At 38.6% G+C, this 57,671-nt stretch carries 54 protein-coding genes, 2 pseudogenes and 1 riboswitch (2 of these 57 cut by a window edge); of the genes and pseudogenes, 15 read left to right on the top strand and 41 right to left on the bottom strand.

Going from position 1 to position 57,671, the window contains the following annotated elements; genetic code table 11:
- Positions 1-972: the 3' portion of an MFS transporter gene (locus A3G9_RS0104105; RefSeq protein WP_002821259.1), read on the top strand. Its footprint begins 399 nt before the window's first position; 972 of the gene's 1,371 nt are visible here — the last part of the coding sequence; the start codon falls outside the window, past its left edge; the stop codon is at positions 970-972.
- Here A3G9_RS0104105 and A3G9_RS0104100 read toward each other — a convergent pair.
- From A3G9_RS0104100 to A3G9_RS0104025, 16 genes are all read right to left on the bottom strand, one after another.
- The gene (locus tag A3G9_RS0104100) at positions 964-1,326 is read right to left on the bottom strand and encodes a hypothetical protein (RefSeq protein WP_002817450.1); all 363 of its coding nucleotides are present in this window, start codon (positions 1,324-1,326) and stop codon (positions 964-966) included. The two genes, A3G9_RS0104105 and A3G9_RS0104100, sit on opposite strands and share 9 nt — an antisense overlap.
- 45 nt (positions 1,327-1,371) lie before the next feature.
- Complete coding sequence (gene lysS, locus A3G9_RS0104095) at positions 1,372-2,862, bottom strand: lysine--tRNA ligase (RefSeq protein ID WP_002821258.1); 1,491 nt, start codon at positions 2,860-2,862, stop codon at positions 1,372-1,374.
- 39 nt (positions 2,863-2,901) lie between these two features.
- Positions 2,902-3,801, bottom strand: coding sequence for an Hsp33 family molecular chaperone HslO (hslO, locus tag A3G9_RS0104090; protein ID WP_002818100.1), 900 nt, complete (start codon positions 3,799-3,801; stop codon positions 2,902-2,904).
- Positions 3,802-3,843: 42 nt separating this feature from the next.
- Positions 3,844-6,048, bottom strand: a complete 2,205-nt coding sequence (ftsH, locus tag A3G9_RS0104085; protein ID WP_002821012.1) for an ATP-dependent zinc metalloprotease FtsH — start codon at positions 6,046-6,048, stop codon at positions 3,844-3,846.
- Positions 6,049-6,084: 36 nt separating this feature from the next.
- Complete coding sequence (hpt, locus tag A3G9_RS0104080) at positions 6,085-6,630, bottom strand: hypoxanthine phosphoribosyltransferase (RefSeq protein ID WP_002817447.1); 546 nt, start codon at positions 6,628-6,630, stop codon at positions 6,085-6,087.
- Positions 6,631-6,684: 54 nt separating this feature from the next.
- Complete coding sequence (gene tilS / locus A3G9_RS0104075) at positions 6,685-7,584, bottom strand: tRNA lysidine(34) synthetase TilS (RefSeq protein ID WP_002818098.1); 900 nt, start codon at positions 7,582-7,584, stop codon at positions 6,685-6,687.
- A gap of 27 nt (positions 7,585-7,611) precedes the next feature.
- The gene (locus A3G9_RS0104070; protein WP_002818097.1) at positions 7,612-8,049 is read right to left on the bottom strand and encodes an FtsB family cell division protein; all 438 of its coding nucleotides are present in this window, start codon (positions 8,047-8,049) and stop codon (positions 7,612-7,614) included.
- A gap of 115 nt (positions 8,050-8,164) precedes the next feature.
- Positions 8,165-8,425: an RNA-binding S4 domain-containing protein gene (locus A3G9_RS0104065; protein ID WP_002817443.1), complete on the bottom strand. Its 261-nt coding sequence runs from the start codon at positions 8,423-8,425 to the stop codon at positions 8,165-8,167.
- On the bottom strand, positions 8,412-11,978 hold the full coding sequence (mfd, locus tag A3G9_RS0104060; RefSeq protein WP_002818096.1) for a transcription-repair coupling factor: 3,567 nt from the start codon (positions 11,976-11,978) through the stop codon (positions 8,412-8,414). The genes A3G9_RS0104065 and mfd overlap by 14 nt, the downstream gene beginning before the upstream one ends.
- Positions 11,978-12,550: an aminoacyl-tRNA hydrolase gene (gene pth / locus A3G9_RS0104055; RefSeq protein ID WP_002818095.1), complete on the bottom strand. Its 573-nt coding sequence runs from the start codon at positions 12,548-12,550 to the stop codon at positions 11,978-11,980. Before pth ends, mfd begins: the two co-directional genes overlap by 1 nt.
- A gap of 17 nt (positions 12,551-12,567) precedes the next feature.
- On the bottom strand, positions 12,568-13,956 hold the full coding sequence (locus tag A3G9_RS0104050; RefSeq protein ID WP_002818094.1) for a nicotinate phosphoribosyltransferase: 1,389 nt from the start codon (positions 13,954-13,956) through the stop codon (positions 12,568-12,570).
- 112 nt (positions 13,957-14,068) lie between these two features.
- Positions 14,069-16,333 carry a YhgE/Pip domain-containing protein gene (locus A3G9_RS0104045; protein ID WP_002818093.1) on the bottom strand — a complete coding sequence of 755 codons (2,265 nt, stop codon included), beginning with the start codon at positions 16,331-16,333 and terminating at the stop codon, positions 14,069-14,071.
- A 71-nt stretch (positions 16,334-16,404) separates the two neighbouring features.
- On the bottom strand, positions 16,405-16,986 hold the full coding sequence (locus tag A3G9_RS0104040; RefSeq protein ID WP_002821257.1) for a TetR/AcrR family transcriptional regulator: 582 nt from the start codon (positions 16,984-16,986) through the stop codon (positions 16,405-16,407).
- Between the two features lie 70 nt (positions 16,987-17,056).
- Positions 17,057-17,860: a DUF6681 family protein gene (locus tag A3G9_RS0104035; RefSeq protein WP_002818092.1), complete on the bottom strand. Its 804-nt coding sequence runs from the start codon at positions 17,858-17,860 to the stop codon at positions 17,057-17,059.
- Positions 17,860-18,345 carry a hypothetical protein gene (locus A3G9_RS0104030; protein WP_002821256.1) on the bottom strand — a complete coding sequence of 162 codons (486 nt, stop codon included), beginning with the start codon at positions 18,343-18,345 and terminating at the stop codon, positions 17,860-17,862. The genes A3G9_RS0104035 and A3G9_RS0104030 overlap by 1 nt, the downstream gene beginning before the upstream one ends.
- 180 nt (positions 18,346-18,525) lie before the next feature.
- Positions 18,526-19,434, bottom strand: a complete 909-nt coding sequence (locus A3G9_RS0104025; protein ID WP_002818090.1) for an RluA family pseudouridine synthase — start codon at positions 19,432-19,434, stop codon at positions 18,526-18,528.
- 46 nt (positions 19,435-19,480) lie between these two features.
- Here A3G9_RS0104025 and A3G9_RS0104020 point away from each other — a divergent pair, with 46 nt between their 5' ends.
- The 6 genes from A3G9_RS0104020 to A3G9_RS0103995 all read left to right on the top strand — a co-directional run bounded on the left by A3G9_RS0104020 (position 19,481) and on the right by A3G9_RS0103995 (position 24,827).
- A complete protein-coding gene (locus tag A3G9_RS0104020; RefSeq protein ID WP_002818089.1) occupies positions 19,481-20,089 on the top strand; it encodes an ECF transporter S component in 609 nt (202 codons plus the stop codon).
- A gap of 29 nt (positions 20,090-20,118) precedes the next feature.
- Positions 20,119-20,212, top strand: a riboswitch (TPP riboswitch).
- Between the two features lie 56 nt (positions 20,213-20,268).
- On the top strand, positions 20,269-20,886 hold the full coding sequence (locus A3G9_RS0104015) for an ECF transporter S component (RefSeq protein ID WP_018025244.1): 618 nt from the start codon (positions 20,269-20,271) through the stop codon (positions 20,884-20,886).
- Entirely contained in the window at positions 20,887-22,161 is a 1,275-nt protein-coding gene (locus A3G9_RS0104010) for an ATP-binding cassette domain-containing protein (RefSeq protein WP_002818087.1), read from the top strand.
- On the top strand, positions 22,158-22,808 hold the full coding sequence (locus A3G9_RS0104005; RefSeq protein WP_002818086.1) for an energy-coupling factor transporter transmembrane component T family protein: 651 nt from the start codon (positions 22,158-22,160) through the stop codon (positions 22,806-22,808). Before A3G9_RS0104010 ends, A3G9_RS0104005 begins: the two co-directional genes overlap by 4 nt.
- Before the next feature lie 7 nt (positions 22,809-22,815).
- Positions 22,816-23,913, top strand: a complete 1,098-nt coding sequence (locus A3G9_RS0104000) for a YdcF family protein (protein WP_002821255.1) — start codon at positions 22,816-22,818, stop codon at positions 23,911-23,913.
- Entirely contained in the window at positions 23,913-24,827 is a 915-nt protein-coding gene (locus A3G9_RS0103995) for a magnesium transporter CorA family protein (RefSeq protein ID WP_002821254.1), read from the top strand. The genes A3G9_RS0104000 and A3G9_RS0103995 overlap by 1 nt, the downstream gene beginning before the upstream one ends.
- Here A3G9_RS0103995 and A3G9_RS0103990 read toward each other — a convergent pair.
- Together A3G9_RS0103990 and A3G9_RS0103985 are read right to left on the bottom strand one after the other, a co-directional pair.
- On the bottom strand, positions 24,809-26,044 hold the full coding sequence (locus A3G9_RS0103990; RefSeq protein ID WP_002818083.1) for a multidrug efflux MFS transporter: 1,236 nt from the start codon (positions 26,042-26,044) through the stop codon (positions 24,809-24,811). The genes A3G9_RS0103995 and A3G9_RS0103990 overlap by 19 nt on opposite strands.
- A gap of 206 nt (positions 26,045-26,250) precedes the next feature.
- Complete coding sequence (locus tag A3G9_RS0103985) at positions 26,251-26,604, bottom strand: acylphosphatase (RefSeq protein WP_002818082.1); 354 nt, start codon at positions 26,602-26,604, stop codon at positions 26,251-26,253.
- A 331-nt stretch (positions 26,605-26,935) separates the two neighbouring features.
- Between A3G9_RS0103985 and A3G9_RS0103980 the strand changes: the two genes are divergently transcribed.
- Positions 26,936-27,472: a hypothetical protein gene (locus A3G9_RS0103980; RefSeq protein WP_002818081.1), complete on the top strand. Its 537-nt coding sequence runs from the start codon at positions 26,936-26,938 to the stop codon at positions 27,470-27,472.
- A 79-nt stretch (positions 27,473-27,551) separates the two neighbouring features.
- The gene (locus tag A3G9_RS0103975) at positions 27,552-27,869 is read left to right on the top strand and encodes a hypothetical protein (RefSeq protein ID WP_002818080.1); all 318 of its coding nucleotides are present in this window, start codon (positions 27,552-27,554) and stop codon (positions 27,867-27,869) included.
- A gap of 113 nt (positions 27,870-27,982) precedes the next feature.
- On the opposite strand, the gene A3G9_RS0103970 is transcribed toward A3G9_RS0103975, so the two are convergent.
- Genes A3G9_RS0103970 through alr form a run of 4 tightly spaced genes read right to left on the bottom strand, consistent with a single transcriptional unit; the run spans position 27,983 to position 32,782 of the window.
- Positions 27,983-30,166, bottom strand: a complete 2,184-nt coding sequence (locus A3G9_RS0103970; RefSeq protein ID WP_002818079.1) for an LTA synthase family protein — start codon at positions 30,164-30,166, stop codon at positions 27,983-27,985.
- Positions 30,167-30,193: 27 nt separating this feature from the next.
- The gene (locus tag A3G9_RS0103965) at positions 30,194-30,658 is read right to left on the bottom strand and encodes a GAF domain-containing protein (protein WP_002817423.1); all 465 of its coding nucleotides are present in this window, start codon (positions 30,656-30,658) and stop codon (positions 30,194-30,196) included.
- Positions 30,627-31,667 (bottom strand): NAD(P)/FAD-dependent oxidoreductase, encoded by a 1,041-nt coding sequence (locus tag A3G9_RS0103960; protein ID WP_002821253.1) that lies wholly within the window; start codon positions 31,665-31,667, stop codon positions 30,627-30,629. Before A3G9_RS0103960 ends, A3G9_RS0103965 begins: the two co-directional genes overlap by 32 nt.
- Positions 31,667-32,782 (bottom strand): alanine racemase, encoded by a 1,116-nt coding sequence (gene alr / locus A3G9_RS0103955; protein WP_002818076.1) that lies wholly within the window; start codon positions 32,780-32,782, stop codon positions 31,667-31,669. The genes A3G9_RS0103960 and alr overlap by 1 nt, the downstream gene beginning before the upstream one ends.
- A 100-nt stretch (positions 32,783-32,882) precedes the next feature.
- Between alr and A3G9_RS0103950 the strand changes: the two genes are divergently transcribed.
- Positions 32,883-33,335: a GNAT family N-acetyltransferase gene (locus A3G9_RS0103950; protein ID WP_002817420.1), complete on the top strand. Its 453-nt coding sequence runs from the start codon at positions 32,883-32,885 to the stop codon at positions 33,333-33,335.
- A 7-nt stretch (positions 33,336-33,342) separates the two neighbouring features.
- Here A3G9_RS0103950 and A3G9_RS0103945 read toward each other — a convergent pair whose 3' ends face one another.
- A complete protein-coding gene (locus A3G9_RS0103945; RefSeq protein WP_002818074.1) occupies positions 33,343-34,353 on the bottom strand; it encodes a ribose-phosphate diphosphokinase in 1,011 nt (336 codons plus the stop codon).
- A gap of 72 nt (positions 34,354-34,425) precedes the next feature.
- On the opposite strand from A3G9_RS0103945, the gene rpiA reads away from it, so the two are divergent.
- Positions 34,426-35,127 carry a ribose-5-phosphate isomerase RpiA gene (gene rpiA / locus A3G9_RS0103940; protein WP_002817418.1) on the top strand — a complete coding sequence of 234 codons (702 nt, stop codon included), beginning with the start codon at positions 34,426-34,428 and terminating at the stop codon, positions 35,125-35,127.
- Between the two features lie 55 nt (positions 35,128-35,182).
- Positions 35,183-36,844, top strand: a complete 1,662-nt coding sequence (gene ade / locus A3G9_RS0103935) for an adenine deaminase (protein ID WP_002821252.1) — start codon at positions 35,183-35,185, stop codon at positions 36,842-36,844.
- A 6-nt stretch (positions 36,845-36,850) separates the two neighbouring features.
- On the opposite strand, the gene A3G9_RS0103930 is transcribed toward ade, so the two are convergent.
- The 12 genes and pseudogenes from A3G9_RS0103930 to rbsR all read right to left on the bottom strand — a co-directional run bounded on the left by A3G9_RS0103930 (position 36,851) and on the right by rbsR (position 48,649).
- Entirely contained in the window at positions 36,851-37,867 is a 1,017-nt protein-coding gene (locus A3G9_RS0103930) for an aldo/keto reductase (protein ID WP_002818072.1), read from the bottom strand.
- Positions 37,868-37,937: 70 nt separating this feature from the next.
- Complete coding sequence (locus A3G9_RS0103925) at positions 37,938-38,570, bottom strand: NAD(P)H-hydrate epimerase (RefSeq protein WP_002818071.1); 633 nt, start codon at positions 38,568-38,570, stop codon at positions 37,938-37,940.
- 75 nt (positions 38,571-38,645) lie between these two features.
- Positions 38,646-39,959, bottom strand: a complete 1,314-nt coding sequence (hflX, locus tag A3G9_RS0103920) for a GTPase HflX (RefSeq protein WP_018025243.1) — start codon at positions 39,957-39,959, stop codon at positions 38,646-38,648.
- A gap of 71 nt (positions 39,960-40,030) precedes the next feature.
- The gene (gene rihC, locus A3G9_RS0103915) at positions 40,031-40,939 is read right to left on the bottom strand and encodes a ribonucleoside hydrolase RihC (protein WP_002817413.1); all 909 of its coding nucleotides are present in this window, start codon (positions 40,937-40,939) and stop codon (positions 40,031-40,033) included.
- Positions 40,940-40,981: 42 nt separating this feature from the next.
- Positions 40,982-41,482: a shikimate kinase gene (locus A3G9_RS0103910; RefSeq protein ID WP_002818069.1), complete on the bottom strand. Its 501-nt coding sequence runs from the start codon at positions 41,480-41,482 to the stop codon at positions 40,982-40,984.
- Positions 41,483-41,568: 86 nt separating this feature from the next.
- Positions 41,569-42,882: a 3-phosphoshikimate 1-carboxyvinyltransferase gene (gene aroA / locus A3G9_RS0103905; RefSeq protein ID WP_002821251.1), complete on the bottom strand. Its 1,314-nt coding sequence runs from the start codon at positions 42,880-42,882 to the stop codon at positions 41,569-41,571.
- Entirely contained in the window at positions 42,882-43,454 is a 573-nt protein-coding gene (locus A3G9_RS0103900; protein WP_002821250.1) for a hypothetical protein, read from the bottom strand. Before A3G9_RS0103900 ends, aroA begins: the two co-directional genes overlap by 1 nt.
- 1 nt (position 43,455) lies before the next feature.
- Positions 43,456-44,622 (bottom strand): annotated as a pseudogene (gene aroC, locus A3G9_RS0103890) (chorismate synthase).
- Between the two features lies 1 nt (position 44,623).
- A complete protein-coding gene (locus tag A3G9_RS0103885; RefSeq protein ID WP_002817406.1) occupies positions 44,624-44,908 on the bottom strand; it encodes a chorismate mutase in 285 nt (94 codons plus the stop codon).
- Positions 44,895-46,112, bottom strand: coding sequence for an MFS transporter (locus tag A3G9_RS0103880; RefSeq protein WP_002820705.1), 1,218 nt, complete (start codon positions 46,110-46,112; stop codon positions 44,895-44,897). Before A3G9_RS0103880 ends, A3G9_RS0103885 begins: the two co-directional genes overlap by 14 nt.
- A 452-nt stretch (positions 46,113-46,564) precedes the next feature.
- Positions 46,565-47,505, bottom strand: a pseudogene (gene rbsK / locus A3G9_RS01000000109490) (ribokinase).
- A gap of 136 nt (positions 47,506-47,641) precedes the next feature.
- Positions 47,642-48,649, bottom strand: a complete 1,008-nt coding sequence (gene rbsR, locus A3G9_RS0103870) for a ribose utilization transcriptional repressor RbsR (RefSeq protein ID WP_002818059.1) — start codon at positions 48,647-48,649, stop codon at positions 47,642-47,644.
- Positions 48,650-48,915: 266 nt separating this feature from the next.
- Here rbsR and A3G9_RS0103865 point away from each other — a divergent pair, with 266 nt between their 5' ends.
- Positions 48,916-49,578, top strand: a complete 663-nt coding sequence (locus tag A3G9_RS0103865) for a phosphatase PAP2 family protein (RefSeq protein ID WP_002818058.1) — start codon at positions 48,916-48,918, stop codon at positions 49,576-49,578.
- A 33-nt stretch (positions 49,579-49,611) separates the two neighbouring features.
- On the opposite strand, the gene A3G9_RS0103860 is transcribed toward A3G9_RS0103865, so the two are convergent.
- From A3G9_RS0103860 to nrdH, 6 genes are all read right to left on the bottom strand, one after another.
- Positions 49,612-50,307 carry a peptidoglycan recognition protein family protein gene (locus A3G9_RS0103860; RefSeq protein WP_002816672.1) on the bottom strand — a complete coding sequence of 232 codons (696 nt, stop codon included), beginning with the start codon at positions 50,305-50,307 and terminating at the stop codon, positions 49,612-49,614.
- A 49-nt stretch (positions 50,308-50,356) separates the two neighbouring features.
- The gene (locus A3G9_RS0103855; RefSeq protein ID WP_002818057.1) at positions 50,357-51,733 is read right to left on the bottom strand and encodes a sensor histidine kinase; all 1,377 of its coding nucleotides are present in this window, start codon (positions 51,731-51,733) and stop codon (positions 50,357-50,359) included.
- A complete protein-coding gene (locus A3G9_RS0103850) occupies positions 51,720-52,415 on the bottom strand; it encodes a response regulator transcription factor (RefSeq protein WP_002821248.1) in 696 nt (231 codons plus the stop codon). The genes A3G9_RS0103855 and A3G9_RS0103850 overlap by 14 nt, the downstream gene beginning before the upstream one ends.
- A 356-nt stretch (positions 52,416-52,771) precedes the next feature.
- Positions 52,772-53,785, bottom strand: coding sequence for a class 1b ribonucleoside-diphosphate reductase subunit beta (gene nrdF, locus A3G9_RS0103845; protein ID WP_002818053.1), 1,014 nt, complete (start codon positions 53,783-53,785; stop codon positions 52,772-52,774).
- A 27-nt stretch (positions 53,786-53,812) separates the two neighbouring features.
- On the bottom strand, positions 53,813-55,984 hold the full coding sequence (gene nrdE, locus A3G9_RS0103840; protein WP_002818052.1) for a class 1b ribonucleoside-diphosphate reductase subunit alpha: 2,172 nt from the start codon (positions 55,982-55,984) through the stop codon (positions 53,813-53,815).
- 72 nt (positions 55,985-56,056) lie between these two features.
- The gene (gene nrdH / locus A3G9_RS0103835) at positions 56,057-56,302 is read right to left on the bottom strand and encodes a glutaredoxin-like protein NrdH (RefSeq protein ID WP_002818049.1); all 246 of its coding nucleotides are present in this window, start codon (positions 56,300-56,302) and stop codon (positions 56,057-56,059) included.
- 343 nt (positions 56,303-56,645) lie between these two features.
- On the opposite strand from nrdH, the gene A3G9_RS0103830 reads away from it, so the two are divergent.
- Together A3G9_RS0103830 and A3G9_RS0103825 are read left to right on the top strand one after the other, a co-directional pair.
- Positions 56,646-57,113 (top strand): class Ib ribonucleoside-diphosphate reductase assembly flavoprotein NrdI, encoded by a 468-nt coding sequence (locus A3G9_RS0103830; RefSeq protein ID WP_002816666.1) that lies wholly within the window; start codon positions 56,646-56,648, stop codon positions 57,111-57,113.
- Positions 57,114-57,186: 73 nt separating this feature from the next.
- Positions 57,187-57,671: the beginning of a hemolysin family protein gene (locus A3G9_RS0103825; RefSeq protein ID WP_018025238.1), read on the top strand. 928 nt of this gene lie beyond the right edge of the window; 485 of the gene's 1,413 nt are visible here — the first part of the coding sequence; it begins with the start codon at positions 57,187-57,189; its stop codon lies off the right edge, out of view.

The following is a 57,671-nucleotide window of genomic DNA, read 5'->3' as shown; positions in this document are numbered from 1 at the left end:
TTGACACAAATGGGTTTGGTTGGATTGGTAATGGGTTCAGCCTTAGCCGTCGGCCCAATCGTTTCCGGTGTGATACTGGAAATCTTTGATTGGCAGGCTGTTTTCAGTTTCTTTTTGCTTATTTTAATCATTTTATTTTTATTATCCTTAAAATTCATAAAAAACGTTATGCCGCACGAGCCATACCATTTCGATGTTATTTCTTCAATAAGTCTGATGGGACTCGTCATGCTTCTCTATGCCCTACAAACAATGACTACAAAAATCACAATTTCATTGCTTTTTATTTTCTTTGTTGGTTTACTTTTATTTGGATATTTTGTTCAAAGACAGTTTTCAATTAAAGAACCGCTGCTTGATTTAAGAGTTTTAAAAAATGCTGCCTTTCGCTTAGGAATGTTTCTAACGGCTGGGTCATATATTGCTCTAATCGTAACAACGGTTCTAATGCCAATTTACTTCCAAAAAATCCTTGGAGTAAACGCCCTTTGGTCAGGCCTAATGATGGTCCCGGCTGCTATTAGTTTAAGCATTTTGAATCGCCGCTCGGTCGAAGTAATGAAGCGATTCGGTTTGAAAACAACAATGTTGATTGGTTCTGCAATGATTTTAATCGGGTTTTTCGGCCTCTTAATCACGTGCCAAATAAAATTATGGCTTTTAGCAATCATTTTTGCCGCTCTTGTTGAATCTGGTAATGCTTTTATGATGATGCCAGCTGTAACTTACGCAAATAATGCTTTAGAAAAAGACTTAATTCCACATGGGACGGCCCTAATCACAATGGTTCGCCAAATTGCCGGAGTAATTGGCGTTCTAATTATTAGTCAGGTCTTAACTCTTGTCTCAAAACCACTTCAGGTGTCAATGAAAGGTATGCTCGCTAGCTTTGCTGTCAGCGCAATTTTAGCTGCCATCCTGTTAATTCTAGTCCTGAGGATAAAGAATAGGCGAGCAAACAAATTACTTTGAATCAGCAATTTGTTTTGACAATTGTTTAATTTCTTTTTCCAGACGATCGACGGTTGTCTGTAAATCTGCTGTCTGTTGGCGATGAGCACGAACATGTTTATGTACACTAGTACCGACGCCAGCAGCGATAGCAGCGCCTAATGCCGAAAGAACGTTTGTGTAATTACCAAGAATTAATTGAGCCGTATTAGAAGGTTCAAGTACTTTCAAAGCCGGAAGTAAGCCGATTATTCCAAAAACAACCAAATAAACGAATAAAAGCAGAAAAATTATAATTGAAGTTTTGCTTGAAAGGACTTTTGGGATCGAGGTTAAAAAAATATTCAGTTCGGATTTTTTTTCATTATTTTGCATGTAGATAATTCTAAAGCAATTAAAAAAACTTGCCTAAGCAAGTTTTTAGTTTCTCATCGTTGGAAATAAAAGAACATCTCGAACTGAAGTCTGATTTGTCAGTAACATTGTTAAACGGTCGATCCCAATTCCTAGGCCACCGGTCGGCGCCATTCCGTGTTCAAGGGCTTCAATATAGTCTTCATCAATTGATTCAGCTTCGTCATTACCATTTTCACGCTCAGCTGCTTGTGCTTCAAAACGCTGGCGCTGATCAATTGGATCATTCAATTCAGTAAACGCATTGCCATACTCGCCGCCGGCTATGTATAACTCAAAACGTTGAACAAAATCTGGATTATTATCCTCTTTTTTAGCCAACGGACTGACTTCCAAAGGAAAATGATAAACAAAGGTTGGCTCAATTAAACTTTTTTCAACAAAAGTATCAAAGAATTCAGCAATGATATGGCCAACGCCCCAGAAGCTTTCATATTTAACATTATTTTCATTAGCCAATTTTCGCGCTGTTTCTAAATCAATCTTCTTATCAAAATCAATTCCGGTTTTTTCCTTAATCAATTCAGTCATTGACCTCTTGGCAAAATCCTTACTAAGGTCAATTTTATGGCCTTGATAGTCAATGACACCATCTTCATTGATTGATTTGGCAGCGGCACGAATAATATTTTCCGTCTCTATCATCACATCCGACAAATCCCAGTAAGCTCCATAAGACTCAAGCGTTGTGAATTCGGGATTATGACGCGTGTCCATACCCTCATTTCTAAAGATACGGCCAATCTCATAAACGCGTTCCATTCCACCAACAATTAAACGTTTTAAATAGAGCTCCGTCGCAATCCGCAGATACATATCGATATCGAGTGCATTATGATGAGTAACAAAAGGGCGGGCAGCAGCGCCACCAGCTGAATTTTGTAAAATTGGTGTTTCCACTTCTAGAAAACCAATCGAATCCATGTAATTTCGGATTGCTTTAACAATTTTAGAGCGTTTAATAAAAACCTCAAAAGATTTTGGATTCGAAATCAAATCCAAATAGCGTTTACGGTAGCGAGTATCAATGTCTGTTAAACCATGATATTTATCCGGCAAAGGTCGAAGTGCCTTTGACAGCCAGGTCAATTTATCAATTAAAATGGTTGTCTCGCCCGCATCGGTCTTCATAACTGTACCGGAAAAACCTAAAATATCGCCAAGGTCGGCCCGACGAATCAAGGCATAGTTATCTGCCAAATCATCACGACGTGCATAAATCTGAACCGTTCCGGAAACATCTCGAATATCGGCAAAAATAATTTTACCTGCTCCACGTTTGGCCATGATTCTTCCAGCTATAATCACATGTTTTTTTGCAGCATCTAATTCTTCTTTACTTTTGTTATCAGCAAAAGAATGAATATCTTTTGCATATGAATCTCGTTCAAAACGATGACCAAAAGGATCAATCCCTAAATCATCTTTCAAAGCTTGGAGCTTTTGGCGGCGAACTCGGAGTTGATCATTTAATTCTGTATCTATTTTTTCTGTCATAAAATCCCTTAAACAATACCTATATAGTGTAGCAGAAACTTATTCTTCACCCAATTTTTTATCCATTTTCAAGGCTAAAATCTTTTTTAATTCTTCTTTAGAAAAATTGTATTTTTTTTCCGTGAAACGACTAACGATTTCCGCTCCGTGATCTTCATCGATCATCGCTTGAATCTCTTTTTTTGGCAATGTTCCAATTGCATCGGCATACCATTTCTTTGGCAATTCATCAGCTGTTTTTAATGGAATTGTTTCAAGGATATCAACTTTCAGGTTGGCAAACAATTGTGCCAAAATCTGGTTTGCGCTCAGCCCTTCGGCCAACATTGAAGAAATATTCGGCATTTTTCTTAAATGTTGTTCCAGTAAATCCAATTCAGTATCATTAGCTCCAGGCAAAGTTTGAAGCAAAAAACCACCGGCAGATTTAACCAAACCTTTTGAATCGACAAAAACCGAAACACCAACAGCGCTCGGTATTTGCTCGGATTGGGCCAAATAATAAGTAAAATCATCACCGATTTGGCCAGTCACTAATTTTACTTCGCCGGTATAGGGATCTAATCCCGGATGAACCTTTGTTACCCTTAAAGTGCCGTTTAGACCTACAAGATTAGAAATATCTGCTTCACCATTTGTATTGGTTTTGGCAATTGCTTTCGGATTGGTAACATAACCACGAAGTTCTGATTTGGAATTGGTCTCAGTAACAATTTGTCCAATCGGCCCACGACCATTAATGCTGATATGCATTTGATCGTCTTCCTTTAATAAAGAGCTTCCAACCAAAGCAGTTGCAATCAAGGTTCGTCCGAAAGCGACTGTTACATCAGGACTCATTTTATGCATTTCAGTCATTTGCTTGACAACATTTGATGCATCAGCCACATAGGCACGAAAATGACCATTTTTAGTAATACTTTTTGCTAAATAATCCATAATTTATTATAAAAACGCGACCAGCTAAAGTCGCGTTTTTCCTTAATTCTCTTTGTTATCGTCATCTTTTTTGGTTCGTTTTGTAGTAGGTTTTTTCTTAGTCGAACTTGTTGTTGACTTGCGTCGAGTAGTTGAAGTCTTCTTGGTTGTCTTCTTTTTTGAAGTTGAATCGGAACCCGACTTGGAATCATTTTCATCTTCCTTATCATCTTTGTCCTCTTTAACTTCGTCCTCGGCCTCTTTATTATCAACAGAGCCGTTTTTCTTTAAGGCAGCTTTCGACTCTTCATATGAGAGCGGACGAGCAGGCCTTTGACTGTCTTTGACCAAATCGCTAGGAATTTCACCGGTTTCAAACAAAGATCTAATCTGAGCTTCATCAAGAGTCTCGTATTTCAACAGAGCTTCGGCGATTGCCTTGTGCTGCTTAGGATGGCTCTTAATGATATCAACAGCTCTCTTATAAGCTTCATTCGTCAAACGTCGAACCTCTTCATCGATCAGCTCGCTGGTTTTTTGCGAATACGGAGGATTTGGATTGTTAGGATCTCCGACAAAGACATTCGAACTACCTTCCAGTTGTACCATACCGAGCTTATCGGACATACCATACTGGGTAACCATTTCCCGGGCAATCTGGGTAGCTTGCTGGAAGTCATTGGAAGCGCCAGAGCTTGCAACATGATTAATCAAAATTTCGGCAGCACGGCCACCCATTAATCCGGCAAGTTCTTCTTTAGCATCTTTCTCCGACATGAGATAACGCTCATCCTTTGGCATCATCAAGGCATAACCACCAGCTCGTCCACGTGGCACGATCGTAACCTTACGAACAACCTGAGCATCATTTAGAACCAAACCAACAATTGCATGGCCGGCTTCGTGATATGCGACAGTCTCACGTTCATCTTGAGTCGTTTTGCGGTCCTTTTTGGCCGGTCCAGCAATAACACGGTCTTCGGCTTCATCGATATCAGCTGCTGTAACAGCTTTTTCATCATTTCGAGCGGCCAGTAAAGCAGCCTCGTTAAGAAGGTTTTCAAGGTCCGCACCAACAAAACCAGGAGTTTGTTGGGCAATGACTTTCAAGTCGACATCTGCCGCCAAAGGTTTGTTTTTTGCATGAACGCGCAGAATCGCCTCACGCCCTTTTACATCAGGAGCACCAACTAAAATCTTTCTGTCGAAACGTCCAGAACGAAGCAAAGCCGGGTCCAAAACGTCAGAACGGTTAGTTGAAGCAAGAACGATTACGCCTTCCGAACCTTCGAATCCATCCATTTCAATCAAGATTTGGTTCAGAGTCTGTTCGCGTTCATCGTTTCCACCACCCATGCCGGCTCCACGACGACGACCAACTGCATCGATTTCATCAATAAAAATAATTGAAGGTGCAGACTTCTTCGCATTTTCAAACAAATCACGAACACGGCTGGCACCAACACCAACAAACATTTCAACGAAATCCGATCCGGAAATACTGAAGAATGGTGTCTTTGCTTCACCGGCGACGGCTTTAGCGAGCAAAGTTTTACCGGTTCCCGGAGGACCTTCCAACAAAACGCCCTTTGGAATTCGGGCACCGAGTTTTGTGAATTTCTTTGGATCTTTCAAAAACTCGACAACTTCGACAAGTTCTTGTTTTTCCTCTTCTTCTCCGGCTACATCAGCAAAGCGGATTTTATTCTGTTTAGGGTCTGCAGGCTTAGCCTTCGAACGACCAAAACTCATAATTCCACCAGGTCCGCCTGAACCGCCTTGACCACGCTGGCTGCCGATAAGCATCCAGTAAAGCAAGGCAAACATAATTAGAGTCGGCAATATCATTGTCAACATCGATCCCCAGAAATTGGAGGCAGCCGGTTTTGGATTAACAGCAACACCGGCCTTTTGAGCCGCGGTTGTAATCTGTTTCAAACTAGAATTGTTCGGTAAAACGTAAGCAGTAAATTTAGTTACCGAACTTTGGTAGCCGGAAAGCAGCGTTGTTGTACTACTACTGCTTGAGCTGGATTTTTGAGCTTTTTTAAAATCTCCGGCAATCGTGTAAACACCGCTATCGCCAGGTTGAATCGTAAAATCTTTAATTTTATTATTCTTCAACTCCTTCAAAAAAGTAGTTGTTGAAAGGTACTTGACACTACCATCGCTACGTCCGAAAAAACTGTAAATTAAGAATATAACTGCCAGTATTACGAATGCATATGATAATGAACTGCGGAAGAAACCGCGATTCTTATTTTTCATATAATACCTCGTTCACGCCAATACAATATTGTAACATTATGAATAAATATCGGGGTTAACCACACCAATGAAAGGCAAATTACGCCAAATTTCCTGATAATCCAATCCATAACCGGCAACAAATTCATTATCAATCTCAAAACCAACGTAATCGGCTCTAATATCGACTTTGTGGCCCTTTTGTTTATTAAGCATTGTTGCTGTTTTCACAGATCTGGCACCACGTCTAGACAGTAAAGACTCTAGATAACGTAATGATAAACCAGTATCAACAATATCTTCCACAATGATTACATCCCGATCTTTAACATCGCTAGTGAGGTCAGTCCTTAAAGTGATTTCATTACTTGAAGCAATACCGCCATGATAACTGGCGATATCAATGAAATCCATTTCAACATCGATTGAAATATTTCTAAAGAGATCACCTGCCCACATAACAGCTCCTTTTAAAACCACAACCAAAATAGGAGTTTTACCGGCATAATCACGATCGATTTGAGCACCGATTCTTTTAGCGGCTGTTTCAATTTCTCGATGATCATGAAGGATTTTTGAAAAACGGGGGTCTGTATCAGTCATTTGATTGTATTTAATGTTAACACGAATATTACTGCTACAACAGTGATCGTATATTTACCTTTCTTTTTTTATTTTAATTTCATCTTTATTTTTAACTAGAGAAAAGCCGTCGGTCAAATCAATTTTTCCATGTGGTTCTTTCTCATTTTTCAAAAGCCTTTCGAACTGCTCCAACTGGGATCTTTTGATTGGTAGAAAACCGATTGAATCATGCAACCAAATTTTTAGCATTTCAATCAGTTGGTTTTCATTGACTTCCCTAATTTGCTCGGCAAAGGAAGCAATGTTCCTAGCGGAATTTGGATTAATTTGTTTCAAAGCGGGCAAAACAACATTTCTAATCTGATTCCGGCTCGTATAGTCCGGATCCTTATTAGTTGAATCCTCAATCCATTTTAAATGATTTTTTTCGGCATAATCGTAAATTTCCGATTTTTCAACATTTAACAAAGGACGAACAACTTCGATTGGTGAATCTTTTTCCAGTGGACGCGACCATTCCATTGCTGAAACAGTCTGCCAATCGGCACCACGGATAATTTTCAACAATGTCGTTTCAGCCTGATCATCTGCATGCTGTGCCAGAATAATTTTTCGAGCGCCAACCTTAAGGGCCATTCGCTTATAAAAATCGTAGCGAAACTTCCGAGCAGCATCTTCAATTCCGCTATGAGGATGTTTTTCAAGCGGCCATTTTTCATGAAAAACGCAAAGACCCCGATTGGCGAATTGATCATCAATTAGCTTTGTCTCGTTTGCCGAGTCCACTCTCAGCTGATGATCAACATGGGCCAAAAATAAATGCGATCGTGGATTACTTTCGTATTTAAACAAAAGATCTGCTAAAACCGTTGAATCAACTCCTCCAGAGATAGCTAAAAGAAGTTTCTGTCTACCAGAAAAAAGTTTATGCGATTGAACATTTAACTGAAATTGTCGATAAAGAGTCTTCACATTAATACAAAATAGCAGTCCAAAAAACTATTTCTTGCTGTTCGAATTGGTGAAATTAAAAATAACTTCCCCGGATTTGGAATACTGATATTTGTCACGCAAATACTGAGTCAAATAATCAGATTGTTTTAATTGTTTTAAATTTTCTTTTAATTGTTTATGTTCAGCCTTGGTCTTTGCCAACTGCTGATTTACCTGATTTAATTGTGACGAAGCACTATACAACTTGGCCGCTGAAGAGAATAAGTTGTAAGAAAAGAAAATGAACAGAAACGCGCCAACACAGGCGATCAAACGACGCCGACGGGCAATTTCTTTATGATAATGTTTTTCACGAACTTTATTATAGGCCTGTGCAGAACGAATTTGGGCGGAAGTGTTCGGCTGAACCAAATGCAAATTAGGACGGTTACCTTCTTCCCTTTTTACATTTTTTTTCTGTTGTCGCGCCGTATTTGTTGCCATCACTTAAAATCAATATCTCATATGATTTGGAGGATAAAAATATCTTAATGAAATCAAAAATAAATCTTAATAAATTACCACAAAAATAAAAGATTCTTTAATTAGAAAAACAACTTCATTGTTGGCGATTTTCCGAAGAAATCAATTCATACATTTCTCCGGCATCATTCTTTTTAACAATTTCTGAAACATCGGTGACTTTAATTGTGACAATTTTCCCACCAAAACCCAAAACCAAAATATCACCAACGCCGACATTTCCAGAGGATTTTGAAATTTTTCCATTAATCGTTACCCGACCCTGGTCAGCAAATTCTTTTGCCAAGGTCCGACGTTTAATTAAACGACTGACTTTTAAATATTTATCCAAGCGCATTTTTTAGCTCCTTATAAACCAATTCAAGATATTTGGTTATTTTATCAATATAGACGAGTTTTTCATCCTCGTTTAAAATAACTGTCAATTGCAGTTTTTGATCGTCAACGGCTTTGACACGAACCTTGTATGGAAGTCCCTTTAAGGTTTTGAAGATTGTTTCCCCAGCCAGAATTTGGCTGACCCGTCTACTAAAGATAATTCTGATTTGGGAATCATCACCATGAAGATTAATGACGTTGGCTGCATCGGTTGCGTTTTTCAGGTGAGCCAAAGCGAAAAGATTATCTACCACCTCAGGAATCGGACCAAAACGGTCAATCAAATCCTGACGAACCTCGTTGAATTGTTCGTCAGTCCGCGATTTTCTGATTCGCTGGTAAAGCTCGACTTTTTGAGAAGAATCATTAACATAACTGTCCGGCAAAAGGGCCTCGATATTAAGAACAATTTCTGCATTTGTCTGCATAACTTTTTTGTCTTTTCCCTGTTTTTGAGAAACCGCCTCTTGAAGCATCTGTTGATAAAGCTCGTAACCAACCGAATCAATGAAACCGTGCTGTTGTTTCCCTAGAAGGTCACCGGCACCACGAATTGATAAATCACGCATCGCTAATTTAAAACCGGAACCGAGTTCTGTGAAATCGCGAATCGCTTCCAGACGTTTTTGAGCATCCTCAGTTGGTTGACGATCGCCTGGATAAGTAAAGTATGCATAAGCTAATCGATTAGAACGACCAATTCGGCCACGTAACTGGTAAAGTTGCGACAGGCCGAAACGTTCCGAATTTTCAACAATCAAAGTATTGGCATTGGGAATATCGACCCCCGTTTCAATAATTGTCGTTGTAACCAAAACATCGTAAATACCATTCAAAAAATCCATTAGGACATCTTCTAATTGAGTTTCGTTCATCTGCCCGTGAATATAGCCCACATTGGCGTCGGGAACAATTCTTTGAATTTCACCAACAGTCCGCTCGATATCCTGAACCCGATTATGCAAAAAGAAAGTTTGGCCACCACGAGACAATTCCTTTTCGATTGCATCGGCAATAACCGGCCAATTTTCCTCCAAAACGTAAGTCTGAATCGGAAAACGATTGGCAGGAGGCGTTTCCAAAACCGATAAATCGCGGGCTCCAACCAATGCCATATTCAAGGTTCTCGGAATCGGCGTGGCGGTTAAAGTCAAAACGTCGACATTAGCTCTTAACTGTTTGATTTTCTCTTTATGCTTAACGCCAAAACGCTGTTCCTCGTCAATAATAAGCAGGCCAAGATCGTCAAAAGCAACGTCCTTGGACAATAAACGGTGTGTGCCAATAACCATATCAAGTTGATGGGCTTTTAATTTCTTAATAACCTCTTTATTCTGTCCAGCAGTATTAAAACGCGATAACATAGCAATCTTAATTTCCGGGAAATCCGAAAATCTTTCGATTGCGGTTTGATAGTGCTGTTGGGACAAAATTGTTGTCGGTGTTAAAAACGCGACTTGTTTGTGGTCTTCAATTGCCTTAAAGGCTGCTCGAAAAGCGACTTCCGTTTTACCGAAACCAACATCGCCGACCAAAAGGCGATCCATTGGTTTCTTATTTTCCATATCTGATTTTATTTCCTTAATCGAACGAAGCTGATCGACTGTTTCCGGGTAAGCAAAGCCGTCATCAAACTCCTGCTGTCTTTGGTCATCGACTGAAAATGCGTAACCAACTTCTCCCTCGCGCTTCGAATATAAAGCGATTAATTCATCAGCAATATCCTCTACTTTAGCGGTCACTCGACGTTTTGTTTTAGCCCAATCAGTTGAGTTTAGAGAATTGACCTTCGGCCTGCCGTCAGCCGCACCAATGTATTTTTGCACCAAATTCAAATGTGTCACCGGAACAAAAATTTTCGCTTTTTGAGCATAGGCGATGGTAATGTAATCCTGTTTGCCGCCATTAGCTTCAAGCGTTGTTAGCCCCTCGTAACGGCCAATCCCGTGATTTACGTGAACAACATAATCACCTGTTTTTAATTCTGTGTAACTGGTGATTTTTTCGGCATTGGAAAAAGTTTGATGACGAGGCACCCGTTTTTTTACTTTGGCGAATAATTCCGTCTCGGTCATGACAACAATTTTCTCTTCCGGGAGTTCAAAACCGTGAGACAAACTGCCAATCTGCAATTGGGCAGTTCCGGTAAGAATATCGTCAGTGATTGCAAAATTCATTCCGAAATCATGCAAAGTTCTCTGTAAGGATAATAAACGTTCGCGATTGCTAGCTTGGAGCAAAACCGTGAAATCGCGTTTTCGATAGGACTCCAAATCGAGTTTCAAAGCCGGCATTTGGCCAAAATATTGTTGCATCTGTCGAGTAATCAATTGAGTTCGGCTGGTGAATGTAATTCCTGCCAAGCCACGTGTTAAATTGCTGAGATATATTTTTGGATTGACAAATTTCTGGATTTTTTTTGAAAGTTTTTGTTGGGATTTTTTAATTAAATTGATTCCGTCGATTTTTACTTTTAGATCAGGAAGTAGCTTAAATTCACGCAAACGATCGGTAATCCATTCGGCGTTTTTTTTCTCTTGAATATTTGTTTGATCATTGATTCGAGCAAAATCATCAATCAAAATCAAATCTTCAGACTGCAGATATTCAAATATAGAATGTTTCAAAAAAAACTCAGAAAATGGCAGGAGTTCATGACCATAAGAAAAATGCTTGGCTGCTTCCAATAAAGGATTAAAAAACTCCGTCAGTTTTTTCTTTTCGGCACCCTTCAACTTATTTAGATAATCGACAAAAGCCTGCTCAAGCTGCTTGAGGCCATCACTGAACTCGGCTCGCGGCAAAAGAAAATCAGAAACCGGCGAAACAGAAGCCTGTTTGATCTTGTTCAATGATTTTTGCGAATCAGCATCAAAAGTTCGCATCGATTCCAATTCATCATCAAAGAAATCAAGTCGAATCGGTTCATCGAAATTAATTGGATAAATATCGACAATTTCACCCCGAACCGAAAATTCGCCGGGATTGGCCACCAAGGTCTGTTTGTTATAACCCATTTCAATCAGTTTTTTTGCCAGTTGCTCTTGTGGGTAGGAATTTGCAATCTTAAAGTCCAAAACGGCCTGCTGAAAGAATTCAGGGTCTGGATAACGACGTGATAGACCAGAGAGCGGGACAACCACAATTGAATTTTCCTTGGATAATAAAGCTCGCAAGGCTAAAACACGGCTTAAATCTGCATCGCGCGATGCGACAGCCGTTTCCGTTGCCAATGATTCCTCGGACTGCATTTCAAAAACATTTTCGTCTTCAAGCAGGGCTTCCAAATCACTTGTTAACTGATCCGCCCGAAATTGGGTATCAGTCAAAAGAAGAATTTTTTTCGAATTTTTTTCTGCTTTTAAACGCACAAAAACCCCAGCGGCTAAAGCAGCCTTAGGGGTATCGTTAACTCCGCTAATCAATTGTGTTGAAGTTTGGTCTGCCTGGTTGGAAACGATCTTCTCAATTAAAGGCAAACGACTAATAAAATCTGTTAATGAGTGCATCATCAATTATTGTAGCGATTCGTGACAACATTCAAAGCTGTTCCATTAATTATATCCAGAGCTGCCGACACTCCGTTGTCAATTTCAGGTTGGACTAATTCTAATTGCAAAGGGCTAAAATCCCCAAGTACATGTTTGATGACGGCTTGTGGATTATGAGCCGGGCGACCGGTCCCGATGCGAATTCGAAGAAATTCCTGGCTGGCAATTTGTGAAACAATCGATTTTAATCCGTTATGGCCACCAGAAGCACCACTTTTTTTAATTCGAAGTTGTCCATAATCACGATCAATATCATCAACAAAGACAATCAAATCATTTACATCCCCACCAAAATAATTCAAAACAGCTTTTACCGCAATACCGGAATCATTCATCATAGTTGTCGGTTTAACAAGATAAACCTTCTCTTCCTCAACATGTGTAGAAGCGACAAAAGCATGCAGATTTTGCTTGAGAGAAAAATTAGCCTGCAAACGTGCCGCCAACTCATCAACTGCCATAAAACCAACATTATGTCGATTATGAGCATACTTCGCGCCAATATTTCCTAATCCAACTACTATTTTCTTCATATGCTCCCTTTTAATTATTAATCGAGTGAAATATTTGCTCTTTTTAAAATTTCCTGAAAACTGTCAGGATAAAAATTACCATTTTCGTAAATTGTCTTTAATAAATTATTGCCTTCAGCATCAATAGCGACAGTCTTAATCCGACGATTAGAATCGCGAATTACTTTAAAACGTCCCGACTTGGAGTTTTTTGTCGGATCCTGTTTGGGATGCTTTTGGATAAGAAAACCATGGCCATCGCCAAGCTCGCCATAGGATGCTTTGATTGCAAAACGTTCCGTATCGCGGTCAAAACCCTCCTGTAACAAACCGCCGCCTGAACCAACGATTAAGTTGTCAGCCGACCATCCCTGATGAAGAATATGGCGGTATAGTTCGATAATTGTTTGTCGGTTCATACCGTCTCCCTGAATAATTCCAACATTATGGTTAATTACTTTGTAGCCTTTATCGTTAACATCGGTACCGAAAATATCGGCAAGAATATCAAGTACTTGCAGATCTATTTCCTGAGGTTCGCCGGAGTCCGGTCGCAAAACTATTCTTCCGCTGCGTCTAATAATCCGATTCTTAATTTCTTTAGAACCGATCACATTGCGAACGAAATTAATCGAATCGTAAGAATCAATCACGATTGAAATAATATCGTTATCGCCTGCCCGATCCAGCTGGCTGTTTACGTAATCAATTTCGCCACGATCAGGTCCATAGGAAGTCGCCACAGAATGTTCGGTTGCCCAAACCGACAAAGCACGGCCTTTAAGGCCATATACATCAGCGATAACCTTATCGGCAGCTAAATTATCGGAACCGCGAAAATGGAGTAAATGTGCCGCCCCGCCGCGTTGTGCCGATTGTAAACTAGAGGCTCCGCGCAAACCGAAATCATTTACTGCCAAATCAAGGCCAGTCACGCTTCCGGATTTTTCAAATAAAGGCAGCAAAGCTTTTTTGATATACATAGAATTAGTCGAAATCGTTGTTGGATACCAGACCTGCATCAGGACCGACTCTAAAGCATTTAAAGTTGTTGCAAACCAGGGCTCGGTCGATTCAAGCGTTAATAAAGGTGTCGAGATCGGAACTTCAATACCCTCGGGCAATTCCATAATATTAATTGGCAGGTAACCCAAATCGCGAACTCGTTCCCAAACTTCTCGATTGAAAAAATTATGATTACCAAAGGTCAAAAAACTGAATTCCTCGGCTTCGTCAATCATCTCATTGGTAACCTTCCCTAATAAATGATCGGCAATGATCATTTGAAGGCCGAACCAGGAAACAGTATTAAACCGGCTGCCCGTTCGTGCCTCAGCGTAAGAATACAGTTTTGTCAGACCCTTTGGATACTGTAAATGATGCGTCAATTTGTAAGCATCGGTATCGAGGAGCAAATTTTCCTTCATAGCTAGAGTCTATCAATTTATTCAAATAGTTGAAAGTTTATTTCAATAAAAACAGACGCGGTTATTCGAGATCCCCGCGCCTGTTTTATAATTGGCAATTTTTAATAAAACATTAATTTACCAAGGATGTTTCAACCAATCTGTTTCGTCTGATCGTCATACCAATCAACATTAGAGCAAGACTGACAAGGCCAAAAATCAATAATAAGATCAGATCGAAAGCAGGGTTTCCATTTAAAGAAATAGTCTTTCTTAAAGCCTCGACCGTATATGTCATTGGCAGATAAGGATGAATTGCTTCAAAGAAAGCATTGGAGAGCTGAATCGGATATGTCCCAGCCGATCCGGAAAGTTGGAGGACTAACAAGACTAAAGCAACTGCCGAGCCTACATGGCCAAAGAACAAATTCATCATTAAAACAAAGAGCATATAGGCCAAGGCAGAAATAATCGCAACCAAGAAAGTCATTCCTATCTGATTCGGTTTTAAACCATCAAAAATAATTAAACCGCCAATCACAATTAATCCCTGAGCCACTGCAATTGTGACGAAAACAGCGGCTTTTTGGAAAAACCATTCGCGAACCGTACGTGGTTTATATTCGACTTCGTTTAAGTTATAGAAAATACCGGTTGCTAAGGCCCCGACGAATAAACCAACGGCAATCATGTAAGGAGATAAACCGGTTCCCATGTTCGGAACTTTATGCGTATCCGAATCCTTGGCCTTCAAAGGTTTGGACAGATGCTTGACATTAACTTGTTTAGTGGAAATTGTCGCCAGTTTCTTTGTACCGTTACGCAGCTGGTAAGTCAATTTCTGGCTACCGCTTTGAGCGGTCTGCGTACTTGAAGCCAGCGTCTTCAAGCCGCTTGTCAAATTGTTTGAACCACTTGAAAGTTTATCAACGCCAGACTGTAGTGTATTGAAACCAGAATATAATTGGCTGGCTCCATTGGCGAGTTTATTACTTGCAGGAACAGCCTGGGTTTTTATTCCAATGGAAATTGTAGAAAGACTACTCTCAAGGTTCTCAATTGCCGACACTGCTCCGGAAGTGGCTGTCGGTCCCTGTGTACCTAATTTTTTTAGTTCAGGCAATTTATTTTCAAGTTCTTTTAGCAAAGGCAGCATCTGCTGCAAAGTATTTAACTGCGTCGCGACAGTTTGTAAAGAACTACCAGCTGAACTTGTACTGTTGCCGATTGAACTCAATTGGTTGCCGGCACTGGAAAGAGAGGGACCAACCGCTTTGATATTGTTTCCTGCAGAGGTCAGAGAAGAATCAATATCTTCCAAATCTTTTTTAAGCTCAGAAGCCAATTGAGGATTCGTTTCTGCTATCTTGGGAATTAGTTCAGCTATTTTTGCCGCAGAGGTCCCAGCCGTTTGAATATCGCTTCCAGCCGAAGTGGCCGAAGCTCCAGCTGCTTGAATCGAGGCAGCGGCCGATTTTGTTGCTGTACCGGTAGTTGTCAGACTGCTTTTGATATGATTCATACTGTTTTCGATTTTTTGTTCATCGGGAGATTGTGGCAGAGTTGTTGGCAATGATGATAATTGTTTAAGTCCGGCAGTTAATTGATTTAATCCGCTAGTTAATTGATCAATTTGTGATTTGCTGGCAGCTTGTTTGCTGTCAATCGACTCTGCGACAGCTGCCAAACTGCTCGAAAGCTCCGAATTACCCGATGCTAGTTGTGAAGCGCCCGAACTCATGGTTGGCAAATTGTTGGAAGCTTGATTCAATCCGTTTGTAATTGTTTGGCTTCCATTCGTTGCAGTCGTTGTCCCTGAATAAAGTTGACCAAGACCATTCGATAAAGTCTGACCGCCATTGGCTGCCTTATTCATGCCGTTTTTGCTTTTCTTCAAACCGGAAAGAAGCTGCTTGGAATAAGTTTTTTGAATTTGGCTTTCAACCGTTGCTGTAATTTCATGCGAAGCCGATTCCGTCATTTTATCAGCGATAAAGTTTAGACCAGAATTATGTACATATTTAATTGAGATAGCTTGCGGATTTTTGCTTAGAACGGTCGTCGAACTGGCGGAAAAGTTTTTCGGGATTGTGATCAACATATAATATTTTCCGTCTGATAAACGTTTATTCGCCTGTTTTTCATTTGCAGAGCGAAAATCAAGTTCGCTGTTTTTCAACAATTGTTTCTTAATCTTGCTGCCGAGATTGATTTTCTTGCCTTGGTAGCTTGCTCCTTTATCGTTATTAACAACTGCAACCGGCAAGTTACCGGCTTTCCCATAAGCGTTCCACATTGAAGACAAGAAAATAACGGCATACAAAGCCGGCACAAACATAATTCCGATTAACAAAAATGCCAAACCTTTATTTCTAAATACTCGTTTCCACTCTTTCATTCAAAAATTCCTTTCCCTAATAAAAACAAAATTATTCGGAATGAACAATCATTCCTAATGAAACAAAAAAACTAATCTGTGCTGATTGCCCTCCAAGTTGCTTCTTCCAAAGCCTTTGCAAGTGCCTGAGATGCTTGGCGATTATCATTATTAAAACGCTTTGAGATTGGAATTAGCGGTCCATAGACTAGGCTGGCAACAAATTTGGGATCCAATTTGATTAATTCACCCTTATCGGCTCCCTGTTCAACCATTTCAGCAATATAATCCCACATTCGAGAAAAACTTTTTCGACTTCGATCATTTAAATAAGTCGCTTCGTCATTTAAATTAATAAAAAGAAAAGCTTCAACATTATTCATAACATAGTTCCAAGCGTTATTAAATAAGTGATGAAAACGGGTCCTTGTATCCATCTGTCCATGTAAACCGACCTGAAGATGTTCTGTAAAATCATCAAGAACTCTTACAAATAGTTCGTTCACCAAATCTTCTTTGGAAATAAAATAACGATAAATAGTGCCCGCACCAACTTTAGCAACGCGAGCTATTTCCGGAATCGTTGTTCCATCAAAACTACGATGGGAAAAAAGTTGTAAAGCTGCTTTGAGAATTGCATCTTTTTTACTGATATTTTTAATTGTCTCAGGCATAATTTATTTACCTCTCGGAATGATTATTCATTCCGTATAGATTTAAATAATAACACCTGTAATACAGATGTCAAATGTTATTGTTTATCCGTTTTTCATAAGCAACCTCAGCAGTCAGATAAATCGGAAGATTTCTTTTAACAGCTTTCCCGGTTGCTTGGTCGACTACCAAACCTTCACCGCCGTGCAAAACAACCGAAGCCAATGACAAGTGATACTCTCTAACCGCTAAAATCGCATCACTTAAACCAACTTTTGTGATCAAGCCGATTGGCCGAGCAGATATTTCATTTATTCCACCATAAATAACCAATCCATTAGGAGCGTACTTTATATCAAAATAAGGCAAAAGGGTCCCGGGGTAATTTGCTTCGATTGAACTATGTTCGGCCAAATAATCTTTAATTTTAAAATGCGACATCTGTCCATAATTGCTGGAAACCAATTTCGCTTCTTTCAACTGTTGAAAAAGACGATCCAGATTCTGACGCTGCTCATAATCCGCAAAAATAGTAGTGTCCAAAACCCGGTCACGGGAATACAGACCATTGGCGGGAACAGTCTTCAAAGCTTCCTCTTCTTCTTTTGCGCCACCTAAAATTTTGTCGATAAAAGGTGAAATATCCCACTTAACAACTTTGTCGGTAAAGTAATAAATAATATTTAAAATCGAAAAATAAAACAAGATCAAAAAGGCTAATAAAATGAGCCAGCCCCAGAGTTGTTTATTAATTACAAGACGAACGCCGACATAAAGAAGATAGAAATTTGCGATAAAACCGACTATCGAATAAATTCGGCCGCGGGCTTGATTGCGTACACTGAAAAAACCAAGCCACTGATTAATGATCGTTAGTAAACTTAATCCTCCCATTATTGGCCTCCTGTCGTATTGGTACCGGTAGTATTCGTATTGTTTGTATTTGTATTCGTATTGTTTGTATTTGTATTCGTATTAGTATTAGTGTTCGTATTAGTGTCAGCGGCACTGGAAGAAGTGCTCGAACTCGAAACAGAAGAAGTGCTTGTCGAACTTGCCGCCGACGAAGATGTCGAAGAGTCGGGATCGTTCGAACTTGTTGGCGAAGATTGAGAAGGACCTGATTGATCGGAATTCGAATCGGAACTGGATTGATCAGAATTAGAGCTTGAATCGGAACTGGAGGATTTTTTCGACTTTGAATCCGAAGACATCGAAACAGAACTTGAAGAAGAACTATAACTTGAACTATATTTAGCATCCGGCGCGCCTTCCGAGGTATGCGTCGTTGCATTTGTCACAACATTGACCGCTCCCAAAGCAATTACAATTGAAACAATCGCGGGCGGTGTTAAAAAAGGTGGAACTCGTTTAGCCATTAATTAAAGTATAAGTCCCAAGCAATTAAACATAAATTAAGTTAAATAAATTCTAATCAATCAGCCACTCGAAAGTATTCCTAACTTTTGTCGTATCGGGCTTCACTGCCAACTTAAAAGAAAAATCCCTCCCCGAAAGGCGAGATAATCTGGAGAATATTTTAACAGGAACCGGAAAAATTAATCGAGTTTGAGTTGTCTGGGAAAGTCCTTTGGAATCGCAGTCGTAATAGTATGGCTTTGCCGTGACTCTGAAAAAAGTTCTGGAATTTCGATCGTTGCCGAATGCAGCAGCAATCTGCTATAAGCCAATCCATTATAAAGATGGTCCCCAACAATCGGATGGCCAATCGCAGCAAAATGAACACGAATTTGATGAGTTCGACCGGTCTCCAAGCTAACCCGCACAAGTGTGTTTTGATAAACAGTATGAATTTTAGTCCAATGAGTAACTGCTTTTTGACCTGCTTGGTCGACAATTCTCTTATAAGGATTAATCGGATCAACCGCGATTGCTTGATCAATGCTTCCTTTTTTATTTTCCAGATTCCCGGAGACCCAAGCCAAATAAGTTCGTTTAATTCTTTTTTTAGCAAGCAGTTGATCCAAAATGCCCACTGCCAGTGGATTCTTAGCTATAATCACAACTCCAGAAGTATCTCGATCAATTCGATGCACCATAAAAGCATGCGCCGGGCAGGATCGAGATAGGTGCCCTTTTAACTGAGCTTCAACATAATTTAAAAGTGTATCCGTTTCATTCGGCGAATGCGGATGCATTTTCATACCGGCCGGTTTGTCGACAAGCAAATAGTCTTCTTTTTCGGATAATATTCGTAACCGCCGATCGTTGTTCGGGAGATAGTTCTGCCCTTTGGAAAAATCAGATGTTTCCAGAGAAAAAGATAATTTGTCTCCCGGTGAAACAAGTTCTGAAGTCGGAATATTTCGTCCATTAAGAAGCAGACGTTTTTTTTGCCGTAAAAGACCACGAATCGACCGTGGAAATAGCAAACCGGTTAGTAATTCCTTGACACTTTTACTGACAAAATTGTTCGGGATTATAAAACTATATTGGTAGAATGGNATTATGTTAAAATTTTAGCGCTTGAATAATTTTTACGTTGGGATGGAAATGAATAATAATAAGCATTGGAAAATAATTGATGTTATCTTGGCCGCGTTGATCGGCGTAATTTTTGGAGTTCTATATTTTGGATTTGGATTGTCGTGGAACGCTTTTGTCAGCTTGTTTACTCCGTTGGCGAGCTTTTTATCTGGACATTCTTTGGCAAGTTCTCTTTCGGCTTCTCTGATCGCGGCTCAAGTCACAACTGCTGCGACAACCGGTTTGTTCATGATGGCCGGACCGATTGCAGCTTTAATTTTAAAAAAACCGGGTTCCGCCTTTCTATCTAATTTAATCGCTTCGGTTGTTGAAATGGTTATCGGTTCCGCTTGGGGAGTTTTGGATATAATCTGGGGAATTGTACAGGGGGCTGGAATCGAAGCTGGGTTTGCATTAACTTTGTATAAAAAGCCAAGATTAGGTCTTTGGCTATCAATTGTAACCGGCAGCATTGTAAGTTTCGTTTATCATTATTTCGAAAAATCTTATTATAAATTCGATTTTGCTTATGTGATGATTCTTTTCTTGATTTGGTTTCTGTCGATTCTTATTTTTGCGGGATTAATGGATTTGATCATTTTCAAGGTTTTGAAAAAAGCCAAGTTGGTTAAATGATCATATGCTAAAATCAATGAAGAGCTGAATACTTCTATCTGGGGTGCCTTTACTTTTAAGGCTGAGATTTACCCATCGAACCTGTAGGTTAATACCTGCGTAGGGAGATAGCGAAAAGAGTCGTTATCTTTCGGCTCTTTTTATTATTTCTGTATTCGGAATTAGGAGGAATTCGTTATATGGCAGCGAGAACGACAACAAATGTTTGGAAGATTAAAGATGTCATCATGGTCGGACTAATCGGCGTAATTTTTGGAGCCTTGTTTTTCGCTTTCGGACTTCCTTGGAATGCTTTTGTTTCAATGAGCGGACCAATCATCAGTTTTCTGGCTTCCCATTCGATTACGGCAGCGGTTGGCGCTTCACAAATTTCCCAGCAGGTAGCTACCGCCGCAACAATTGGTTTATGGGTCATGGCCGGACCGATTGCAGCTTTAATTATTAAGAAACCGGGTTCAGCGCTGCTCGGAGAATTATTGGCAGCGATTATCGAAATGGCTATCGGTTCCGCTTGGGGAGTCTCANATCTAATTTGGGGAATTATGCAGGGAGCCGGTACAGAAATTGGTTTTGCTCTAACTGGTTATAAAAAGCCAATGCTCGGACTTTGGTTTTCAACAATTACCTCAACGATTATTTCTTTTGGCTATAATTACTTCAACGCTTCTTACAATAAATTCCCTGTTAATTTCACTTTAGCTCTCCTTGTAATTTGGTTTGTATCAATTTTTATTTTTTCAGGAATTATCATCTTTATTATTTACAAAATCCTCCAAAAGGCAAAGCTAGCAAAATAATTGGCAGTCATAGAATTTCACAATCAAGACATAAACGTTGAAAAAAAAATAATTCTCAAAAAAGTCAATCTATCAATCGATGCCGGGGAATTTATTTTGCTTTCTGGCGTTTCCGGTTCGGGGAAAACGACTTTTATAAATAAAATCGTTGATGAATACCAACAGACAGCTGCTCGTGTTTTTCAAAACCCCGATCAACAATTCACAATGGAAACGCCTTTGCTGGAATTAGTCTTCTTGTTGGAAAACCTTCGCTTTCCCAGTCAAAAAATTGGACAAAAAATCGACGAAATTTTAAGGGAATTTCATTTATTAGATAAAAAGAACCAGTTCGTTTACACACTTTCAGGTGGCGAACAACAGCGTTTGGCTTTGGCCGAGGCTGCTAATTTGAAATCCGATTTAGTGATTTTAGACGAACCATTTGCAAGTGTCGATCGAAAAAATATCGCATTTCTGTTGGACAAAGTCAAAGACCTGAAAAAAGCTGGCAAAACAATTATTGTTGCCGATCACAATCCCTTGATTTATCAAGGACTAGCTAATCGAATTTTTTTGTTCGAAAATCAAAAAGTAAAAATTTTAGAAAAAAATAATTTTGATGATTTTTACCAAGGTTTTCGATATAGAAATAATTTTCATCTAAAACAAGCTCACGGGAATCCAAGAATAAAAATTCAAAATTTGTCAGTAGGTTTCTCCAATCGACTTTTGTTGGATAACTTAAAAACAGAAATTTTGAATCAAGAAAATGTTTTAATTTCCGGAGAAAATGGTTCAGGTAAATCAACCCTGCTTAAATCGATTGCCGGATTGCAAAAATATGAAGGAAAAATTAAAACATACGGTCGTCTTTCCTTGGCTTTTCAAAATTCCAGCGATAGTTTTTTAAAAACCACTGTTGATGAAGAAATTCAATTAAGCAAAAAAAAAGCCTTTAACCATTATTTAGACGATCAACAACAGATTGAGAGATGGTTAAAAAAACTTTCATTAGACAAACTGCTGGAATCATCTGTTTATACTCTTTCAGGCGGCGAACAAAAAAAATTACAAATTCTGCTATTAGTGATTCAGGCTCCAGAAATCGTTTTGCTTGACGAACCTTTTTCCGGTCTTGATAAAAAATCTGTCTTGAACTTAATTAGTCTTTTACAAGAATCGAGATCAACCAAAATATTTATTAGTCACCAACTATTTGGATTGGATAAAATCATCAGTTCCGCTTATTTAATCAAGAACAAAAAACTTATTAAAATGGAAAATATCTCATGAAACCAGCTTTAAAATTTATTTTAGTTTTCTTTATCGGTCTTGAATTAGCCTTCATTCGTTCACTTTGGCTGAATATTTTTACAATCATTGGAGCGATGATTTATTTATTATTCAAACGCGTTTCAATCAAAAAATTTATTTGGATTGGTTTGATTGGTTTCGTTCCATTTGTAGGCAGCTGGTTTATGTACTTTAATTTGAGCATCGATCATTCAGCTCCTTTTGCCTGGATTATGGCTTTGCGCGTTTATGCCTATATGTTTCTCGGTGGAGTCGTCGTTTACAGTCAGACAACAACTCAATTGATGCGCAGTTTTGAACAAGACCTTCATATGAATCCTACTTTTGTCTATGGCATCTTGGGTGCATTGAATTTTTTGCCAAAAATGAATCGACAAATAAAAATTATTAGGGCTTCCGGAAAAATGCGTGGCGTTCGCTTAACGATCTTTTCTCCACAATTATATGTAAAAGCAATTTATAATTCTTTTGTCTGGTCAAACAATTTGAGTCAGGCAATGTATGCACACGGTTTTTTAGAAGATGCAAAAAGGACCCATTATCAACAGAAGCCATTAACTTGTAAAGAGATTCTTGAATTTTTATTCATGATAATTTTAAGTATTATTGCCTCACTGATAAAATAAGAATGTGTTGAAGAATCTAGAGACGAGTTTTGTTTTAACGAATAAAGCAATTTTATTTTTATTTTCAATAAGCCTAATTTTTTTGCTTCTTTTTGTCTATTATCTAATCAAAGATTATCGTAATTTAAAAACTGCTTTCACTCTCAATCTTGCTGGCGAAAGCTTTTTATTGGGTCTTTTAATAATTTCAGCAAGATTGGGCGGAAATTTTTTTGTCTTTTTTAGATTCATCATATTTCTCTTTGTTGCTTTAATTGTTGCTTTGGCCTTTTATTCAGGAATTACTCTGGTTATTTGGAGTTTTCAAATGTCGGCCGATACTAAGTATCGTTCCCGTTATCGTTTCTCAACCAGACTGGTAACAATAATTTTTCCGCTGCTTTGTTTAATGATTCTGTTCAAACTTTTCAAAATATCTTTGCCACCGGTTATCGGATATCTTTTTGCTTTTATACCCGCATTTGTCATTTACCTTGGTTTTGTCTTTACCAACTTCATAACGCAAACAATTATCGTTAATCTAAAGGGAAAACAACTCCTTAAAAATAGACAAAGCTTCGACTACTCAATTACGCTCGGAGCTGGTTTAATCCAGGGAAAACGGGTTTCAAAAAATTTAGAGAGTCGTTTACAAAGGACCCTTGATTTCGCCAAAAGACATCACAATCCAAAATTGATAATGTCAGGCGGCCAGGGATATGACGAAAAAATAAGCGAAGCTAAAGCCATGCGGACTTGGATTATAAAACACAATTACTCTCCATCGAAAGTTATTTTGGAAGATCGTTCCACTAATACAAAAGAAAATTTTCAAAAATCAGCAGAAAAAATCTTAGAAGACCAGAAAACTAACAATCTCGGCAAACAAATCCGTATGGCCTTCGTAACAAATTCATATCATTTAACAAGAGCTAATTACATTGCTTTTTCCAATAATCTAAAAATTTTCGGCATTCCGGCAAAAACCACCCGGAACTATCTAGCCTTGGGCTGGTTCAGAGAATTCGCCGCAATGCTGTTAATCAAAAAACATCAGCATTTGTTCGTGCTAGTATTGTTGTTGGTTATCAGCCTTGGTTTGGCTTTGTTTTCCTGGATTAACTAATGCTTAAAGAACATAAAATTAATGAAAAAATAACTTGGTATGAGGCAGAGGAACCCAACCAAGCCGAACAAGATCGATTAGTCGAACTCGGAATTACCCGAGAACTGCTTTTTTATGCCCTTGATCCTAATGAGTCAGCCCGAACCGAGATCGATCAACCGACCGGAAATGTTTTGATTGTCTTTGATATCATTACGCCTAATTCAAGCTTGGCTGCCACCGAACCAGTTAGCATGTTAATTGACAAAAAAGGAAATTTCTACACAATTTCCCGTGCGACAACAGCTCGAATTTCCGAAAAACTTTTTGCTGTCGGTCGAGAAAATCATTTGGAACCAACGGATTTAACCGCAATCGATATTTTCATTAATGCTGTTTCGGCACTGGTTTCGGAATACATTAGTACTATCAGCACGGCTAACCGACAAAGAAATATTATTCAATCCAATTTACGCCATAAAATCCAATCCGGTGCAATTTCTTCTTTAATGGAATTAGAAACACAAATGATCTATATACTTGATTCGCTGAGAACCGACCGGACGGCAATTTCTCGTTTGCAGGCTTATCTCGGAAATCGGGTCAATGATAATCAAAAACAATACTTTGCGGATCTACTCGTTGAAAACACACAAGCGATCGATATGGCTAATCAAGCTGCCGAAGTAATTACGGCAATCTCCGGTGCTTACTCCAATTTGAATAATCAGAGATTGGACAAATCTTTGCGGGCTTTGACAATGCTTCAGGCTTTAATGGCTGTTCCGACAGTTGTTACAGGTTTTTACGGCATGAATATGCATCTACCGCTTGCCGGCCTTCAATACTCCTGGATTATCACTTTTGGCATTACCTTAATTTTGATTGTGATTGAAATTTTTGTTTTAATAAAAATTCATTTTTTTGATCGTTGATGAAGACTCTTTGTATTTTTGAAAACGACAAGGAAATTTGTTAGTACCAAAAGAGAGGTCGACAGGAAAACTCCTCGATAACCAGCAAATTCTGTCACACTAGAACCAATCTGTGGACCAACAACATTTCCAACTGCCTGGAAACTTTGATTCCAGCTGAAAACTTCTCCCATCATTTTGTGAGGAGAATTTTTGGCAAGAATTGTTTGGACACTTGGAATCAATGCCGCATCCGATACGCCGATCAACAGACGTAAAGCACCTAGCTCCCAAATATTCTGAACAAAGGCCATCGGAATAAAAACAAGCATTGAAAAAATCAATCCACTTAATAAAATCCAATGAGTGCCCCAACGATCCCCTAAGCGGCCAAAGAAAGGGGCCGCAAATAAAGTCGCAATTCCATTAATTGCTTCGATTACTCCTGCGGCTAAAGCAACATGGCCAGCACCGTTCATTAACTGGCGCACATAAAGACTCAGAATCGGTTCAATCGAATTATTCGATGCCTGAATAATCATTGTTGTCAAAAACATTCCCAAAATAATTCTTCGATTTGGTAGAACTTTAAAGAAATTGGCCGATGGCTGATCTTTTCTTTGAATTACCGGAGTGAAATGTTCATGCACAAAAAAGACGACCAAAAGAAAAGAAATAAATAGGCATATGCCGGTCATAAAAAAGGTATAACGGTAACCAACAAAATCGGCAATTGTCCCACCAACCAAAGGGCCAATCAAAGTTCCTGAAACGTTTCCGGTAGCCAGCGTCCCAAGTGATTGGCCACTTTGGTTTCGAGGAACTTGGATAGCAATTAAAGCATTGGCAGTACTAACAAAACCGTTAAATACCCCTAAAAGCAAACGCAAACCAATCAATTCATATACATTGCCGACAAGGGCCGTTGCTGCCATTACAAGTGCCATTCCCAAAGAAGCACGAATTAGCATCGGCTTACGTCCATATCTGTCGGATAGATGTCCCCAAAAGGGTGAAATAACTGCTTTTGTTAAAAAAGGAGCCGAAAAGGCCAAGCCGCTCCAAAAGGCATTCTCCGAATTGGAGAAACTTCCCAACTGATCGATAAATAATGCTATAAATGGTGCAACACAGCTAGAACCAATCCCGGCCATAAAAGTACCAAACCAAAGCACAAGCAAATTTCGTTTCCACTCCGGACGCTTGGACTGACGCAAAGAAGTAGTGAACAAGGGCATCTCATATCACCTTCTCCTGAAAAATATTTTTAAAACAGAAGTAAAAAACTAACGAAGAACATGATAATAATGTTTTGCTTAATTAACAAGTCTTATCTTAAGTAAGTCTATTACAAAACAGCTGAAAAATATTAACTTTAAATATTCAACAAAACAAAAAACGATATTAAAAATCGTTTTCCAATTAATATTTTTTAAATAAAGCACTATTGTCGAACATCAAAATTTTTTTCACCATGTAAAACCAGGAGAGGATCTTTACTCATTCGATCAATTTCGATCCATTTCAACGAATTCATATATTGCAAAAGAGAATCGATTTTCTTGTCACTACCCTGAATTTCCATTTCCACAGTACCATTGGCAAGATTTTTAACCCAACCGGTCAACTGCAATTTAACAGCCATTTGTTCAGCTTCAAAACGAAAACCAACATGCTGGACAATTCCGGAAAAAACAATTCGGTAACGAACAAGATCATTGTTTTTAAATTTAGGTAACTCGTCTTTACTTTCTTGGTTAAAGACATGTTTGTTTTTAAATTTCTTGATAAAATTCATGGACAAACTCCAAAAACAGTCATCTTATAAACCTTGATATAATTAATATTATCATTATAGATATACAAAAAAATCTTTTCGAGGAACTATAGCCATTATGGCTATTGATAAAGGAAAAATTAGCTTGCATGTTATGATTAAGCTGTTTTTAAAGACTGGTTAAAGGTAGATTTATGATGCTGCTAAGAAATCAATCCCTACATAATATTTTTCTAAAAATATTCCTTTTTTCATTTATATTAATTCTTTGCCTGTATCTAAGAATTTAAAAAGTATTTAAATATCTATTCTCTTAGATACATCTTATCAGGGATAAATTGGGAGAGATGCAATGAAATACAAGCGCGATCAGATGATGTACGCAGCTATTTTGGGCTGGTTCAGCTTTTGCTGGTTCGGGTGGGCCCAGGCAGATCCACGCGCCGATTGGCGTATCTGGATAGCTTTAGCGGACGGAATTGCCCTATTGGTCAGTTTCGCCGGTGGAATATTAAGTTTTCGCAACTGGCACAAAGCTTCAGCCCTAGACAAGAACAGTTCTTGGAAATGGTATTTGATTTTCCTAATCAGCGAGTTTGTTCTAGCCCTAATCGGTGCAGTCTTTTTGATTTCAAAAAATCAGATAAATTATATTTCTCTTTGGATAAGTTTTGTTGTCGCAATCCATTTCTTCGGCCTTAAATTTGTCTTCAGAGATTATTCTTTGTTTGTATTGGGCGGAATTATGCTATTTATGACAATTATTGCTCATCCTCTAGCTAATTATTTTAATGTCGATCAAAGTGCAATTATCGGAATTGCTAACGGATTTTGCTTATTGGTATTCGCATTAATTGGGCTGCGTTTAGGATTACGAAAAAATAAATAATTTATAAAAAACATTCTAATTTTATTCAGGTGGTTTTTATTGCTTGATTATACGAACATATGTTCGTATAATCAATTTGATGATTACTAACGAGGAATTAGTTGCTTTAAAAATGAGAGATCTTGTCAATGCAACTCGCGATACAAATAGAAATAGTTACTACCAAATGCGTTACGATGATTTGCTTAAATTTTGTGGTTTGGATGAAAAAGAATTACTTCGCGTATTAAACAAGTTCTCCAAAAATGGAAAACTTAATTTTCATGGCTATATTGATGAACACGGAAGATCAATTCACGATCGATATATCAAAAACATCTTCAAAGTGGCACGGCCCAATAATCCTGAAAAAACCGGCCCAATCTGGAATCAGGTATTTAATAACCGCCGATATTAAAAACAGTTGTTTTTTAAATAGGCAGTTTTTTCTTTAATTGATAGAGTTGTTGGATAAAAGATCATAATTATTCAAGAAAATAAAAAAAGGCAGAAATAATTTCTGCCGAAAAGTCACTCACCGTTATCATCAGGGTTGCGGATCTGAATTCTGCCCCAGCTGACCCGCGGATAATATTGTTCCGGAGCATCTGTTTTATAAAGGCTAGCAGTCGATTTATCGCCATTCCTGGACCAAAGAGAAGTCGATTTACTACCGAGAATTCGATTTTGCTTATTTAAAGCTCGTTTGGTCGCGCTGACACCATAATCGTAATTCTTCGGATTAACTGTCTTGAATCCTTTTGGTTTATAAAAACGCAATAAGTCTTTATAAATCAGTTCGTCAGAGAGATTCAATTCTTTATTAACCGCTTTCTGCCAAGTTGATACTTTTTTGGCCAATGCCTTTGAAATACTTGAAGTTGGGATAACTTTGTCAGTCTTATTGTCCCAAAGTTTGCCAGCAGTGTAGGTATATTTCGGCGTAGTGAAATCTTGATCGCGGAAAGCAACCAATTGCTTGTGCTGTTTACTGAAAAGGTCCTGCCCAAACTGAATATAACGTTTAGTCGAGATCCCAAGCAAATGTTCAAGCGTTGGCAAAACATCTATCTCGCCGCCATAGGTCTTGTCTATATGACCAAGCTTAGATCCGGGGATATCAATCATAAATGGAACACGCTGTAATTGAACATCGTCATTTGCTGTCCAAGTAGTTGGATTTTTTCCAATTACCGAAGCCAATGTCTTATTTTCGGACTCGGAGATTCCATAATGGTCTCCGTAAATAATAATAATAGAATTCTTCAATAATCCTGCCTTGGACAGGTAGGAATAAAATTCTTTAACCGATTGGTCAAGATAATGGTTGGTGATGAAATAATTATTGATAATCGGATCGTCGGTATCGCTCGTCTTGAAATTAGGATCCTGATCAACGGTGTCCAAAGTAAATGGGTAGTGATTTGTAACTGTTAGATACTTAACGTAAAAAGGCTGTTGCAGCTTTTCCAGATAAGCAACCGAATCTTTAAACAAAAGTTTGTCCTTTAAGCCCCAACTTTCAGATTTTTCCCCACTGACATCGTAAAAAGAAGCATCAAAGAAATGCTGATAACCCATTGACTTGTAAACTGTGTCCCTGTTCCAAAAAGAAGCGACGTTGCCATGAAAAACGGCCGTAGAATAACCAAGACGCTGACTAATAATTGCCGGCATCGCTTGAAAAGTGTTCGAAGCATATTTTGTGAAGACCGAGCCAGATGGTAAGCCGAAAGTAGAAGTTTCAAGCATATTCTCGGCATCCGATGTTTTCCCTTGACCAACCTCGTTGAAAAAGTTGGAAAAAGAAATCGTATCTTTGCCGTGGTATAAGGAATTCAAAAATGGTGTAACTTCTTTACCATTTATCTTTTGATCGATACTAAACTGTTGGAAGGATTCCAAATGAATAATAATAACGTTCTTGCCCTTTGCAATTCCGTAATACTTGGAATTTGCCTTTGCATAATGCGATTTAACATAGGATCTGACTTTACTAATATCGTTCGGTTTAGCCGAGCTCCTCAGTGCATCGATTTGAACTGTATTAACCGCATCTTCAATCGTATAAAAATTAATGCCCATGTACTTGACCATGTAGGTATCATCAAAGCCACGGGTTAAAAGTTGCGGTCGTGAACAATCAGCCAAAAAAAGATTGAAAAATAGAGCCAAAATGCCCAAAGAGAGACCTAAAATCGAATTGTGTTTCGTAATAGGCGTTTCCTGCATTTTGATTTTTTTGATAACCAATAAAATCGTAATAACGACTAAATCAAGCCAATAAAAAAAATCTTGAATACGCATCAAAGATATTGAAGCACCACCCAATCCCTGATTAATTTTCGAATATCCAAGCATCTGGTTAACAGAAACAAAACTAGTCATTTCCCGGTAACTAATACAGTTCACATACAACAGTAAAGTCAATAAAATATCAATTACAATCGCAGTAATGTAAAAAGGCAATTTCCGTTTAATAAAAGAAGACAAAGAAAAAACAATGATCATCACCGCAAAGGGATTGATAATCATAATAAAAAATTGAATTGGATCAGAGGCACCTAAACCGCCGAAATCAAGAAAATAAGCCAGTAAGGTTTTTGCCCAGAAAAAAAGCGTTAAAAGCCAAAGAAAACCAACTCTATTATTTGGATTAAAACGTTTTAAAGACCATTTCCAAAAATTTCTTAAAGCTAAAATCATTGCTTTCAATTATAACGCCGATGTTCAAGAACCGTATTAAATATTAACCAGTAAAGTCTGAATGAAATTTTCTAAATCAAGCGCTATTTGTTGGTCGAAACGATTAGTAATCGGCGAATCAATATCTAAAATACCAATTTTTTCGCCGTTTTTCCTTGTAATCGGCAGAGCTATTTCAGAATTGGAAGCTGGATCACAAGCTATGTGACCTGCAAATTGATGAACATCGGGAACAATTGTTAAAGTCTGTTTGGTAAAAGTCGTACCAACAACACCGCTATCCTGTTTAATCCGTGGAGTAGCCGATAAACCCTGGAAGGGACCAAGAACCAGATCGCCGCTTCCCTTTTCCAATAAATAAAAACCAGCCCAATTGATATCGGGAACGAACTGCATCAACACAGCCGCTGCATTGGCTAGATTTGCAATTTTGTCTTTTTCTGTCTCATGAGCTGCCAAAAATATCTTGCTAAGAGTTGTATCTGCTTTTAATTCTGTCATGTTTGAAAACCTCTTTTTTATTTAGACTCGTTGAATGCTGCGGACCGCCACGGTCAGGATCAAAATAATTGACTGCTTGATTAATAGCAGTTGGAGCTTCCCCAAAAGCAGTTGCGATTAAATCAGATTTGCCCGGATAAATACTGGCATCGCCGATAGCAAAGATTCCCGCTATCGATGTCATCTGCGCTTCATTGGTTAAAAAACCCTGATTAAACTGTTCAGGAAACTCTTCCCATTGATTAATCGTTCTTGATGAGGCCGTGAAACCAAATCCACCAATTAATCGATCAACTGATACTCTTTTTACAGCACCGTCCGGAACCGATTGAAGCTCGATCTCTAATTTTTCTTTTTTAGGACTAAGGCCGGTAATCTTCATTGGCGTCAAGAAATTCGTTCTCCTACTGTTCTTCAGTTTGGTAACCGACGATTCCATAGCGCGAAAATTATCACGCCGATGAATCAAACTAACGTGGCAATCATGGTCAATCAATTCAACTGCATAGTCGACAGCTGTATTGCCGCCGCCAACAACGGCGAAATCTTTATCGGCAACTTCGCTTAAACCCGGTAAAAGGTAGGTTAACATTCCCGACTGTTCGGCTTCACTGCTTCCGGGAACATCGATTTTACGTGGGCTGAAGGAACCGTTGCCACTGGCGATAATTACGGATTTCGCTAAAAAGGAAGCATGATGATTAATTTCTATTTCAAAGTGGGAAGCAATTTTCTTCAAATTCGTCACCTCGGAATTCAGAAAAGTTTTGCTATCAACCAAATCGGTCTGCAATTTTAATTCGTTAACAAGATCACGTCCAGAAATACCGAGAAAACCAGCAACATCAAGAATTGTTTTCTCTGGGTATAAGGCTGTAATCTGGCCGCCGATTCTGGGTGTTGCTTCAATTAGAGCTGTTTTTAATTCTCGAAGTCCAGCATAGAATTGTGCAAATAAGCCAGCCGGACCAGCACCGATAATTGCAATATCAAATATTTCATTATCCATTAATCGACCACCATCCTTTTTAATCGATCAGAAAAAGCGACTGTAATTTTCCACGGCGGAACTCCGGAATGTTTATGAAGATCGTAAAGAGTATTTTCATACTTTCCACTTTTTCCAATTAAAGTTACTTCTGTTCCAATCGGATATTCATGCGGCAAAGCCACCATCATTTGGTCCATCGCTATTTGACCGACCTGTCGACATTTTTGGCCATCAATTAAAAGCTGAAAATCCTGGTATTCCGCAAGCCAGCCGTCGCCATAGCCAATTGGAAGAGTACCGATCCAAGTATCCCTGCTTGTTACAAACTTCGATCCATAACTTATTCCTTCACCGGCAGGAATTTTTTTAACAAATGTTAAGGCAGATTTAAGTTCAAAAACCGGTTTTAGTTTATCAATCGGCCCCAATACACCTTCGGAAGGTTCAACACCATAAACAACTGTTCCGACACGGGCAATCGAATTGCATCCAGGTAATTCTTTTGAATGGTACATAGCAGCTCCGGAATTCATGACATGAACATAGCGTGGCATTATTAGTCCGTCAATTAGCTCATACCAACGATTTTTTTGCCTTTGAAAGTAATGATCGTCAGGATTGTCGGAACTGGCAAAATGAGTAAAAATTCCATCATAAGAGAAGTGATCGGAATGTTCCTGCAAAAATTCGATTTCATCCTTTAAATCTTTTTTTGAACGAACGCCAATCCGATTCATTCCGGTATCGACAGCCAAATTTACAGAAAGTTTTTCCTTACCGAGAATCTTATCGGCAGATTTTAACCAATCCAGTGAAGAGACAGTTGTTAAAAAATGGTACTTGGAAGCAATTGGTGCGTACTTGACATCAATTGGACCCAAGATCAAAATAAAATCATCAATTCCGGCTTGGCGAATCGCAATTCCCTCGTCAAGAACAGATACGGCCAAACCATCTACACCACATTCTCTGGCTATTTTAGATACCTGAAGCAGACCGTGGCCATATGCATTGGACTTAACAGCCAGCCAAAGCGTCTTGGCACCGGAGACCTGTTTGGTATATTGAACGTTATACGCTAATGATGATTTAGAAAATTCTATACGCGTTGATCGATGAATAGCTTCTACCATAAAGGCAATTATATAATGAAGCAAGTTTTTTCGGAGGCTTTATGCAAATTAAAAAGATATTAATAAATTTCAATATAAAAAGGGACAAAAAAATCAACTAATGGAAAAACAAGGAAGACCAGTAATCGCCAGCCAATTCGGAACAGGCAGGGTCCTTACCGACGCTATGACGATTCGTAGAAAAGTTTTCATGATTGAAGAAAATGTGAGTGAAAAAGACGAAATCGACGGCCGGGACGATCGCTGTCTGCACTATGTATTTTACGTAGATAATTGGTACCCTGTCAGCACAGCACGAATCTATTTGATTGGCAAAAACGTTTGGCATATCGGCCGCGTCGCTACTTTAAAAACTTTTCGTGGTCGTGGTTACGCCCGACAAATTTTAAAAAGAATTGAAAAAAATGCCGAGTCAAAAAATATAAAAAAACTTGAGTTGGAAGCTCAAGTTCATGCGATCTCTTTTTATGAAAGCCTTGGCTACGAAGCTTTTGGAAACATTTTTCTCGATGCAGGCATCCAACATCGGCGGATGGAAAAATTATTAAAATAGTATTAATTTAATCGTTTTCAAATCCACGATGATACTTATTTTGGAAGAGAGGACTCACACTGCCGTTTTCTTGAACTGCAGTAATTGCTTTGGCAAACAAATCATCAGCACTGACAATTTGCAGTTTATCGAATCTTTTAGATTCCGGAATGTCAATCGAATCAGTTACGATTACATGATCGAAATCGGATTTTTGCAAAAGTTTGGATGCATCGCCTGATAGTAATGCATGGCTGGCAACAACAATAATTTTTTTAGCGCCTTTGGCACGCAACAGTTTAGCACCTTCAACGATTGTGTGGCCGGTATCGATCATATCATCGATAATGATCGCCGTTTTACCAGAAACATCCCCAATCAGGTTCATGACCTCAACCGCATTTTTCTTGTCTACTGGGCGGCGTTTATCGATAACGGCATAGGAATCGGGCAGGCCCAAAAACTGGTTAAGTTCCCGAGCCCGGCGGACTCCTCCGTGATCTGGCGAAACAACAACCGCGTTATCCAAATCTACAATATGATGAGAAATCAGATAATCGGCCAGAATCGGTGCTCCCATTAAATGATCGACCGGTATATCAAAGAATCCCTGAATCTGCGAAGCATGCAAATCAAAAGCAATTACTCTGGTAACTCCGGCCTGTTCGAGATGATCGGCAATAACCCGAGCCGCAATCGATTCGCGGCTGCGAGCTTTTCGATCTTGGCGCGCATAACCGTAATAAGGCATAACGATATTGATCGCATGAGCAGAAGCACGTCGAAGCGCATCAACAGCAATGAAAAGTTCCATTATATTGTCATTGACACTTCCATGCGGAGAAGCCGAAGTCGGTGCAATCACAAAGACATTGTCTCCGCGCACTGAATTTGTAATATTTAAACGAATCTCTCCGTCGGCAAAGCGGTCTAAATTGACGTCGGCCAGCGGTTGGTGGAGACGCTTGGCAATTTTTTCAGCCAAAGGTCTATTAGCAGAAAGCGACATCAAGACCATATGATGTTCATTAGCAGTCATAAAATAAATTCCTCTGTCCTTAAGTATATCAGCCAATTAAATTGATAGAACTACATAGACTATAATGAAAGCATGGACGCAGAACTTCAAAACAAACTAAAAAAAGAGGCTGCCAGAAAGGCTGCCTCTTACGTTAAGAACGGGATGGTTGTTGGTCTCGGAAGTGGTTCAACTGTCAAAATGCTTGTTGACGAACTCGGTCGCCGCGTCAAAGAAGAGGACTTGCAGTTTACCGGGGTGGCAACCTCGATTTTTACGGCCCAGCAGGCAAAGTCTTTGGGTATTAAAATCGTTGATTTGGACATGGTCGACTCAATCGATTTAACAATTGACGGCGCCGATCAGGTAGATAGTAATTTCAACGGCATTAAAGGTGGGGGCGGTAATCTGCTCTGGGAAAAAATTGTTGCGATAAATTCAAAAAAAATCGTTTGGGTCGTTGATAAATCAAAAGTCGTCGATACGATTGGTGCCTTTCCACTGGCTGTTGATGTTATTCCTTTTGGAAGCCAACATGTCATGCAAAACTTCGATAAGGCAGGTTATGAGCCGGTTCTTCGTCTTGATAAAGAAGGAAAACCTTTCAAGACGGATTCCAATAATTTAATAATTGATTTGCACCTGCATAAGATCGAGGAACCAACCCAACTTGCCGATAATCTAATTCAGACGGTCGGCGTTGTCGAACATGGCTTGTTTTTAAACATGGTTAGCGAAGTTGTTGTCGGCAAAGAAGGACAACCGGAAATATTGGTCAACCCAAATATTGGTTAACTTTCCTAACATTTTCTTTTTTTATCAATAAACTTGTGTGATAATTACTTTCAACATGGGAAAGCAAGTTTATTTACATATATTTAATGCAAAAATTTTAGACGTCTTCAACCAGAGGTTTGAAGATACAGAACTTTGGATTGATAACGGCTCTATATATTTTCGTGGGAAGTCAAAAGATTTAACCGCAAAAAATAATTTCAACGCTGAAGGAAATTACATCGTTCCTGGTTTGATTGATGCCCATCTGCACATAGAATCATCTTTATTAGCGCAATCGGAATTAGCCAAATTAGAATCAAGACACGGTGTAACGAGCATTTTTGCTGATCCACACGAGATTGGTTCAGTATCGGGAGTTTCCGGTCTTTTTTATATGATTCAAGAAGCCAGAAATACACCTCTGCATATTCATTACATGCTGCCCAGTTCCGTCCCGGCAACTAATTTCGAACACGCCGGAGCGGTCTTACATGCCGATGCTTTAAAACCTTTTTATGGTTTTCCAGAAATTAACGGCCTGGCCGAAGTGATGGATTTTCCAGCTGTGGCAAATGGTGATCCCGATATGCTGGAAAAAATTAGAGATGCTCAAGCGGCTGGCCATCATGCTGATGGACACGGTGCCGGTTTAACTCGTGAACAACTGGCAGTCTACCGAGCAGTCGGTATCGATACCGATCATGAAAGCACTTCTGGAAAAGAGGCATTGGAGCGTATTCAAGCTGGTATGAAAGTTTTCATTCGCGAAGGAACAGTTGAACGCGATGAAAAATCAATTCTACCGGTCGTTCGTAAAAATAATCAATCATACTTTTCCTTCTGTACTGACGACAAATCGGCAATCGACATCCAAAAAGAAGGTTCGGTCGACAATAATGTTCGTCTGGCAATTTCCAAAGGAATTCCTGCAGAAAGAGCTTTTACAATGGCCAGTTATAATGCAGCTGTTGCCCAACACGTTAAAAACGTTGGAGCTCTGACTGATGGTTTTATTGCAGACCTTGTAATAATCTCTAATCTTGATAATTTCGTTACGGAAAAAGTCATGACTGAAGGAAATTGGGTCGATAAATTAGAATCAAAAGTCACAACCTTTACCAGCCCGGCAGTTAATGCCGAACTCTCATTAAACGATTTAAAATTACCATTGAAATCAGACAAAGCGCATGTAATCAATATTCAACCAGAACATATTACGACCAAGCATACGATTGAATCGGTTAACCGCGATCAACAGGGGAACTTTGTTGCCGATCAGGATTACGCCAAGATTATAGTTGCTGAACGTTACCATAACCTTGGACACGGTTTGGGAATTATTCACGGTTTCAACATGCAAGAAGGAGCAATTGGATCAACGATCGCTCATGATTCGCATAACATGATTATCGCCGGAGTCGACGATAAACCAATGATCATAGCTTATGATCGTCTAAAGAGAATGGGTGGAGGCATGATTCTGGTAGATAAAAACGGTTTTACCCGTGAACTGCCGCTTGAAATTGCCGGTCTCATGTCTGATAAGCCTTATCAAGAAGTAATTGCCAAACAAAAAAGCCTAAAAGGCGCCTTTGCCAAAATTTCAAAGGGAATTGATTTCGATCCATTTTTAACATTGTCATTTATGGCTCTGCCAGTTATTCCTAGTCTTAAAATTACCGATCAGGGATTATTTGATTTTGATCAGTTCAAATTTATTGATATAAATGCATGAAATCAATTAATTATGAGACCAATCAATTTTGTCTTGTTTAGCTAAAACGCGGTCAATTTCCAATAACTCATAATCGGAAAAAGTAAGATTATCGAGTGCTTTTATATTGTCCAGCAATTGCTCCGGACGACTTGCACCGATTAAAACACAGGCAATTTCAGGAATTCTTAAGTTCCAAGCGAGAGCCATTTCAGCCAGGCTTTGTTGTCGGACAGCTGCTATATGGTTTAATTTTTTGACAGTTTCAATTGTCGCCTTAACCTGTTTTTCCTGAAGGAAAGGACTGGAAGCTTTATCGGCTCGAGAATTTTTTGGAATGCCGTTTAAATATTTTTCCGTTAAAAGTCCCTGCGACAAAGAACTAAAACCAACAGCTGCCTTATGTTTTTCTTTTAGAATTGGGAATAAATCCTGTTCGGCCTGACGGTTAAACATGTTGTATCTCGGTTGTTCGATGATAAAAGGTGTCTTAAGATCTTCAAAAATTTCACAGATTTTTTTCGTCTGTTCGCCGTTATAATTGGAAATTCCAATATAGAGGGCTTTGCCTTCCCTTACCAACTGGTCCAAAGCAAGAGTTGTTTCTTCGAATGGTGTTTTTGGATCAGGACGATGAGAATAAAAAATATCAATATAATCAATACCCAAGCGTTTGAGACTTTGATCAGCACTGGCAATAATACTTTTTTTAGATCCCCAATTCCCATAGGGACCAGGCCACATATCATATCCGGCTTTACTGGCAATGATCATTTCATCTCGATAAGGTTTCATATCTTCTGAGATAATTCGACCAAAATTCTTTTCGGCACTCCCCGGAACTGGACCATAATTATTTGCCAAATCAAAATAAGTAATACCCAAGTCAAAAGCTTCATGGACAATAGATTTTTGATTCTCAAAAGAATCAACACTACCAAAATTGTGCCACAGGCCCAAGCCCAGTACCGAAAGTTCAAGGCCGCTGTTACCAACCCGTCTATAAAGCATTTTGTCATATCTATTGTTGGATGCCTGATACATAATGAAAATTATCCACTTCTTTTATTTTAAAAATGATTAATATTTTTCAATGAAAATTTTATCCCAACAACTAGGGTTCATAAATACCAATGTCGGCAACCGTCACTACTCCGGCAAATTTGCGACCAGTTTCACTAATTAAACCCAGTTTGTTATAGGACATTGTAACCGTTTCTGCGGCTTTCACAGCGGTTCCCATGATATTGCCATTATCGGCATTAAGACCGGTAGGCATATCGACAGCCATCACAGAAGCTGGACTATTATTAATAAAATCAACAATCCCGGCTATTTCGCCAGTTACATCCCTTGATAAACCAACCCCGAAAACAGCATCGACGATTGTCGTATATGAACTGAGATCATCTATATTTGAAACAAATGGAACGCCATAATTTTCGGCAATTTTTAATTGTATTCGACTATCCTTGGATATTTTTTCGCGATCGCCAAGCAGATAAATTTTTACCGGTACTTGTTTTAAATACAGCATTCGAGCGACAGCAATTCCGTCTCCGCCATTATTTCCGATTCCAGCAACAACAAGGACCTTTTTTAGATTAAAATTCCTGCTCTCCAACAGTCTTTGGCAAACTGCCAGAGCCGCCCGCTCCATTAAAACCGATGATGGAACACCAATTTTATTGATGGTATAGTCATCAAAGTTGTGTGCTTGTTTTGAAGAAATATAAATTGTTGTCATATTACCACCCAAGTTAACTTTATAACAAATAATAAAAAAACGAATAAATAATCAGCATTCATTCGTTTTTGTCACTCAAATATTAACAAATCTTTGGTATTGTTTAATCTTTGCTTCCGATAATTCCAGAACAATCTTTGTTCCCTTATCGTTGTATTCCTGATGCAAAACCTGGTTATTTTCAATTAATTCGCTGAGGACAGATCCTTGATCAAAAGGTATAAGCAGTTCGACTTTTTTTAAATCGGCAAAGAGCTTTTTATTCAACAAATCAATAAATGCTTCCAAGGACTTTTTATCCAGAGCACTGGCAATTAAATCCTCTCCACTACGTTCCGGATAACTCAATTTAGCCTTATCGGCTTTATTAAAAATTGTCACCATCGGAATTTGCTCGGCTCCGATTTGCCGGAGAGTCTTTGATGTTGTTGTCAACATATCCCGATAATGAGGATCGGAAACATCGACAATTTGGACAAGCAGGTCGGAATTGCTTGCCTCTTCCAAAGTAGATTGGAAACTTGCAACTAAATTATGCGGTAAATTTGAAATAAACCCAACTGTATCGGACAGCAAAAATTGTCTTTTATTGGGCAGACGAATTGATCGAACCGTTGAATCCAGCGTGGCAAATAACATATCTTTTTCAAAGACCTTTTTTTCTTCCGAATCATTGCCAATTTGAGAATATCGTTCTACGATTCGATTCATCCAAGTCGATTTCCCAGCATTGGTATAGCCAACCAAAGCAACTCTTTTCAGGCCGGAATTATCACGTCGCTTGCGTTGAACAGTTGAAGAGGACAACAAAGATTTTAATTCTGTTTTGATTTGTNAAATCTGTTCTTCGATTGTCCGTCGATTAAGTTCGAGTTTGGTTTCACCGGACCCACGACTGGTAAAAGAAGCTCCACCGGCTCCAGCCTGTTGATCGAGTTCATTGGCTAAAGAAGTATGCAGACGAGGTAGCTGATACTGTTTTTGAGCTAATCGAACCTGTAATTTGGCAATTTTTGTTTTTGCCCGGGCAGCAAAAATATCAAGAATCAAACCGGTCCGATCAACAACTCGAACGTCGGAAGCAATCATTTTTTCAAGATTTCTAATTTGAGTCGCTGTCAAATCATCATTTGAAATGACCAATCGGGCTTCTTTGGCATTTACAAGTTCCTTTAATTCTTCCACTTTGCCTTTGCCAAAATAAGTTGCCGCATTGGGTCGATCATATTTTTGCGTTAAAACATCTACAACCTCCAAATTATCAGCAACAGCAAGATTCTTGAATTCTTCAATCGCATAATCAAAATTCTGCGAATTTTTTTGATTTTCAATCGCAGTTAAAATGACTCTTTCTTTTGTTTTTTTCGTATCAAATAATTGAGCTGCCAAAAAACCTCCTAAAAATTAATCTAATCTTCCAAATACAACTTCTTTAATGCCAGATCTTTAAACGATTATCTTCATCTTGTCATTGAAGATATTTCTTGCTTTAACCAGTTGCGAAAAGCATCGGCGTCGATATCGGTGGCAACGGTTGCGTTTGTCCTGCCTTGATGATATGCAGCTCGAATGTCGGCAACTGTTTCTCCAATTGCTGGTCCATCGGTCGCAATATCAACCCATAATTTCTTGGAACTATAAAATTCAGGATGGAGTAAGTAAGCAACTGTATTCACATCGTGAATCGGCCAGCCGTCGGCATGCCAATCGTTATAGTGGGAGATCAAAGCGGCAAGCATTTTGCCAGACTCGTTTAGAGCAGCGACTTTTTGAATCCAATCTCGATCAACGAGCGCTTTTAAAGTTACATCCAAACCAATCATCGTAACTGACAGATTAGAGCTTAACAAAATCTTTGCCGCTTCCGGATCGGTAAAAACATTAAACTCGGCAGCACTTGTCATATTGCCGCCGGATAAGGAGCCACCCATTACAATTACACGTTCGATTTTAAGGACATCTTCCGGGTATTCACGATACCACAGAGCGAAATTCGTGTATGATCCGGTTAAAATTAAAGTAATTTTCTTTTCTGTTTTATTAAGAACGTCATGCCAAGCCTCGACAGCAGGCTGTTTAAGCAGATGGGAATTCCCTTCCGGAAAATCGTAACCCTCCATTCCTGATTCGCCGTGAATTCTGGCAGCATCTTCGAAAGCCTTGACCAAAGGTTGACTGGCCCCGGCTGCAAGAGGAACTTCAGAATTAAAAAAGTTGGCGATTTTCAATGCATTTTTAGTTGTCTTATCAACCGTTACATTCCCGGCAACAGTCGTGATCAGTTCAACTTGACAATTTTTATTGTTTAAAAGAACTGACAAAGCAACTGCATCATCGATGCCGGGATCCATATCAATAATTACTTTCATAATAATTTAAGTATAAAGAAAAAATAAAATTTTAGCTTTAACTCAGATTTCATCGTATTTTTCTAGAATGGCTTCAACTATCAAATCCGGGCTTTTTCGATCGGTAGTAATTTCAATATCGGCCAAGTCCCGGTAGATAAAGTTCTGTTTTATATAACGTTGCTTAAGCTCCGCAATTCTTTTAAGCAAGGGCCAACTGGCGTCACGATTAATTCTTTTTTCAATTGTCTTAAACTCTGCATTCAAAAAAACAATTGGTGCATCAACTGATTTTAAAATAGTTTGATTCAACTTTTTAATCGGCGCACCTCCACCGGTTGATAAAATAACGTTTTGATTGATCGCTTTTTTCAAAGCAACTGTTTCCATTTTTCGAAAATGCTCTTCACCAACTTCTGTGAAAATATCATTAATCGACTGCTTGTTTTCTTGGACGATCAGAGCATCCAAATCCAACTGAGGAATAGCAAGTTTTTCAGCAAGCAAACGACCAATTGTTGTTTTCCCGCTTCCCATAAAACCAATTAAAATTAATTTGGCCATTTTTAATTACCTCGAATAATTTTCCTGGACTGACAGCTTACTAAAATAAAAATCATGAAACGAACTTCATTCGATAATATTGATTTTCATCCCTTCATATCGGGATTATTCAACAAATAATCAAGATCCCTAAAAAAGTTTGGATAAGAAATTTTAATTGCTTCCGGATTATTTAAAGTAATTGTTTTTGAAGTATCAACCAATAAAGCCGCGACAGCCAGCATCATACCGATTCGATGATCACCGTGTGTAGCCAAGTTATTTTCCGGGATTTGTAATTTTGGACATCCGTCAATTACCATTCCGTCGCTCTTTTCCTGAATTCGAGCCCCTAATTTTTTTAGTTCAGCTGCCACCACTGAGATTCGATAGGTTTCCTTGACTCGCAATTCTCCCGCACCGGAAATAATCGTCCGCCCTTTAGCAAGACTCGCAGCAAGAGTCAGAATTGGTAATTCATCAATGACATTCGGAATTTCTTTAGAAGTAATTTCGACAGCGTGTAAATTAGAAGAATGGACAATAATGTCTCCATAAGCTTCGGCTTCATTTGAAGTTTTTTTAACCTCGATGTTGGCATTCATTCGTTTTAAAACAGAAATAATACCGATACGCGTTGGATTCAAACCAACTTTTTTGAGGCAGATACAACTGTTTGGCAAAAGGCTCGCAGCGACCATAAAAAAGGCTGCCGAAGAAATATCTCCAGGAATCGAGATCGTCCGACCCGAAAGTTTCGGCCTTGGCATAACAGTTATACATAATCCATTTGTTTTAATGTCGGCTCCAAAATCGTTCAACATTATTTCCAAGTGATTGCGTGTTGCTTCTTTTTCAAAAATTATCGAAGGCTCGTCAGCTTGCAAGGCAGAAAAAATCAAAGCGCTTTTAACCTGGGCACTGGCAATCGGTAAATGATAATCAAAGGCCTTAAGGCTCGGATGGCCAATCACCGTGATCGGGAGAGTACCATTCCCGGTAAGCGAGAATTCTCCTCCAACTTCAGTGATTGGATTCGTGACCCGGTACATTGGCCGCTTACTTAAAGAAGCATCTCCAACCAAACAGGTATTGAAACTCTGTCCAGCCAACAAGCCGAGAAGCAATCTGGTTGTCGTGCCAGAGTTTCCCATATTCAGAGGTTTTTTTGGGTCCTTAAAAGCATCTAAACCAGAACCATAAACAATTAAATCCCGACCGTATTTTTTAATTTCAACACCCAAATCCAAAAAAGCATTTAAAGTAGAAAGACAGTCAGTGGAGTTGGAGAAATTTTTTATCCGGCTAATTCCCCGACTAATCGAAGCTACCATAATTGATCGATGGGAAATACTTTTGTCGCCAGGTAACAGCAGGCTGCCGTTCAGCCCCTGAAATTGTTTTGTTTTAAGATTTTTCATCACTTGATCAATTCCTTTGCTTGAATTTTATAAACACTCCACAACATATTCACTTGATATTTTTTTTGAATAACTTCGGTTTTTCTAAACTGAACATTTTTCAAGTTTGTAATTACATAGCGTGCATTCTTTAGTCGATAATCGCGATATGCAGAATATTTGCTGGAAGAAAACCGGACAATTGTCGTTTGCTTTTTTTCATTTAGATAAGCATTTAGAAGACTCTCGGTTGCTGGGTGAATAAAAGTTTGATTAACTGAATATTCTTGATTTTCTATTAGAGCCAGATCCGAAAGCGGGTAGATAAAACCATCGATTAATTTCAGTTCTGTTAAAAAACGATAATGAATATCAGCCCAATCGGAGTGGATTTTTTTTGACTTGAAAGCGACCGGCAAAAGTAATAAATCATCACAATATTCGGCCAAATGTCTGAAAATTGTTTCAAAACTATCATGAAGAATAATCGAAATATCTCCATCTCCTGTTCGCTGCTGAGAAAAATAATAAGCCGCTGAGCAACTATCAGTTTCCTTGGGACCAAGAGTGTGAATTTTTATGAGCCTTTCCAATTTAATATTCCTTAATTTCTTTGCGGTAGCTATAAAGCTGCTCTTTCAAACGAGTAAAACTGGAGGAGTCAAAAGTATCCAAAATTATTTTTGCTAACTCGATCGCTACGACCGACTCAATAACGATCGAAGCCGCAGTAATCGCGGTTACATCGGAGCGTTCGACATTGGCATGATTCTCGGTTTTGTTATCTATATCGACGCTATGAAGAGGCTTATACTGGGTCGGAATCGGCTTCATTGCAGCGTTGATGATAAGCGGCATTCCATTAGTCATTCCTCCTTCAAAACCGCCTAAGTGATCGCTATTACGATACCAGCCTTGTTTCTCATCCTAAAAGATTTGGTCCATAACTTCCTTGCCGGTTTTAGAAGAATTAGCGAAAGCATCGCCGATTTCAACGCCTTTGAATGCATTGACACCCATGACCACGGAGGCCAATTTTGCATCCAATTTCTCGTTGCAGCTCGTATAACTTCCTAGGCCAGCAGGCAAATTATTGGCAACCACTCGGATAATCCCACCAAGAGTGCCGCCATCTTTTTTTGTTTGATCGATTAATTTATGGACAGCATCGACATTTTCACTATCGATTACCTGTAAATCGTTTTTGACGACAAGTTCATTTATTTCATTGGCAGCCAAGCAATTTTTCTTATCAAGATTAATTGGACCAATCTGACGGACATAACCAATAATTTGGATATCAAGCTGTTCAAGAAGCTGAATACAAATCGCCCCAATTGCCACCCGTATGGCTGTTTCACGAGCTGAAGACCGTTCCAATACATTCCTTAAATCCCGGTGACGGTATTTCATGCCACCGACCAAATCAGCATGACCTGGACGAGGAAACTTAACCTGTCGTGAAGAGCTCTCACTTTCATCGTCTCCGAATGGATCCATAATTTTTAGCCAATTATTGTGATCGTAGTTTTTAATCGTTAGAGAAATCGGTGATCCTAATGTCAGGCCGTGACGAACACCAGCGGTAATACCGGCTTCGTCCTTTTCAATGCGTTGGCGGTTTCCTCGGCCGTATCCTTGCTGACGCATATGCAGCTTCCTATTGATTTCTTCAATCGATAATTTTAATCCGGCTGGAATCCCTTCGATAATCCCTGATAATTCTTTTCCATGGGATTCGCCGGCAGTTAAATAAATCATATTAAGCTCTTCCTTTCTTCAAATTCTTTTGTACTTCTCTTGAACTCTTTAGAATAATGTCAAAAATTTCTTGATAATATTCAATGTTCTCCTGATCGGGAATTTCCTTAAGCAAATGATTCTTGATTTCTTTTTCTCTGTTTTTATCAAAAATTTCCTGGCCCGTTTTTTGTTTTTTGAGACCAATTTTTTTCACAATTAATAAACGTCGATGAAGCAGTTTGATCAGAAAAAAATTAATTATATTAATCTGTCGGCGCTCTTTTTTTAAATTAGTTTTCAACATATTTTGTCTCCAGTTTCAATGAGTTTTCTTTTTTTGTATAAGCAGCAAAACTAATAAAAATAGAAATAATCAAATTCAATAAAGCCGTCACGACAATACTTCGCATCGTGAGAACAATGCTGATTCTCGATAAAATACCAGTTACTAAAGGAACCGAAAAAGTCGCTAAGCTGCCGAGAGTGAAAAAAATCGCAGTCGCACGGCCTTTCATCCCCGGAAAAAGACTAACCAAAAGATTCAGAGCAACTTGCATAACTCCTCCGGCTGCTGTAAAACCAAAAACAAAAGCCGATAAATGCACGAGAATATCACTGCTGTTAAAAGCAATTAAAATCAAAGAAAAGCAAGCAAAAAAACTGAGTAGAACTATTAAGTGGGTATTTTTAATCAAAGCATTTTTGACGACGGTAAAAATGGCAATGACCCCAACAATTGAACCGAGACTATAAAGCGACAACAACAAGTGGGAAGATACTTTTGTCATATCAAGTTCTTTCCCGGCGAAAATACTTACCCATTGAGTAAAGTGAATCATGATCGCCATTGAACTGTAGCCATAAAGAGCTAGAGAACAAAGCAGAAAAAATTGGCGATTGCTCATCTGATTTAACTTCAGGTGAAAGTTTTCTTTACTTGAAAAAGATTGGTCGGAAAATTCAATTGGCAACAAAAGGATGAAATTAATAAACAGAATAGCTGCAGCGATCATAAAATTTATTCCAAACCATAATTGCAGTTTTTCAACATATACAACAGAAATAGGAAGGACAAATTCGCCCATTGACATAACCGCTTTAATCAAAATACTTGGGGCGGTGCTCTTTTTGTCAATTTCCAAAAAAATCGGATATGTGGAAGCATTCAAAGCCGAATTAGCGACCCCGGCTAAAATAATCAGCAAATAGGCAAGGTGAAAATCTTTGATGAAGGGTGTCATTATAAAAAATAACAAATAAGATAACATTCCGGCGTAAAGGACCGGCTTACGGCCAATCCTGTCAGAAAAAGAACCCAAGATATAGTAGGCTGAAATTCTGCCGATGCCTACGGCAGAAATCGTATAAGATACTGTCGATAAGGGTGTATTCCATGACTTGCTAAAAGCAAACATATTCTGGGTAAGTATCAGTAAACCCAACCCATGCACAAAATAATTCGTGTATAAAATAAACATTACTTTTCTTCTGAGCGATTTGGAAATCATTGATTTTAATCCTTTTTAAATTTATTTGGTAAACAAAAAACAGCCAGATTTTTTAAAATCCAGCTGTTTTACAATTAAAATCAAAAATTTGTTACAATATCTAAAATAATTTCGTCATACCAACTGGAATTAATCAAACATCTAGCTGGTTGAAAAAAATATCATGACTACCAACTTTAGATGCGAGCAACAAGAGTGTTCGCACCAAAGTTGGAGCGAACACTATCTAAACAAATAGTCATAATAAAATGATGTAACAACGAATGATTTTAAGATCATAATAAATTCCTTTCCGAATGAATTAAGTTGTATATATTAAAACAAGACAGTAAACAAAAGTCAACTTTTTTATTAAAAGAGTTAAGCATTAACACTAGTTTTTTATATTGGCAGAACGGACAAACTTTAGTTCATAAGATAGCCATCTAAAGAATCCTGACAAAAACTCCTTCTTATCTCATTGCCGTCTCTACTTCTTCAAAAGTCGGAATCGACGGCAAAGCACCAGCTTTTTGAACCGTTAGAGAGGAGCTGCGAGTTGCCCAAGTTAGCGCATCGGTCAAATTGCTTAAATCCGGTTTCAAGTTAGCAGTAAAAGATCCAATAAAAGTATCGCCGGCGGCCGTTGTATCAACAGCTTTCACTTTAAAGCTTGGGATTATGCCTTCTTGTTGACCAAACTTATAAAAAGATCCGTGTTCGCCAAGTGTAATCAAAGTATTTTTAACACCAAGTTTTTCAAAAGAAAGAGCTGCATTGTTTAAAGATTCTTTTGTAAATTGAACCTTCTGATCAATCAAAACCTGTGCTTCACTTTCATTTGGTGTGACAAAATCAGAAATACTTAATAATTTTGGATCGATCTTTTGAGCTGGCGCCGCATTTAAAATAGTTAAAACATCTTTCCTTTTAGCGATCTCAAAAGCTTCAACGGCGGCAGTGACCGGTGTTTCAAATTGGGTAATAATAGCATCCGCCGATTCAATCAAACTGCTTGCAGCCCGAACATCTTCGACACTAACCTGCATGTTTGCCCCACCATAAACAAGAATCGTATTATTCCCATCGGCTTCGAGCATAATATAGGCCGAACCGGTTGGGACTTTTTTGTAACTATGTGTGATACATCGATTTTATTATCAGACAGGGTTTGTTTCATAAAACGGCCATTAGCATCATTGCCAACGGCACCGATAAAGCTAACATCAGCTCCCTGCCTGGCTGCAGCGACTGCTTGATTTGCTCCCTTACCTCCTGGGGCGCTTGTCAATCCGTTCAGGTGAATCGTCTCGCCTCTTTCTGGTAACTTATTTAAATGTTGAATTGTGTCGACATTTAAGGACCCAAGGACAACAATTTTTTTGGCTTCTTTTTTGATGACTCTTTCCTCCAACAAAGTAGGATCGTCTGTGAAAACAATCTCGCTTTAAATTATGTAGATAAAAATAATATCGTCAAAACGACTTATGGATAAATATAATTTAAGTATAATAAATTTTATCAACAGCCCTTAAAAGATGCTGATAAAATTAAATTTCCTTCGTCGAGTTGCGAATGACCAACTCGACATCGACAGCTCTGACCTGCTGTTTCAGTTTCGAATCGGAAATCCTGTTTTCCAACATTTCCAAAGCATATTTGGCCAACAAAGAAATTGGCTGTCTGACTGTTGTTAATTTTGGATTCATAAATTCTGCATAATCGGTATCATCGTAACCGACCAAAGAATAATTCCCCGGAACTTCCAGATCCTGGTCATAGATTCCGCCAAGTACTCCGATTGCTAATTCATCACTTAACGTAAAAATAGCCGTTGGCTTAAAAGAAACAATATCCGGGACGGTTTTTTGGCCGCCGTGTTTACTGAATTTGGCTTCGAGAATTTGAATATCATCTGTGACAATTCCTAAATCCCGACATTTTTCAACAAATCCATTCAAACGAAGATTTATATTATAAGTCATTGATTCTTTGTCGGGAACAACAACACTAAATCTGCGATGGCCGAGTTTGCACAAATACTGTGCAACCAATTGCCCGCCATGAAAGTCGTCAGTTGCAATAAAATCGGAGTCTTTGGTGCTGTTTTGATCCAAAACGATATAAGGAATCCAGTTTTCCCTTAAAAGGTCGTTGACCTTGGAGCTTTCCTCGACTGCAACAGCCACAATCAAACCATCGACCCCTTGAGCGATCAAACCTTCGATTGCCGAATAGAGTTGACTGCGGTCCCCATCAAGACCAATCATAATGACATGAGTTTTTGAGTCAGAGTAATTTTCAATTAACTGCAGAAATTCGCTAAAAAAAGGGTTAGAAATTGTCGGAACCAAAACTCCAATTGTTTTATCGGTTTTATTGCTAAGATTTCTCGCCGCAGAATTGGGAACATAATGCAGTTGATCACGAAAAGCCAAAACTTTTTTGATGTTTTTTTCCGAAAAACGAGATCCCTTGCCATTTAGGATTTGACTGACGGTGGTTGTCGATAAACCGGTTTTTTCGGCAAGCTCTTTGATTGTCACTTTCTTGTTCATAAAGCAAGTATAAGGAAAAATATTATTTTCTTAAAACGTTTACAACAAATTTTATTTAGAAATTACCCAGGATGAGCGTTGACTAATATCTTTCAATTTCGGTATTTATTAAGTCTGTTTTTAATCAATAGTTTTTTGTTTTTGAAAACAGAGGAAAAATTAGCAAAAAAACAGAATTAACAATAGCCAGATTAGAGCGCCAGGAATACAATTAATAGCCTTTCCGTTATAATAGAATTTAATTAAGGTTTTATTAAGAGGTTGAAATGATTGTTAGGATGCCAAGATATTTGAAAAAGACCGGAATCATTGCGGCCGTAATTTTCCTTTTGCTGCTGATTTCAGTGGGTATTAAACTTGGAATTGTTATCGGCATTGATAAATGGTTAACAGCCTCCTTGGGAAATAACAGTTTTTCTCTTGGAGACACAATTATGACAATCGTGTCAGCGCTTGGTTCACCTTTAGCGACCTTCATTTATGCAGTCGTGATTGCCGGCTTACTTTATTTTTCTAATTTACGCATTCCGGCAATTTGGGTCCTTGCCACTTATATTAGTGGATTAGCAATTGGCGAGATCTTAAAAGTTGCGGTTGGTCGTGCTCGGCCAACCGGACATTTGGCCTCCGGATACGCTTTTCCTTCAAATCATGCACTAACGACCTTTATTGTAATTACAATTATTTTCGTGCTGATTTTGCCAAATCTTTCTTCCAGTCGGCTGCAAATTTGGTTTGGTTGGGGAACAGCAACATTTGGTTTATTGCTATTAGAAGCAGTTATTTATCTCCAAGATCATTATTTGAGCGACGTAATTGCCGGTGCAACATTGGGAATTGTTTGGGTAACTCTTTGGGTTTGGCTTTATGAAAAATATGCCAGAACTTTACACGATAAAATTCCGGCATTAAAATATGACGCAGTATAAAAAAGGAAATGTCAAACAAAGATATTTCCTTTTTTATTTCGTAAGAGTATTATTCTTAATTTGATTAACAAGCCAAATAAAATCATTAATTGTATAAATCCCGGAAAACCAATCTTTTGCTGAATTATTCCAGTAATTGATCGGGTCGGTATGGTTGCTTCCGCCCAAATACTTACTGACATCATCATGCGTCCAGATAGTTTTACGCTGGCTGGCGGCTCCCAGATGATAATGATTCAGCTGATCGGCTGCGAATTTAGCAGCATTCAATTGTTCGCGGGCAAATTCGTCTTTTGAATGAACTTCTACCTGCTCAATTTGAATAAAACGTGGATTGGCGATCGCTCCAGCTCCCCAACATTGATAATCTGTATCGGCAACACCGATTAAACTGTTTCCGTCTACAAAATTATGGACAAAAGCTGTCCGCCAATTTTTGTACATATATGTAATTTCACTGGTGATCGTCGACCTTGGATTGGCGGTCTCATGAATTACAATTCCTTCCGGACGAGCCTTGCCGTAACGATAATTATTTTTCGGCAGCATTGTACTTTTGCTCAACCAATTTTGTTCGGCTGCTGGTTTCCAGCCCTTATTTTTAACACCATCCCGAATATACCTAAGTACTGAATTATTCGGTGTGTCGGCCTTGGCTTTACCGTTAATAAAGAAAAAAGTAGCCAAAATCGCAGTTAATAAACAAAATAAAAACTTCATTCCCTTCATAAAAATCCTCCTAATTATTGATACGGATTTTTTTAAAAGATTTGAAGCTTTATTTGTTTAACTTCAATTGTGGTAATACAACCTTGAAAATTGTTCCCTTTGGAGAATTATCGGAAACCGATATTTTGCCCTGAAAGGCGTTAACAATCCATTTAGCAATCGACAAACCCAGACCGGTTCCACCAGTACTGCGGTTTCCGGATTTTTCTTCCCGATAAAAACGATCGAAAACATGTTTTTTTGCTTCAGCAGAAATTCCCCGGCCGTTATCGGCCACTTCAATAACAAGATTGTTTTTTTCTCTGCGAGCCTTAATTTTGATTAAATCTTTTGCCTCTGTATATTTCAATGCGTTATCAAGCAAAATAACGATCAATTGATGAACTCGTCGGGTATCAATAACCATTTTGCCTTTTATATCGATTTCTTCAGCAAATTTCCTTTTTTTGGATGCAGCAATCTCGGAATATGGTTCGATAACTTCTTTGATGAAGTTCTCAATATCAACCATTTTTGGATCAAGTTGCGTCATATTCGATCCGGTCCTCGCCAAGGTCAGCATATCGGAGGTCAATTGATTCAAACGCCGGACCTCGGAAAGTGAAACTACAATATTTTCAGATACATCCGCAACAGATGAAGTTGGTTTTCTAAGCAACCCCTCCATTTTATTTTGAATAATCGTCAACGGGGTTCTTAACTCATGAGCGGCATTATTAACAAATTCCTGTTGTTGTTTCCAAGACTGAAGGATCGGTCGCATAACTCGAAGAGTAACCAGCCAACTCACAACCAGCGAAAACATTCCGGCAAACATCAAAGTCCAAAATAGGACCGAGCGAAATGAATCCATGTTGGATCGTTCTGTATCGAAATTATAAACAACCGCTGCATATTTGGCCGTCCCAAGGATCGTATTGGCTCCATAAATCAGAAAAATCGGCTTCTTTAATTTGATAAGGCGAACTCTAAAATATGAACCGGATAATTTAATAGTTTGGATGTTGTTCAATTCTCCGGAAATTTTCTTATAAAGATTTTCGTAGGTCCAAATTCGTAAACCGAGTGAATAAGAATTAACGATTTTTCCACTCTTACTGTAATAAATCGTGTCCTGTCCGGAAACATTCGACTTGAGCAAACTACCTTCTTGTGGGGAACTGGCGCTTGGCGTTCCTCCAACAGTTGTCGACCCCTGCCCCTGTCCAACGAGACCGGGAATCATCAATTGTTTTGAACCGCTTCTAAAGCTTTTTTGAATTCGTAATACCATTGAATTCAAAATTTGATCGGCATTGCGTTGAACGGTCCGAGTATAAGTGAAATAAATGTAACTGCCAACAAAAGAAAAAATCATCAGAAACCCAATCGCTTCCAACAGAAATAATTTTATATATTGTTTAGAATTAATTTTAGTTTTGCTCATCAGATTCGAGAATGAAACCAACGTTTCTTAAGGTCTTGATTAAATCATTTTTACCAACCGACTCCAATTTACGTCGAAGATTATTTAGATAAATATTAACAACACTAGTCGTCGTATCGGAATCAAGGCCCCATACACGATCGAAAATCTGGTCTTTGGTAATAATAATGTTCTTATTTTTAGCAAGATAAACCAAAATATCATACTCCTTGCCGACTAATTGGACATTTTGGTTTCCAACAGTGACGGTTCGATTTGAAAGATGAATTTTTAAATTTCCGATATTAATTTCTTTTTCTTCGGTATCAATACCGGCGCGACGCAACAGGGCTTCTACTCGAGCCAATAACTCTTCTCGATGAAAAGGCTTAGTTAGATAATCATCGGCTCCCACCTCAAAGCCTTTAACCTTGTCATCAACCGAATCCTTGGCAGTCAAAATCAAAACCGGAGTTTCAATATGAGCGTCGCGCATTTCTTTAATAATGTCCAAGCCATTCATTTCAGGAAGCATTAAATCAGAGACTATTAAATCATAAGGGGCTTCTACTGCTTCATATTCGCCATCAGAGCCGTTAAAGACCTGTTTGACCTCCGCAATTTCCGAAAGCATCGCTGTGATATCATCGTTTAAAATTTTGTCATCTTCAATCAATAGAATTTTTACCGAACTATTTGCCATAATATGTAGAATTCTGCCTTTCTCTAATTAAACCAAGATTAATTCTGTCTTTATTCTACACGCAGAGCAAATAAAAACGCCTTTGGGGTGGCGTTTTTTGGGATTAATTATTATGAAGAGAGTTTTTAATTTATTTGGAAGGGATATTTTATTATTGGAGAGTTGTTCGTCGGGATTTGTTTTTAACAACTTGTCCTTTGGAACAGTTTTAATTATTCAATTGACAGATTAAAAGAAAATAAAAGAGAGATAAAACGAAGATAAAGTTAATTTATGTATAAAAAGAAAAAGAAAGAGGTTGATTTCATTATAAAACTGAATCATTTGAATAAAAAAAGAAGGACTAGACCTTCTTTTTATTCTTCTTTGCTCGAATCCAAACCTGCTTGCGTGGACTTCCCAACGTTGTAATCATCAGGACTTAGATTTTCGACTTGGCCCAGACGATATCCGTTTCCAACCTGACTAAAGAAGTCATGATTTGCAGTCGAAGTCGAAATGCCGTTCATCACAACCGGATTAACATCTTCTGCGCCATCGGCAAACATCGGTTCAAGCCCCAAATTCATTAAAGCCTTGTTGCCATTGTAGCGAAGAAAAATCATTACATCGTCGAACCAATCAATTTCGTCGTAAAGCTGGTGAGTATATTTTTCCTCGTTGTCGTAAAGATCGTAAAGCAGATCATAGGCCCAGGAATTCAAATCCTTTTGCTCCTGCTCGGTTAGTTCTTTGTAGGCAAGTTGAAATTTATAACCGATGTAGGTTCCGTGGACTGATTCGTCACGAATGATTAGTTTGATAATTTCAGCGACATTTGCCATTTTATTATGTCCAACAAAATAAAGAGGAGTATAAAAACCTGAATAAAACAAGAAAGTTTCAAGGAAAACAGAAGCGATCTTCCTTTTGAGCGGGTCTGGATCATGATAAACAGAATTAATTTTATTGGCCTTATATTGCAATTGCTCATTCTTTGAGGCCCAATCAAAAATCTCATCAATCTCAGCAGGTGTGTCCAATGTTTCAAAGATACTTGAGTAACTTTTTGCATGAACCGATTCCATGAACTTAATGTTATTTAAAACAGCCCGTTCATGGGGTGTAACGGCTGCATCCAACAAGCTGGCCATCCCATCCTGGCTTTGCAGGGTATCCAACATTGTCAAACCACCAAAAACATGGTCGTAAAGTTTATGTTCGACCGGTCCCAAAGAACGCCAATCTTTCATGTCGTTTGAAATCGGAATTCGTGTGTCAAGCCAAAACTGTTCGGTTAATTTTTCCCAAGTTGCTTTATCAATTGGATCGATGACTTTGTTCCAATTGATCGCATCATAATGTGTAAATTGATTTTTCTTATCTGCCATTATTACCCTCTTTTGTTTTATACTCCATCAAATTGAGCAGGACTCACATTCATTGACACCTTGTTCGGTATTATCATCTGTAAACGTTCTAATATAATAAATCGATTTAATGCCCTGATGATAGGCATAATGGCGAAGAATCGTCAGGTCTCGCGTAGTCATTTTATCTGTATCGCCATCTTTCCAATCATAAATTCCTTCAGGAATCGTTGAACGCATAAATAAAGTCATTGCCAAACCTTGATCGACGTGTTCTTGGGCAGCTGCATAAGTATCGATAACTTTTCTTTGGTCGAGATCATAGGCCGAAACATAGTATGGTAGAGTCTCGTTACTCAAGCCGTTGGCAGGATAGAAAACGCGACCGGTCATCCCCTCAGCTCGGGCTTCCACGCGAGAAACAATCGGCTGTAAACTGGCTGTCGTATCGTTTACATAAGAGATCGACCCAGTTGGGGCAACCGCCTGTCGATAAGCGTTATACAAGCCATATTTTGCGACCATTTCTTTCAAACGCTGCCAGTCTTCAATCGTCGGCACGTGATAATCAGAAAAAAGTTTCTTGACTTTATCGGTTTTTGGTCCCCAATCTTTGACCAAGTATTTATCAAAGTATTTGCCGTTGGCGTAATCCGACTTTTCAAACTCGAAGAAAGATTCTCCCCGTTCCTTGGCTATTTGATTAGAAGCAAGCAAGGTGTAGTAGTTAGTCATCAAAAAGAAAGTATTAACAAAATCAAGAGCTACCTCATCACCATAGTAAATTTTGTTCTTAGCCAGGAAGGCCGCTAATCCCATAGCACCGAGACCAATAGCATGTTTTTGACGATTGCCGTTTTGAACAGAAGGGACAACCGAAATATCCGAGCTTTCGGAAACAAAAGTCAGTGCCCGGGTCATTGTCTCAACCGATTTTCCGAAATCGGCTGTATGCATCATATTATCGATATTAATCGAACCTAGATTACAAGATATATCTGCTCCCAATTGAGTATATTCCTGTTCATTATTGATTCGTGAAATCGTCTGGGTTTGCAAAATCTCAGAACACAGATTGGAAGTAACGACTTTACCGTAAACCGGATTGGCACGGTTAACAATATCCAGATTAATCACAAATGGATAGCCCGATTCCTGTTGAAGTTTTGAAATTTCCATTTCCAAATTCCGAGCGTCAACCCACTGCTTTTTAATTTCGTCATTAGCGACCATATTGTCGTATTCTTTTGTTAAATCAACATAATTAAAGGGAACGCCATAAACTTTCTCAACATCAGCTGGTGAAAAAAGAGCCATTTGTTTGCCTTTTTCAGTCAACTCGTAAAATTTATCAGGCACAGTTAGGCCAAGAGAAAGAGTTTTAACACGAATCTTCTCGTCGGCGTTTTCTTTTTTAGTGGAAAGAAAACTCATTACATCGGGGTGGAATACCGACAAATAAGCAACACCAGCACCCTGCCGAGCTCCTGCTTGGCTGCTGTATGTAAAGGCATCCTCCATTAACTTCATAATCGGAACAACACCGCCGGCCATATTGGCCAAGCCCATAACCGAAGCACCGGCTTCACGGACATTGGAAAGATTAATTCCAACACCACCGCCAATTTTAGACAACTGCATCGCCGAATTAATCACTCTTCCAATTGAATTCATATCATCGGTCGTCTGTAACACGAAACAACTTACCAATTCACCACGACGAGCTCTGCCGGCGTTTAAAAAACTCGGCGTAGCCGGTTGAAAACGTTGGTGAATCATTTCGTCGGCAATTCTCATTGCCAATTTCTGATCGCCGTCTGCATAATATAAAGCATTTACAGTGATCCGATCTTCGTAGGATTCGACATAGTAATTTCCGTCGTCAGTCTTAATCGCATATTGAGTATAAAACTTATAGGCCGCCATAAAACTTTGGAATTGGAAATGAACTGCATCCAAAAAATCATATAGTTTTTCAATAAAAGTAAAATCATATTTCTTGACCAGTTGGCTCTCAACAAAATTATTCTTAACCAACCAATCAAAACGCTCTTTCAAAGAAGAAAAACGCAAACGGTTCGGTTCAACATTTTCTTTTAAAAATGCGTCGCGGGCCTCTTTGTCCTTTTCAACCTGAATCGTATTTTGTTTTGGAATATTAACTTCATTGTTTAGATCATAATAATGAACTTTTTCGAGATCGATCTCTTTTAACGGCATTGCAAACTCCTAATTGATTTGATTAAAAAGCACCAGAATAAAATCCGGTGCCAAATTTCCACGAATATTGTTTTAGGCAGCAGCTTTGGCAGCAACCACTTTTTTTAAAGCATCGGGACGAAATCCGGAAAAACTATCAAAACCAGAAATCTTAACAACAGGCGTCTGGCGATGACCTTCAGCTTTCAATTGAGCGATCAGTTCTGGATGTTCGTCAATATTAATCTCTTTAAAATCAATGTTCATTGACGTAAGAAATTTTTTGGTCATTTTGCATTGCACGCAATTATTTTTTGTATAAACCGTAATATCAGCCATCATTCCTCCTTTAATGTTTGTATTTTAGTGACCTTTTTTTCTTTGATGTTATTAATATAAACGCCTTCAAATAAACTTACAAGGGGTATTTTTTGTAAGTAGGCGATTGTTTGCTTGTGAAATCCAGAAGGGGCGCGGATCGAGAAGAAATATTACAATTTGTTATCTTTACCAACTTGCAAAAAATATAAAAATGTTGCAAGCTAGATAGCGTGCAAACGCCTTTAAATCGGCGTTTCCAGACCAATATAAATATTAAGAAAGAATAAAGTTAGGAAATGAACGCTTTTAGGATTTATTCAAAAACCACAGAACGTTATTTCCTTAAAATGAGGTATCTTTCATGAAAAAAGTTCGTGTTTTATATATTTCAATCGAAGGAAATTCACGTAATTTCATGGAGAGAGTCGAAAAATATTCAAAACAAAAAAAAGAACAAAACACGAACAATATTGAAATTGAAGCTGTTGAAGTTAGTGATTCAACCGATTTGGTCGAAGAAGAAAAGCCGTTCTTTATAAATGTTCCAACTTATTTAGAGGGAGGTACCGGAATCGGCCCGGAAATTCATGAAATTTTCACAAACGCCCTTGGCGATTATTTGGACTACCATGACAACTTCAAAAAGCTGATTGGAATTTTTGGTTCCGGGAATCGTAATTTCAACGTGCAATTTGTTTTAACGGCAAAAAGATACGCTTCAAAATACAATAAACCACTCCTTTATACTTATGAATTGTCCGGAATTCAAAAAGATATCGAAAATTTTTATGAGAAAATAGTTGATAACTTACCTAAAGATTATAAATGATTTGATATCTATACTGAAAGCTTGATATAATGGCGTTTAGATTATTTAAGAAAGTAGATATCAAACACCAATAATGGACTCCGACCCCTCAATACTAGTTTCAGTAATTGTTTTATTAATTTCCCTTTTACTAGCCGTTATGTTCACTTTGACAGAATATTCGTTAATTCGTTCACGTCAATCTGCCCTAAGAGCAATTCAAAAAGATCAAAAAAAACCAAGCAAAAAAGTTGATTTAGCCCTGCATATGACTAAGCACCTCAATGAATATCTTTCAACCGCTCAGACAGGAATTACCTTAACTTCGCTGATTATTGGTTGGTTAGGTGAAGATTCTGCTTCTAAATTTTTAGAGAATTCAGGAATTTTTTCATTTCTTGGCGGGCAGACAGAGGATGTTGTCGCTTCGATTGTTGGTATCCTTGTCTTCACTTTTGTTCATGCTGTCTTCACAGATTTGGTACCAAAAAATATTGCCATCGACGAGCCGGTAAAAGTGCTTTTGAATATTGCCCGTCCCGTAAGTTTTTTTCATGTCCTTTTCTTCCCCTTGATTTG

Origin of the sequence: Oenococcus oeni DSM 20252 = AWRIB129, assembly GCF_000372485.1 — a bacterium.
GTDB classification, from domain to species: Bacteria; Bacillota; Bacilli; order Lactobacillales; family Lactobacillaceae; genus Oenococcus; species Oenococcus oeni.
Note: the sequence above shows the minus strand (reverse complement) of the source record. Positions and strands in the feature narration are given on the sequence as shown.

Bases quoted from the DNA above. Each gene is read 5' to 3' on its own strand.
- A3G9_RS0103850 (WP_002821248.1), bottom strand. From the start codon at position 52,415: ATGGCAAATAGTTCGGTAAAAATTCTATTGATTGAAGATGACAAAATT.
- lysS (WP_002821258.1), bottom strand. From the start codon at position 2,862: ATGACAGAAAAAATAGATACAGAATTAAATGATCAACTCCGAGTTCGC.
- aroA (WP_002821251.1), bottom strand. From the start codon at position 42,882: ATGAAAAATCTTAAAACAAAACAATTTCAGGGGCTGAACGGCAGCCTG.
- A3G9_RS0103860 (WP_002816672.1), bottom strand. From the start codon at position 50,307: ATGAAGGGAATGAAGTTTTTATTTTGTTTATTAACTGCGATTTTGGCT.
- rpiA (WP_002817418.1), top strand. From the start codon at position 34,426: ATGGACGCAGAACTTCAAAACAAACTAAAAAAAGAGGCTGCCAGAAAG.
- mfd (WP_002818096.1), bottom strand. From the start codon at position 11,978: ATGATGCACTCATTAACAGATTTTATTAGTCGTTTGCCTTTAATTGAG.
- A3G9_RS0103880 (WP_002820705.1), bottom strand. From the start codon at position 46,112: ATGATTTCCAAATCGCTCAGAAGAAAAGTAATGTTTATTTTATACACG.
- rbsR (WP_002818059.1), bottom strand. From the start codon at position 48,649: ATGAACAAGAAAGTGACAATCAAAGAGCTTGCCGAAAAAACCGGTTTA.
- rihC (WP_002817413.1), bottom strand. From the start codon at position 40,939: ATGAAAGTAATTATTGATATGGATCCCGGCATCGATGATGCAGTTGCT.
- A3G9_RS0104005 (WP_002818086.1), top strand. From the start codon at position 22,158: ATGAAACCAGCTTTAAAATTTATTTTAGTTTTCTTTATCGGTCTTGAA.
- A3G9_RS0103965 (WP_002817423.1), bottom strand. From the start codon at position 30,658: ATGACAGAATTAAAAGCAGATACAACTCTTAGCAAGATATTTTTGGCA.
- A3G9_RS0103925 (WP_002818071.1), bottom strand. From the start codon at position 38,570: ATGACAACAATTTATATTTCTTCAAAACAAGCACACAACTTTGATGAC.
- A3G9_RS0103960 (WP_002821253.1), bottom strand. From the start codon at position 31,667: ATGGATAATGAAATATTTGATATTGCAATTATCGGTGCTGGTCCGGCT.
- A3G9_RS0103910 (WP_002818069.1), bottom strand. From the start codon at position 41,482: ATGGCCAAATTAATTTTAATTGGTTTTATGGGAAGCGGGAAAACAACA.
- A3G9_RS0103865 (WP_002818058.1), top strand. From the start codon at position 48,916: ATGATTGTTAGGATGCCAAGATATTTGAAAAAGACCGGAATCATTGCG.
- nrdF (WP_002818053.1), bottom strand. From the start codon at position 53,785: ATGGCAGATAAGAAAAATCAATTTACACATTATGATGCGATCAATTGG.
- A3G9_RS0103975 (WP_002818080.1), top strand. From the start codon at position 27,552: ATGATTACTAACGAGGAATTAGTTGCTTTAAAAATGAGAGATCTTGTC.
- A3G9_RS0104045 (WP_002818093.1), bottom strand. From the start codon at position 16,333: ATGAAAGAGTGGAAACGAGTATTTAGAAATAAAGGTTTGGCATTTTTG.
- A3G9_RS0103830 (WP_002816666.1), top strand. From the start codon at position 56,646: ATGAAAAAAGTTCGTGTTTTATATATTTCAATCGAAGGAAATTCACGT.
- A3G9_RS0103945 (WP_002818074.1), bottom strand. From the start codon at position 34,353: ATGACTGCTAATGAACATCATATGGTCTTGATGTCGCTTTCTGCTAAT.
- A3G9_RS0103855 (WP_002818057.1), bottom strand. From the start codon at position 51,733: ATGAGCAAAACTAAAATTAATTCTAAACAATATATAAAATTATTTCTG.
- A3G9_RS0103930 (WP_002818072.1), bottom strand. From the start codon at position 37,867: ATGTATCAGGCATCCAACAATAGATATGACAAAATGCTTTATAGACGG.
- A3G9_RS0104020 (WP_002818089.1), top strand. From the start codon at position 19,481: ATGAATAATAATAAGCATTGGAAAATAATTGATGTTATCTTGGCCGCG.
- nrdE (WP_002818052.1), bottom strand. From the start codon at position 55,984: ATGCCGTTAAAAGAGATCGATCTCGAAAAAGTTCATTATTATGATCTA.
- A3G9_RS0104030 (WP_002821256.1), bottom strand. From the start codon at position 18,345: ATGGCTAAACGAGTTCCACCTTTTTTAACACCGCCCGCGATTGTTTCA.
- A3G9_RS0104100 (WP_002817450.1), bottom strand. From the start codon at position 1,326: ATGCAAAATAATGAAAAAAAATCCGAACTGAATATTTTTTTAACCTCG.
- nrdH (WP_002818049.1), bottom strand. From the start codon at position 56,302: ATGGCTGATATTACGGTTTATACAAAAAATAATTGCGTGCAATGCAAA.
- A3G9_RS0103990 (WP_002818083.1), bottom strand. From the start codon at position 26,044: ATGCCCTTGTTCACTACTTCTTTGCGTCAGTCCAAGCGTCCGGAGTGG.
- pth (WP_002818095.1), bottom strand. From the start codon at position 12,550: ATGAAGAAAATAGTAGTTGGATTAGGAAATATTGGCGCGAAGTATGCT.
- A3G9_RS0103985 (WP_002818082.1), bottom strand. From the start codon at position 26,604: ATGAATTTTATCAAGAAATTTAAAAACAAACATGTCTTTAACCAAGAA.
- hslO (WP_002818100.1), bottom strand. From the start codon at position 3,801: ATGGATTATTTAGCAAAAAGTATTACTAAAAATGGTCATTTTCGTGCC.
- A3G9_RS0103950 (WP_002817420.1), top strand. From the start codon at position 32,883: ATGGAAAAACAAGGAAGACCAGTAATCGCCAGCCAATTCGGAACAGGC.
- alr (WP_002818076.1), bottom strand. From the start codon at position 32,782: ATGGTAGAAGCTATTCATCGATCAACGCGTATAGAATTTTCTAAATCA.
- ftsH (WP_002821012.1), bottom strand. From the start codon at position 6,048: ATGAAAAATAAGAATCGCGGTTTCTTCCGCAGTTCATTATCATATGCA.
- A3G9_RS0104035 (WP_002818092.1), bottom strand. From the start codon at position 17,860: ATGGGAGGATTAAGTTTACTAACGATCATTAATCAGTGGCTTGGTTTT.
- A3G9_RS0104040 (WP_002821257.1), bottom strand. From the start codon at position 16,986: ATGCCTGAGACAATTAAAAATATCAGTAAAAAAGATGCAATTCTCAAA.
- A3G9_RS0103995 (WP_002821254.1), top strand. From the start codon at position 23,913: ATGCTTAAAGAACATAAAATTAATGAAAAAATAACTTGGTATGAGGCA.
- A3G9_RS0103980 (WP_002818081.1), top strand. From the start codon at position 26,936: ATGAAATACAAGCGCGATCAGATGATGTACGCAGCTATTTTGGGCTGG.
- A3G9_RS0103885 (WP_002817406.1), bottom strand. From the start codon at position 44,908: ATGTTGAAAACTAATTTAAAAAAAGAGCGCCGACAGATTAATATAATT.
- A3G9_RS0104065 (WP_002817443.1), bottom strand. From the start codon at position 8,425: ATGCGCTTGGATAAATATTTAAAAGTCAGTCGTTTAATTAAACGTCGG.
- ade (WP_002821252.1), top strand. From the start codon at position 35,183: ATGGGAAAGCAAGTTTATTTACATATATTTAATGCAAAAATTTTAGAC.
- hpt (WP_002817447.1), bottom strand. From the start codon at position 6,630: ATGACTGATACAGACCCCCGTTTTTCAAAAATCCTTCATGATCATCGA.
- A3G9_RS0104070 (WP_002818097.1), bottom strand. From the start codon at position 8,049: ATGGCAACAAATACGGCGCGACAACAGAAAAAAAATGTAAAAAGGGAA.
- A3G9_RS0104050 (WP_002818094.1), bottom strand. From the start codon at position 13,956: ATGAAGGAAAATTTGCTCCTCGATACCGATGCTTACAAATTGACGCAT.